General features: G+C 76.0%; 46 protein-coding genes (2 of these 46 cut by a window edge). 20 read left to right on the top strand and 26 right to left on the bottom strand.

Features of this window, described 5'->3' with window-relative positions:
- On the bottom strand, nucleotides 1-297 hold the beginning of the coding sequence (locus tag ACWDD9_RS12950) for a beta-propeller fold lactonase family protein (RefSeq protein WP_449811616.1). The gene continues 1314 nt to the left of window position 1, outside the view; only the first 297 of its 1611 coding nucleotides appear in the window; the start codon lies at nucleotides 295-297; its stop codon lies beyond the left edge, outside the window.
- Nucleotides 298-603: 306 nt separating this feature from the next.
- On the opposite strand from ACWDD9_RS12950, the gene ACWDD9_RS12955 reads away from it, so the two are divergent.
- The 5 genes from ACWDD9_RS12955 (at nucleotide 604) to ACWDD9_RS12975 (ending at nucleotide 5491) form a co-directional block, all read left to right on the top strand.
- Nucleotides 604-1053, top strand: coding sequence for an RrF2 family transcriptional regulator (locus ACWDD9_RS12955; protein WP_049652449.1), 450 nt, complete (start codon nucleotides 604-606; stop codon nucleotides 1051-1053).
- A gap of 149 nt (nucleotides 1054-1202) precedes the next feature.
- Complete coding sequence (locus ACWDD9_RS12960) at nucleotides 1203-2384, top strand: globin domain-containing protein (RefSeq protein ID WP_380744629.1); 1182 nt, start codon at nucleotides 1203-1205, stop codon at nucleotides 2382-2384.
- Between the two features lie 190 nt (nucleotides 2385-2574).
- Nucleotides 2575-3336, top strand: a complete 762-nt coding sequence (locus ACWDD9_RS12965) for a (Fe-S)-binding protein (RefSeq protein ID WP_449811617.1) — start codon at nucleotides 2575-2577, stop codon at nucleotides 3334-3336.
- Complete coding sequence (locus tag ACWDD9_RS12970; RefSeq protein WP_387967926.1) at nucleotides 3333-4748, top strand: lactate utilization protein B; 1416 nt, start codon at nucleotides 3333-3335, stop codon at nucleotides 4746-4748. The genes ACWDD9_RS12965 and ACWDD9_RS12970 overlap by 4 nt, the downstream gene beginning before the upstream one ends.
- Nucleotides 4745-5491, top strand: a complete 747-nt coding sequence (locus ACWDD9_RS12975) for a LutC/YkgG family protein (RefSeq protein ID WP_449811618.1) — start codon at nucleotides 4745-4747, stop codon at nucleotides 5489-5491. Before ACWDD9_RS12970 ends, ACWDD9_RS12975 begins: the two co-directional genes overlap by 4 nt.
- On the opposite strand, the gene ddaH is transcribed toward ACWDD9_RS12975, so the two are convergent.
- Nucleotides 5478-6305, bottom strand: coding sequence for a dimethylargininase (gene ddaH / locus ACWDD9_RS12980; RefSeq protein WP_416873781.1), 828 nt, complete (start codon nucleotides 6303-6305; stop codon nucleotides 5478-5480). The two genes, ACWDD9_RS12975 and ddaH, sit on opposite strands and share 14 nt — an antisense overlap.
- A gap of 249 nt (nucleotides 6306-6554) precedes the next feature.
- Complete coding sequence (locus tag ACWDD9_RS12985; protein ID WP_449811619.1) at nucleotides 6555-7448, bottom strand: 4Fe-4S domain-containing protein; 894 nt, start codon at nucleotides 7446-7448, stop codon at nucleotides 6555-6557.
- A gap of 216 nt (nucleotides 7449-7664) precedes the next feature.
- Between ACWDD9_RS12985 and ACWDD9_RS12990 the strand changes: the two genes are divergently transcribed.
- Entirely contained in the window at nucleotides 7665-8447 is a 783-nt protein-coding gene (locus tag ACWDD9_RS12990) for an SGNH/GDSL hydrolase family protein (RefSeq protein ID WP_449811620.1), read from the top strand.
- 39 nt (nucleotides 8448-8486) lie between these two features.
- Here ACWDD9_RS12990 and ACWDD9_RS12995 read toward each other — a convergent pair whose 3' ends face one another.
- Nucleotides 8487-8915, bottom strand: coding sequence for a ribosomal maturation YjgA family protein (locus ACWDD9_RS12995; RefSeq protein ID WP_449811621.1), 429 nt, complete (start codon nucleotides 8913-8915; stop codon nucleotides 8487-8489).
- 218 nt (nucleotides 8916-9133) lie between these two features.
- On the opposite strand from ACWDD9_RS12995, the gene ACWDD9_RS13000 reads away from it, so the two are divergent.
- Nucleotides 9134-10567 (top strand): DUF2252 domain-containing protein, encoded by a 1434-nt coding sequence (locus ACWDD9_RS13000; protein ID WP_198959471.1) that lies wholly within the window; start codon nucleotides 9134-9136, stop codon nucleotides 10565-10567.
- A 59-nt stretch (nucleotides 10568-10626) separates the two neighbouring features.
- Here the strand turns inward: ACWDD9_RS13000 and ACWDD9_RS13005 are convergent, their stop codons facing one another.
- Genes ACWDD9_RS13005 through ACWDD9_RS13015 form a run of 3 tightly spaced genes read right to left on the bottom strand, consistent with a single transcriptional unit; the run spans nucleotide 10627 to nucleotide 13446 of the window.
- Nucleotides 10627-11319, bottom strand: a complete 693-nt coding sequence (locus ACWDD9_RS13005; protein WP_387826273.1) for an alpha/beta fold hydrolase — start codon at nucleotides 11317-11319, stop codon at nucleotides 10627-10629.
- Between the two features lie 28 nt (nucleotides 11320-11347).
- On the bottom strand, nucleotides 11348-12886 hold the full coding sequence (locus ACWDD9_RS13010) for an MFS transporter (RefSeq protein ID WP_380775823.1): 1539 nt from the start codon (nucleotides 12884-12886) through the stop codon (nucleotides 11348-11350).
- The gene (locus ACWDD9_RS13015) at nucleotides 12883-13446 is read right to left on the bottom strand and encodes a helix-turn-helix domain-containing protein (RefSeq protein ID WP_049659259.1); all 564 of its coding nucleotides are present in this window, start codon (nucleotides 13444-13446) and stop codon (nucleotides 12883-12885) included. Before ACWDD9_RS13015 ends, ACWDD9_RS13010 begins: the two co-directional genes overlap by 4 nt.
- A 294-nt stretch (nucleotides 13447-13740) precedes the next feature.
- On the opposite strand from ACWDD9_RS13015, the gene ACWDD9_RS13020 reads away from it, so the two are divergent.
- Nucleotides 13741-15012 (top strand): DUF5685 family protein, encoded by a 1272-nt coding sequence (locus ACWDD9_RS13020; protein ID WP_449811622.1) that lies wholly within the window; start codon nucleotides 13741-13743, stop codon nucleotides 15010-15012.
- Between the two features lie 236 nt (nucleotides 15013-15248).
- Here ACWDD9_RS13020 and ACWDD9_RS13025 read toward each other — a convergent pair whose 3' ends face one another.
- Nucleotides 15249-15392: a hypothetical protein gene (locus tag ACWDD9_RS13025; protein ID WP_158077759.1), complete on the bottom strand. Its 144-nt coding sequence runs from the start codon at nucleotides 15390-15392 to the stop codon at nucleotides 15249-15251.
- Between the two features lie 209 nt (nucleotides 15393-15601).
- Entirely contained in the window at nucleotides 15602-16165 is a 564-nt protein-coding gene (locus ACWDD9_RS13030; RefSeq protein WP_375873717.1) for a TetR/AcrR family transcriptional regulator, read from the bottom strand.
- A 100-nt stretch (nucleotides 16166-16265) separates the two neighbouring features.
- On the opposite strand from ACWDD9_RS13030, the gene ACWDD9_RS13035 reads away from it, so the two are divergent.
- Both ACWDD9_RS13035 and ACWDD9_RS13040 read left to right on the top strand, forming a co-directional pair.
- Entirely contained in the window at nucleotides 16266-16748 is a 483-nt protein-coding gene (locus ACWDD9_RS13035) for a nuclear transport factor 2 family protein (protein ID WP_449811623.1), read from the top strand.
- Between the two features lie 397 nt (nucleotides 16749-17145).
- A complete protein-coding gene (locus tag ACWDD9_RS13040; protein ID WP_449811624.1) occupies nucleotides 17146-18213 on the top strand; it encodes a trypsin-like serine peptidase in 1068 nt (355 codons plus the stop codon).
- A gap of 107 nt (nucleotides 18214-18320) precedes the next feature.
- Here ACWDD9_RS13040 and ACWDD9_RS13045 read toward each other — a convergent pair whose 3' ends face one another.
- Nucleotides 18321-18905, bottom strand: a complete 585-nt coding sequence (locus ACWDD9_RS13045) for a hypothetical protein (RefSeq protein ID WP_449811625.1) — start codon at nucleotides 18903-18905, stop codon at nucleotides 18321-18323.
- A 64-nt stretch (nucleotides 18906-18969) separates the two neighbouring features.
- Nucleotides 18970-19533 carry a MarR family winged helix-turn-helix transcriptional regulator gene (locus tag ACWDD9_RS13050; protein WP_079272614.1) on the bottom strand — a complete coding sequence of 188 codons (564 nt, stop codon included), beginning with the start codon at nucleotides 19531-19533 and terminating at the stop codon, nucleotides 18970-18972.
- A gap of 85 nt (nucleotides 19534-19618) precedes the next feature.
- On the opposite strand from ACWDD9_RS13050, the gene ACWDD9_RS13055 reads away from it, so the two are divergent.
- Nucleotides 19619-20938 carry an MFS transporter gene (locus ACWDD9_RS13055; protein ID WP_449811626.1) on the top strand — a complete coding sequence of 440 codons (1320 nt, stop codon included), beginning with the start codon at nucleotides 19619-19621 and terminating at the stop codon, nucleotides 20936-20938.
- Nucleotides 20939-20948: 10 nt separating this feature from the next.
- On the opposite strand, the gene ACWDD9_RS13060 is transcribed toward ACWDD9_RS13055, so the two are convergent.
- A complete protein-coding gene (locus tag ACWDD9_RS13060; protein WP_449811627.1) occupies nucleotides 20949-21845 on the bottom strand; it encodes an alkaline phosphatase family protein in 897 nt (298 codons plus the stop codon).
- A 370-nt stretch (nucleotides 21846-22215) separates the two neighbouring features.
- On the opposite strand from ACWDD9_RS13060, the gene ACWDD9_RS13065 reads away from it, so the two are divergent.
- Nucleotides 22216-23493, top strand: a complete 1278-nt coding sequence (locus ACWDD9_RS13065) for a serine hydrolase domain-containing protein (RefSeq protein WP_449811628.1) — start codon at nucleotides 22216-22218, stop codon at nucleotides 23491-23493.
- Nucleotides 23494-23634: 141 nt separating this feature from the next.
- Here the strand turns inward: ACWDD9_RS13065 and ACWDD9_RS13070 are convergent, their stop codons facing one another.
- Both ACWDD9_RS13070 and ACWDD9_RS13075 read right to left on the bottom strand, forming a co-directional pair.
- Entirely contained in the window at nucleotides 23635-26016 is a 2382-nt protein-coding gene (locus ACWDD9_RS13070) for an ATP-binding protein (protein ID WP_449811629.1), read from the bottom strand.
- Between the two features lie 328 nt (nucleotides 26017-26344).
- On the bottom strand, nucleotides 26345-29023 hold the full coding sequence (locus ACWDD9_RS13075; RefSeq protein WP_449811630.1) for a BTAD domain-containing putative transcriptional regulator: 2679 nt from the start codon (nucleotides 29021-29023) through the stop codon (nucleotides 26345-26347).
- Nucleotides 29024-29451: 428 nt separating this feature from the next.
- On the opposite strand from ACWDD9_RS13075, the gene ACWDD9_RS13080 reads away from it, so the two are divergent.
- Complete coding sequence (locus tag ACWDD9_RS13080) at nucleotides 29452-32280, top strand: BTAD domain-containing putative transcriptional regulator (protein WP_449811631.1); 2829 nt, start codon at nucleotides 29452-29454, stop codon at nucleotides 32278-32280.
- Nucleotides 32281-32352: 72 nt separating this feature from the next.
- Here the strand turns inward: ACWDD9_RS13080 and ACWDD9_RS13085 are convergent, their stop codons facing one another.
- Both ACWDD9_RS13085 and ACWDD9_RS13090 read right to left on the bottom strand, forming a co-directional pair.
- The gene (locus tag ACWDD9_RS13085) at nucleotides 32353-32991 is read right to left on the bottom strand and encodes a sigma-70 family RNA polymerase sigma factor (protein ID WP_074004942.1); all 639 of its coding nucleotides are present in this window, start codon (nucleotides 32989-32991) and stop codon (nucleotides 32353-32355) included.
- A gap of 304 nt (nucleotides 32992-33295) precedes the next feature.
- A complete protein-coding gene (locus ACWDD9_RS13090) occupies nucleotides 33296-33667 on the bottom strand; it encodes a hypothetical protein (protein ID WP_074004943.1) in 372 nt (123 codons plus the stop codon).
- A gap of 287 nt (nucleotides 33668-33954) precedes the next feature.
- On the opposite strand from ACWDD9_RS13090, the gene ACWDD9_RS13095 reads away from it, so the two are divergent.
- On the top strand, nucleotides 33955-34905 hold the full coding sequence (locus tag ACWDD9_RS13095; protein WP_449811632.1) for a hypothetical protein: 951 nt from the start codon (nucleotides 33955-33957) through the stop codon (nucleotides 34903-34905).
- Nucleotides 34906-35069: 164 nt separating this feature from the next.
- On the opposite strand, the gene ACWDD9_RS13100 is transcribed toward ACWDD9_RS13095, so the two are convergent.
- The 6 genes from ACWDD9_RS13100 to ACWDD9_RS13125 all read right to left on the bottom strand — a co-directional run bounded on the left by ACWDD9_RS13100 (nucleotide 35070) and on the right by ACWDD9_RS13125 (nucleotide 44840).
- Nucleotides 35070-35357, bottom strand: a complete 288-nt coding sequence (locus ACWDD9_RS13100) for a DUF6896 domain-containing protein (RefSeq protein WP_449811633.1) — start codon at nucleotides 35355-35357, stop codon at nucleotides 35070-35072.
- A gap of 489 nt (nucleotides 35358-35846) precedes the next feature.
- Nucleotides 35847-39179, bottom strand: coding sequence for a right-handed parallel beta-helix repeat-containing protein (locus ACWDD9_RS13105; RefSeq protein WP_449811634.1), 3333 nt, complete (start codon nucleotides 39177-39179; stop codon nucleotides 35847-35849).
- 106 nt (nucleotides 39180-39285) lie between these two features.
- Nucleotides 39286-40341, bottom strand: a complete 1056-nt coding sequence (locus ACWDD9_RS13110) for a hypothetical protein (RefSeq protein WP_449811635.1) — start codon at nucleotides 40339-40341, stop codon at nucleotides 39286-39288.
- 1111 nt (nucleotides 40342-41452) lie between these two features.
- A complete protein-coding gene (locus ACWDD9_RS13115) occupies nucleotides 41453-42070 on the bottom strand; it encodes an SMI1/KNR4 family protein (RefSeq protein ID WP_449811636.1) in 618 nt (205 codons plus the stop codon).
- A gap of 53 nt (nucleotides 42071-42123) precedes the next feature.
- The gene (locus ACWDD9_RS13120; protein WP_449811637.1) at nucleotides 42124-44703 is read right to left on the bottom strand and encodes a hypothetical protein; all 2580 of its coding nucleotides are present in this window, start codon (nucleotides 44701-44703) and stop codon (nucleotides 42124-42126) included.
- Entirely contained in the window at nucleotides 44703-44840 is a 138-nt protein-coding gene (locus tag ACWDD9_RS13125) for a hypothetical protein (RefSeq protein WP_449811638.1), read from the bottom strand. The genes ACWDD9_RS13120 and ACWDD9_RS13125 overlap by 1 nt, the downstream gene beginning before the upstream one ends.
- Nucleotides 44841-45014: 174 nt before the next feature.
- On the opposite strand from ACWDD9_RS13125, the gene ACWDD9_RS13130 reads away from it, so the two are divergent.
- The 4 genes from ACWDD9_RS13130 to ACWDD9_RS13145 all read left to right on the top strand — a co-directional run bounded on the left by ACWDD9_RS13130 (nucleotide 45015) and on the right by ACWDD9_RS13145 (nucleotide 48390).
- Complete coding sequence (locus tag ACWDD9_RS13130; protein WP_449811639.1) at nucleotides 45015-45698, top strand: DUF6308 family protein; 684 nt, start codon at nucleotides 45015-45017, stop codon at nucleotides 45696-45698.
- A gap of 231 nt (nucleotides 45699-45929) precedes the next feature.
- Nucleotides 45930-46175, top strand: a complete 246-nt coding sequence (locus ACWDD9_RS13135) for a hypothetical protein (RefSeq protein WP_375873703.1) — start codon at nucleotides 45930-45932, stop codon at nucleotides 46173-46175.
- A 110-nt stretch (nucleotides 46176-46285) separates the two neighbouring features.
- Nucleotides 46286-47488: an MFS transporter gene (locus ACWDD9_RS13140; protein WP_074004952.1), complete on the top strand. Its 1203-nt coding sequence runs from the start codon at nucleotides 46286-46288 to the stop codon at nucleotides 47486-47488.
- A gap of 164 nt (nucleotides 47489-47652) precedes the next feature.
- A complete protein-coding gene (locus ACWDD9_RS13145; protein WP_449811640.1) occupies nucleotides 47653-48390 on the top strand; it encodes a class I SAM-dependent methyltransferase in 738 nt (245 codons plus the stop codon).
- A 26-nt stretch (nucleotides 48391-48416) separates the two neighbouring features.
- Here ACWDD9_RS13145 and ACWDD9_RS13150 read toward each other — a convergent pair whose 3' ends face one another.
- Nucleotides 48417-48551, bottom strand: coding sequence for a hypothetical protein (locus ACWDD9_RS13150; RefSeq protein WP_375873700.1), 135 nt, complete (start codon nucleotides 48549-48551; stop codon nucleotides 48417-48419).
- Here ACWDD9_RS13150 and ACWDD9_RS13155 point away from each other — a divergent pair.
- A complete protein-coding gene (locus ACWDD9_RS13155; RefSeq protein WP_449811641.1) occupies nucleotides 48538-48888 on the top strand; it encodes a DUF5825 family protein in 351 nt (116 codons plus the stop codon). The two genes, ACWDD9_RS13150 and ACWDD9_RS13155, sit on opposite strands and share 14 nt — an antisense overlap.
- A 3-nt stretch (nucleotides 48889-48891) precedes the next feature.
- Nucleotides 48892-50247, top strand: coding sequence for an MFS transporter (locus tag ACWDD9_RS13160; RefSeq protein WP_449811642.1), 1356 nt, complete (start codon nucleotides 48892-48894; stop codon nucleotides 50245-50247).
- 55 nt (nucleotides 50248-50302) lie between these two features.
- On the opposite strand, the gene gndA is transcribed toward ACWDD9_RS13160, so the two are convergent.
- From gndA to ACWDD9_RS13175, 3 genes are all read right to left on the bottom strand, one after another.
- Nucleotides 50303-51757 carry an NADP-dependent phosphogluconate dehydrogenase gene (gene gndA, locus ACWDD9_RS13165; RefSeq protein WP_449811643.1) on the bottom strand — a complete coding sequence of 485 codons (1455 nt, stop codon included), beginning with the start codon at nucleotides 51755-51757 and terminating at the stop codon, nucleotides 50303-50305.
- 219 nt (nucleotides 51758-51976) lie between these two features.
- Nucleotides 51977-53278: an MFS transporter gene (locus ACWDD9_RS13170; protein WP_449811644.1), complete on the bottom strand. Its 1302-nt coding sequence runs from the start codon at nucleotides 53276-53278 to the stop codon at nucleotides 51977-51979.
- Nucleotides 53279-53434: 156 nt separating this feature from the next.
- The coding region annotated (locus ACWDD9_RS13175) for an amino acid adenylation domain-containing protein (protein WP_449811645.1) crosses the window boundary (this coding region is incomplete at its 5' end): on the bottom strand, nucleotides 53435-56929 show 3495 of its 9999 nt. The annotated region continues 6504 nt past the right edge of the window.

The raw sequence follows: 56929 nt of genomic DNA on the forward strand, positions 1-56929 counted from the left end.
GTTGTCCAGGTGGTGGGTCAGGTAGACCCGGTGCCCGTCGGGCGACACGGCCACGGCGTACGAGCCGGACCCGGCGGTGAAGCCGCCGGACACGGTGTTGCTCGCGGTGTCGAGCACGCTGACGGCGCCGCTGCTCTGGCTGGTCACATAGGCGTGGCCGCCGTCCGGCGTCAGCGCGACGCCCGCCGGGTACGGCGCCACCGCCAGGTGCGCGGCGACGGCCGGCGGCGGTGTGACGGCCTCGGCGGTCGCGGGCAGCGACAGCAGTGCGGCCGTGGTCGCGGATATCGCGGCCACGGCCGTCCGGGTACGACGGGGCGTGCGGGGTGTTCTCACGGGTCTCTCCAGCTGCTCGGCACGGACGAACGTGTGGTGGTGCTGTGGTGGGTTCGGAGCCGGGGGAAGCGTAGAAGCCGCCCTGACTTTCCGTCAGGGAGTGACTACTAATGTCGCCAAATGTTCAGATCCGATCGCCGCGCGAGGGTGCACGAACCCGCCACGGCCCCGACCGGGCCGAGGGCTCCGGATCGACGTGACCGGGGTCTCGATCGACGTCGTGCAGAAAATTGGAGTTGCGGAGTCGTATTCGATAGCGTTCCGAACGTGAGGCTGACCAAGAGCACCGACATCGCCCTGCGGATCGCCATGCGACTGGCCGTCCTGGGCGAGGGCGACAACCCGACCACCCGCGAGGTGGCCGCGTCGGTCGGCGTGCCGTACACCCACGCGGCGAAGGTGGTCAGCCGGCTGCAGCACCTGGGGGTGGTGGAGGCTCGGCGCGGTCGCGGCGGCGGGCTGATGCTCACCTTCGCCGGGCGGACCGGTTCGCTCGGACTGCTGCTGCGGGAGCTGGAGGGGGTCGGCGACGTGGTCGGCTGCGAGGACGACCCGCCCTGCCCGCTGCGGGCCGCGTGCCGGCTGCGCGGAGCACTGCGGGGCGCCCAGGAGGCGTTCTTCGCCGCGCTCGACCACCTCTCCATCGACGACCTGGTGGCCTCCCCCACCGGGCCGGTCCTGCTCAGCCTCACCGCGAGACCCGCCGACACCGCCTGACCCACCGGCGTCACCGGCACCGCCGGATCCACCGAGACTGCCGGACCCACCGGGACCGCCGGACCCACCGGCCGATCGGCCCACCGGGGCCACGCGCCTCTTTCACAGCCTTTAATGCGAATCTCAGATACCAGTTAGGAGCCCGACTGATGCTGTCCGCGAAGTCCACCGAGGTCATCGAGGCCACCCTGCCCGTCGTGGGCGCCGCCATCGGCGACATCACCCCGCGCTTCTACGACCGGCTGTTCGCCGCGCACCCGGAGCTGCTGCGCGACCTCTTCAACCGGGGCAACCAGGCCAACGGCACCCAGCGCGAGGCGCTGGCCGGCTCGATAGCCGCCTTCGCCACCGCCCTGATCGCCGACCCGGACCAGCGGCCGGACGCGATGCTCGCCCGCATCGCCCACAAGCACGTCTCCGTCGGCATCGACAGCAGCCAGTACAAGATCGTCCACGAGCACCTGTTCGCCGCCATCGTGGAGGTGCTCGGCGAGGCCGTCACCCCCGAGGTCGCCGCCGCCTGGGACGAGGTCTACTGGCTGATGGCCAACGCGCTGATCGCCGTCGAGGACCGGCTGCGCGCCGAGGCCGCCGCCGGCGGCGACCCGGCCGACCTGTGGCGCCCCTACACCGTGATCGCCCGCCACCAGGAGACCGAGGCCGTCACCAGCTACCTGGTCCGCCCCGCCGACGGCCGCCCCGTCCCGGCCTTCCGCCCCGGCCAGTACGTCTCGGTGCGCACCGAACTGGCCGACGGCGCCCGGCAGATCCGCCAGTACAGCCTCTCCGGCGGCGCCGACGGCGCCCTGCGCTTCAGCGTCAAGCGCGAGGACGGCGGCGAGGTCTCCGGCCACCTGCACGACCACCTGAAGGCCGGCGACCCCGTCGAACTGGCGCCCCCGCTGGGCGACATCGCCCTGGCCGACGGCGACGGCCCGGTGCTGCTCGCCTCCGCCGGCATCGGCAACACCCCGATGACCGCCATGCTCGACCACCTCGCCGCCACCGGCTCCACCCGGCGGATCGTCTCCGTCCACGGCGACCGCGACCAGCTGAGCCACGCCTTCCGGGCCGAACTGGCACGGCTCACCGCCGACCTGCCGAACGCGGACTCGCACGTCTTCTACGAGCGGCCGCTCGGCGAGTGGCCGGCCGAGCGCACCGGCCTGGTGGACCTCTCCACCGTCGAGGTCCCGGCCGGCACCACCGCCTACCTCTGCGGGCCGCTCCCCTTCCTGCGCGCCGTCCGCGAGCAGCTGCTGACCGCGGGCGTCCCGGCGGCGGACATCCACTACGAGGTGTTCGGGCCGGACCTCTGGCTCGGCGCCTGAGGCCGTGAGGCCGTGAGGCCGTGAGGCCCGGGGGCTGACGTCCCCGGCCGAGGTCGCACGGCCGAAGTCCCACCGCGGCACCGGTCCGCTCGGTACGATCACGAGCGGTCCGGTGCCGATCGGCGTCCGGCAGTTCGGCGTCCGGCGGTTCGGGCGTCCGGGGGGTCCGGTTCGGCAGAAGGGAGCCCGGATGCGGGTCGCGCTGTTCGCCACCTGCGTCAACGACGCGCTGTTCCCCGCCACGGCGGTGGCCACCGTCCGGCTGCTGGAACGGCTCGGCGTGACGGTGGACTTCCCCGCCGGGCAGACCTGCTGCGGGCAGCCGCAGTACAACACCGGCTACCGCAGGGGCTGCGAGCCGCTGGTCCGACGGACCGCGAAGGCCTTCGCCGGGTACGACCACGTGGTGACGCCCTCGGGCTCCTGCGTGGCGATGGTCCGGGACAACTACCCCCGGATCGGCGCCAGGGCCGCCGCCGAGGGCCGGGGTACCGAACTCGCCGACCTGGCCACCGACCTGGTGCCCCGGGTGGTCGAGCTGACCGAGTTCCTGACCGATGTGCTCGGCGTCGAGGACGTCGGCGCGTACTTCCCGCACACCGTCACCTACCACCCCTCCTGCCACGGCCTGCGCCTGCTCGGCCTCGGCGGGCGCCCGCGCCGGCTGCTGGACGCCGTCGAGGGCCTGGAGCTGGTCGAGCTGCCCGGGGCCGAGGAGTGCTGCGGCTTCGGCGGCACCTTCGCGGTCAAGAACGCGGCGGTCTCGGCGGCCATGGCCGAGGACAAGATCGCCAACGCGCTCGGCACCGGCGCCAGCGTACTGTGCGGCGCCGACAACTCCTGCCTACTGCACCTCGGCGGCACCCTGCGCCGCCGGGGCGCGCCGCTGCGGCCGCTGCACCTGGCGGAGATCCTGGCCAGCACCGAGGAGCACCCCTGGAGGCCCGTGTGAGCGGTACGTTCCTCGGCATGCCCGCCTTCCCGCAGGCCGCCGCCAAGGCCGTACGGGACGAGCGGCTGCGCGCCAACCTGCGGCACGCCACCCACACCATCCGCGACAAGCGGGCCCGGGCGGTCGCCGAACTCGCCGACTGGGACCGGCTGCGCGCCGCCGGGAAGGCGATCAAGGACCACACGCTGCGCCACCTCGACCGCTACCTGGTGCAGTTGGAGGAGTCCGTCACGGCGGCCGGCGGCACCGTGCACTGGGCCGCCGACGCCGAGGAGGCCAATCGGATCGTCGCCGGACTGGTAAAGGCCACCGGACGGACCGAGGTCGTCAAGGTCAAGTCGATGGCCACCCAGGAGATCGAGCTCAACGAGGCGCTGGCGGCCGAGGGGATCACCGCCTACGAGACCGATCTCGCCGAGCTGATCGTGCAGTTGGGCGACGACCGGCCCTCGCACATCCTGGTGCCGGCGATCCACCGCAACCGGGCGGAGATCCGGCAGGTCTTCGCCGACCGAATGGCCTCCTGGGGCCGCCCGGCGCCCAGGGGCCTCACCGACTCGCCCGCCGAACTCGCCGAGGCCGCCCGGCTGCACCTGCGGGAGAAGTTCCTGCGCGCCGAAGTCGCCGTCTCCGGCGCCAACTTCATGGTCGCCGAGACCGGCACCCTGGTGGTGGTCGAGTCCGAGGGCAACGGCCGGATGTGCCTCACCCTGCCGCGCACGCTGATCTCGGTGGTCGGGATCGAGAAGGTCGTGCCGACCTGGCGGGACCTGGAGGTCTTCCTCCAGCTGCTCCCCCGCTCCTCCACCGCCGAGCGGATGAACCCGTACACCTCGCTCTGGACCGGGACGACGGAGGGCGACGGCCCGTCCGAGTTCCACCTGGTGCTGCTGGACAACGGCCGCACCGCCGCGCTGGCCGACCAGGTCGGCCGCCAGGCGCTGCGCTGCATCCGCTGCTCGGCCTGCCTCAACGTCTGCCCGGTGTACGAGCGGGCCGGCGGGCACGCCTACGGCTCGGTCTACCCGGGGCCGATCGGCGCCATCCTGACGCCCCAACTGCGCGGCACCGCGAGCCCGGTGGACGCCTCGCTGCCGTACGCCTCCTCGCTCTGCGGGGCCTGCTACGAGGTCTGCCCGGTCGCGATCGACATCCCCGAGGTGCTGGTGCACCTGCGCGAGCGGGTCGCCGAGCAGGGCGGGCACCCGCTGGAGCGGGCCGCGATGGCCGCCGCCGGGTTCGTGCTGGACCACCCGGCGGCGCTCGCCGCCGCCGAGCGGCTGGCCGGGCGCACCCGGTCGCTGCACCCGCGCCGGCTGCCCGGGCCCGGGCGGGCCTGGACCGACACCCGGGACCTGCCGGAGGTGCCGGCCGAACCGTTCCGCGACTGGTGGCGGAGGAACCGCACATGACCGCATCCGACCGGCCCGAACGGACCTCGAACTCACGCGAGTTGGTGCTCGGCCGGATCCGGGCCGCCCTCGGCGACGCCGCCGGCGTGGCCGAACAGCCGCTGCCCCGCGACTACCTGACGGCGCACGTGCCGACGGACGACCCGGCGGCGGTGCTCGACCTGCTGCACCGCAACCTGGCCGACTACCGGGCCCTGGTGCACCGCTGCCACGAGGACGAACTGCCGCGCCGGATCGCCGGGTTGCTGGCGGAGCGGGGCAGCCGGACGGTCGTGGTGCCGGCCGGGCTGCCGGCCGACTGGCTCACCGCGGCCGAGGCCGAGGGGGTCGAACTCCTCCCGGACGACGGGACGCTGACCGCCGCCCGACTGGACGCCGTGGACAGCGTGGTGACCGGCTGCGCGCTGGCCGTCGCCGAGACCGGGACGATCGTGCTGGACGCCGGACCGGGCCAGGGGCGACGGCTGCTCTCGCTCGTCCCCGACCACCACGTCTGCGTGGTGCGGGCCCCGGAGCAGGTCGTCGCCTCGGTGCCGCTCGCGCTGCCCCGGCTCGATCCGGTACGGCCGCAGACCTGGATCTCGGGGCCGTCCGCCACCAGCGACATCGAGCTGGACCGGGTGGAGGGGGTGCACGGGCCGCGCACCCTGGAGGTGCTGCTGGTCACCGCGGCGCCGGAGCCGGACGACGCCCGGCACGGCATCCGGGGCGGCACCGGGGGCGGCACCGTCACTCCGGCCTGAGCTCCAGGGTGCAGCACTTCGCCCCGCCGCCGCCCTTCAGCAGCTCCGAGACGTCCACCGGGACGGGCTGGTAGCCGTGCTCGGTCAGCCGGCCGGCCAGGTTCTTGGCGGCCTCCGGCAGCAGCACCCGGAGGCCGTCCGAGACCGCGTTGAGCCCGAACACCTCGGCGTCGGCCCGGTCGGCGAGGATCGCGTCCGGGTAGAGCGCGCGCAGCACCGAACGGCTGTCGGCGTCGAAGGCCTCCGGGTAGTACATGACGTGGTCGTCGGCGAGCACCGCCAGCGCGGTGTCCAGGTGGTAGAAGCGCGGGTCGACCAGGGTCAGGCTGACCACCGGGACGCCGAACAGCTCCCCGGCCTCGGCGTGCGCGGCGCGCGAGGTGCGGAAGCCCGTCCCGGCGAGCACCCGGCGGCCCACCACCAGGTGGTCGCCCTCGCCCTCGTTGACGTGCCCGGCCCGGCGCACCTCGCGGTAGCCGCGCTCCCGGAACCAGGCCAGGTAGGCCTCCGACTCGGCGGCCCGCTCCGGGTAGCGGAAGGTGGCGACCAGGGCACGGCCGTCCAGGACGGTGGCGCCGTTGGCGGCGTACACCATGTCGGGCAGGCCGGGCACCGGGTCGATCAGCTCGACGGTGTGGCCGAGCCGGCGGTACGTCCAGTAGAGCCGCTCCCACTGGCGCAGGGCGAGCGCGGTGTCGGTGGGCTGGGCGGGGTCCATCCACGGGTTGATCGCGTAGTCCACGGTGAAGTGCGTCGGCCGGCACATCAGGTAGCGCCGAGGCCGGGCGTGGCGCTCCGGGGTCTGCGTGAGCATGGCTCAACCATCCTTGGATCGCGGGGAGTTCGTCGCACGGAGTTCGGGGTTCACGGGGCCGAACACCTTCGTTCCCAAGGCGGCTGCCCCGACGGAACCGTTCGCACACCCGAGTGGGCGCTCCCAGCGGTCGCACGCCCCCGCGCACCCGGCGCAGGCACCGGCGCACCGACCCTCCGGCGTCGGCCGGCGGACCGCGCCACCGGCTACCGGCCACCGGCAGGCCGTCCCGTACCGGCGGGCCGCCGGCTACCAGCGGACCGCGCCGAAGTCCACGGGCCTCGGTCGCAGCTCCCGGCACCGCTCGGCCAGCGACCGCAGCCGGCGGTCCGCCTCCCCGGCGGGCATCCGGCGCCGGTCGCCGTGGCCGGGCAGCAGCCACTCGAAGCGCAGCACGCCGAGGCCGCGCCGCAGCGAGGCGGCGAGCTCCTCGATCGAGTACCAGGTGACCGACTCCGCCACCTCGATGTCCCCGGTGGTGCGGGACCAGTACAGGCTGTCCCCGCTGAAGCAGTACCGCTCGTCCGCGACGAAGAGCACGCTGCCCCGGGTGTGGCCGGGGAACGGGTGGGCGACCAGGCCGGGCGAGACCTCCGTCGGCGCGGTGCCGCGCAGCACCCGGTCGGCGTCGGGGGCGGCCGCCAGATCGCCCTCGTGGATCCAGAGCCGGGCGCCGAACCGGTCGGCGTACGCCCGTCCGTGCGCGGCGTGGTCGCGGTGCGTGAGCAGGACGTCGGTGACCGGGCCGAGCGCGGCGCACCGGGCGGCCAGGGCCTCGCTGTAGCGCGGCGTGTCGACCATCACCCAGCCGCTGGGACGGCGGCAGAGGTAGGAGTTGGCACCCGCGGTCTGCCGGGAGTTGTGGCCGAGCAGCAGCAGGTCGTCGGCGAGGGCCAGCGGGAACGGGTCCCCGGCCCGGTCCAGCGGCCCGGTGCCCGGGCGGATGGAACGGGTCGGGCAGGCGTGGGCGGCGGCGAGCAGCTGCCGGCGCTCGGCCGCGTCGCGCGGCTGGCGGACCAGCACCGAGCGGCCCGCGCGCTCGCGGACCAGGTCGGGCGCGAGCTGCCGGGCGACGTCGCAGTTGGTGCACCGGTCGTCGATGGACCAGTTCTCGGGCGGGTCGGGGCGCGGGTCGGTGGTCATGGATGCCTTCCCCCGGGAGGACGGCGGCCGGACCGGCCGCTCCCTTCGAGCATCCGCCGGGCCGGCCGGAAAGCGGAAGGGGCGCGGATCTTGTGCTTTCCGGGGGCCGGCTCTCTGCGGGCGGGAGGGGCCCACGGGGGCACGTGGTCCATCTCACGTGCCCCCGGAGTCACCTACGGTGGCGTAGGTCACTTGATTGGGTGAACTATCTCTTTCATGCCGAATCTCCAGGAGACCCTTGACCTCGATTCGTATGCCGCCATCGGCGACAGCTTCACCGAGGGTCTGAACGACCCCGGCGTCGACGGCAGGTTCGCCGGCTGGGCCGACCGCCTCGCCGGGATCCTCGCCGACGGGCGCCCGCCGGGCGCCTTCCGCTACGCCAACCTCGCGGTGCGCGGCCGGCTGCTGGACCAGATCACCGCCGAGCAGGTGCCGCAGGTCCAGCGCCTCCAGCCCGACCTGGTCACCTTCTGCGCGGGCGGCAACGACATCCTCCGACCGGGCGCCGACCCGGACGAGGTGGCCGAGCGCTTCGAGGCCGCCGTCGTCCAACTCACCGAAAGCGCCGGGAGGGTGCTGATCTGCACCGGCTTCGACACCAAGGACGTGCCGCTGCTGAAGCACCTGCGCGGCAAGATCGCCACCTACAACGGGCACATGCGCGCCGTCGCCGACCGCAACGGCTGCAAGGTGGCCGACCTGTGGTCGCTGCGCGCGGTGCAGGACCGCCGCGCGTGGAGCGAGGACCGCCTGCACCTGTCCCCCGAGGGGCACCAGCGGGTCGCCCTGCTGGCCGCCCGCTCGCTGGGCCTGCACACCGCGCAGGACCCGGAGGCCCCGTGGCCGGACGCCCAGGCGCTCACCCCCGCCGACCAGCGGCGGGAGAACATCCAGTGGGCCCGCGAGTACCTGCTGCCCTGGGTCGGCCGGCGCCTGCGCGGCGAGTCCTCGGGCGACCACGTCGAGCCCAAGCGGCCGGACCTGCTCCCGCTCTGACGGTCCGTCGGGCCGCTCGCCCGGCCCGGTCGGCCGCGTTCAGACGGCTCCGCCGGGTGCCGCGACCCGGGAGGTCCGCAGCACCCGGTGGAGCACCCCGGCGCAGCCCGCGCCGACCAGGTACCAGAGCAGGTCCGGCAGGTTGAAGGTCGAGCCCAGCACCAGCCGGGCCAGGGTGCTGTGCCGCCCCCAGGCGTCCGGCAGTCCGGTCAGCTGGAACAGCTCCACGGCCCAGCTGAGCGCGGCGGCCACGGCGGCGGCCCGGCCGGGGCGCAGCCTCGGCGCGGCCAGCACGAGCAGGGCGTACAGGAGGACGGTGTAGAGCGCGTCCCCGGCGCACTTGGCGAAGTCCCCGCCGAACACGGCCCGCACACCCAGCCCGGCCGCCACTGTCAGCACCGCCGCCGACGCGGCCGCCAGGCGCGTGCGCCGAAGCGCCCGGGAACCGCTCCCCCCAAGATCGTTCACCCGCCCCACGCTACCCCGCGCCCCACGGGCTCCGCCCCGGCCCCGCGCCCCACGCACGCCCCGCCGCCCCCGCACCACCCCCGCGACCCGCAAGCGGACCCTCCCCTCCCCTCCCGGAACCACCGCGCCACCCCGTACGTCACTCCCCCCGATGAAACGTCCGCGCAGGTCGCGGGCGGGGCGAGGACCGGAAGGGACGGGCGGGGACAGTGGCGCACGTGGGTGGGGCCGAGGCGGCCGGGTCGGGGTCGGCGGCGGGGCGGGACGAGCGGACCCGGCGCGGGTTCGCGGTGGCCGGGTTCGCCCCGGCGCAGGACGGGCGGGCGCGGGAGCGCGGCAAGGAGCTGCGGACCCGGGTGCCCCGGGAGCGGCACGCGGAGTTCGCGCCCGCACCCGACCGGCCGACGGCCGTGACCGCGCTGGAGGCCTCCAACGCCGGCCGAATAGCCCGGCTGGTGCCGATCCGGGTCGGCCGGATGGCCGCCGGCCCGTTCGCGTTCCTGCGCGGCTCGGCCGGGCTGATGGCCGCCGACCTCGCGGGCACCCCGGTGACCGGGGTGGGCGCGCAGCTCTGCGGGGACGCGCACGCCGCGAACTTCGGCCTGTACGGCGACGCGCGCGGCCAGATCGTGCTGGACATCAACGACTTCGACGAGACCGTCCCCGGCCCCTGGGAGTGGGACCTCAAGCGGCTCGCCGCCAGCCTGGTGCTGGCCGCCCGGGAGGCCGGGGCGAGCGAGACCACCGCGCGCGAGGCCGCCCAGCACGTGGCGGGCTCCTACCGCCGGACGGTGCGCACGCTCGCCAAGCTGCCCGGGCTGGACGCCTGGAACGCGATCGCGGACGAGCAGCTGGTCTCCTTCGCCGAGGCGCACGACCTCGCCGAGGTGCTGCGCAAGGTCGGCGCGAAGGCGCTCGGCAACACCAGCGCCCGATTCGCCGCCCGCAGCACCGCCCGTACCGCGGACGGCGGTTGGCGGTTCACGGCCGCTCCCCCGGTGCTCACCGAGGTGACCGACGCGACCGCCCGCGCGGTCGCGCACGCGCTCGGCCCGTACGTCGAGACGGTTCCGGCCGAGGTGCGCACCCTGCTGTCCCGCTACCGGGTGCAGGACGTGGCGTTCCGGGTGGTGGGCACCGGCAGCGTGGGCACCCGCTCGTACGTGGTGCTGCTCACCGACCACCGGGACCAGCCGCTGGTGCTGCAGGTGAAGGAGGCCCGCCCGTCCGCGCTGCTGCCGTACCTGCCGGCCGGGCCGCGGCCCGCGGCGGACGGGCACGAGGGCCGCCGGGTGGTGCTCGGCCAGAAGCACATGCAGGTGGTCAGCGACACCCTGCTGGGCTGGACCACGGTCGACGGACTCCCCTACCAGGTGCGGCAGTTCCGCAACCGCAAGGGCAGCGTCGACCCGGCGGCGCTGCTGCCGGGCCAGCTGGACGACTACGCCCGGATCACCGGCGCCCTGCTGGCCCGGGCGCACTCGCACACCGCCGACCCCGGCCTGCTGGCCGGGTACTGCGGCAAGAGCGAGGCGCTGGACGAGGCCGTCGCCGCCTTCGCGGTGGCCTACGCCGACCGCACCGAGGCCGACCACGCCGACCTGCTGACGGCGGTGCGCAACGGGCGGCTGCCCGTCGAGCACGGCGTCTGACCGATCCGCCGCCCGCCCCACCCGGTGTCCGCCTCACTCGACGGCAGCGGCCCGGCGGCTCAGCGGGCCAGGAACGGCGCCACCGCGGCGACGAACCCGGCGGGCCGGGCACCGTGCACCAGGTGCCCGGCCTCGACGGTGACCAGGCGGCAGTCCGGGATCAGCCGGGCGAGTTCGGCGATCCGCTCCTGCGGGACGTGGCTGGCCGGGCCGCCGGCGACGGCCAGGGTGCGGGCGGTGATCCCGGCCAGCCCCTCCCGCCAGGCCGGGTCGGGGTCGTCGAGCTGGGCCTTGACCGCCCGGACCGCCGCCCAGTCGAAGTGCACGTCCGGGTCCGGGTCCTCGGGCGGCGCGCTCGCCGGGCGCGGGTACAGCGCGGGGATCTCCTCCAGGACCAGCCGGTCGATCCGCTCCGGCGCGGCCTGGGCGAGCAGGTAGGCGACGGCGCCGCCCATCGAGTGGCCGACCAGGTCGACGCGGGCGAGTCCGAGGGCGTCGAGGAAGGCCAGCACGTCGTCCCGCATCGCCTCCAGCGCGTAGGCGGCGGTACGGGCGCTGTCGCCGTGGCCGCGCAGGTCGAGCGCGTACACGTGGTGGCCGGGGGCGAGCTCCGGCAGGACGGTGTCCCAGTCGGCGGCCCGCTCGCCGAGGGCGTGCAGCAGCACCAGCGGCGGGCCGCCGGGCCGTCCGCTCTCGCGGTAGGCGAGCCTCACCTCGGGCAGGTCCACGGTCCGGGTCCGTACGTCGGTCATGCCCGCCACGGTACGCGCCGACCACCGCCTAACGGACCGGTGTTCGCCCTCGGCTCATCGCGACCGGTCCGCCGTCGCGCTGCTCGCGGGCCGTGGCACGGCCGGCGAACACCGAGGCCAGGACGGCGAGTCCGGCCACCGCGGCGCACACCACGCTCGCCGTCAGGTAGGCGGAGCGGTGCCCGCCGCCGCCGACGGTCTCCCGCAGGTAGACCCCGGACAGGGCCGAGACCGCGACGGCCGCCGCGATCCGCTGGGCCATCTGCAGGATCGCCCCGCTCACCCCGGCCGCCTCGGCGGGCGCGTGGCGCAGCACGTAGGCCTGGTTGGTGGAGCCCATCAGGCCGACCGAGGCGCCGCCGAGCAGTTGCAGCAGGGCCAGCAGCCAGGGCAGCACGGCGGCGGGCGCCCAGTGCGCGAGCAGTCCGCTGAGCAGCATGGCGAGCGCGGAGCCGACCATCCCGACGGTGACGGTGCGTCGGCCGTAGCGCTGGACGACCCGCCAGGCGAGCGCGGAGGCCACGCCCATGGCCACGGCGGAGGGCAGCGCGACCAGCGCGGCGCCCATCGGGGAGAGGCCGAGGCCGTCCTGGAGGAACATGGTCAGGACCAGCGAGGCGGCGAGCGAGGATCCGAACTGGGCCATCGCGGTGGCCGTTCCGAGCGCGTACGGCGCGGAGCGGGTGAGGGCCGGGTGGATCAGCGGGTGGCCGCCGGACCGGGCGTAGCGCCGCTGCCACCAGGCGAGCGCGCCGAGCAGCAGCAGGGCGGCGGCCGCGAAGGCGAGCCAGCCGGTCCAGCCGGGCGGCCGGACGAAGGGCAGCATCAGGGCCAGGGTGAGCGCCCCGACCAGCAGCAGGCCGAGGACGTCGAGGTCGGCATTCCGGGCGCTGGGGCGGGGCTTCGGCAGGTGGCGGGCCGCCAGGGCGACGGTGGCCAGGCCGAAGGGGACGTTGAGCAGGAAGGTCAGCCGCCAGCCGTGCTCGGGGCCGGCCAGGGCCAGCACCGCGCCGCCGATCGGCGGGCCGAGCGTGAAGGCGAGGCCGCCGGTGACGGCGTACATGCCGAGGGCGCGGGCCCGCAGCTGGCCGTCGAAGACGTCCTGGAGGGTGCCGATCATCTGGGAGTTGACCAGGCCGGCGCCCACGCCCTGGAGCAGCCGGGCGGCGATCAGCACCCCGGGCTCGGTGGCGGTCGCGGAGACCAGGCTGACCAGGGTGAACAGGGCGAGGCCGGTGACGAAGAACCACTTGCGGCCCCTGACGTCGCCCAGCCGCCCGCCGGGGATCAGCGCGAGGCCGAAGGCGAGCGAGTAGCCGGCGACGATCCACTGGAGGTCGGCGGGCCCGGCGTGCAGGGTCTCGCGCAGGGCGGGGATGGAGGTGTTGAGGACGGACTGGTCGAGCAGCGTGGTGAAGCCGCCCGCGACGCAGACCAGCAGGACCCGGCGCCCGGCGGCGTCGAAGCGCTCCTTGGGTCCCCCGGGCTTCCCGGGTTCCTGGGGCGCCCCGCCGTTCCCGGGGCTCTCCTCGGGCTCCTTCGCTATCGGCCCGGTGGCGGCGCTCACGGCTCGACCACCACCAGCGCGTACCGGGCCTCGCCCGGGCCGAGGCTGCGGAAGCGGCTGGTGCTGCCGACGTAGCGCAGGCAGTCGCCGGGGCCGAGCGGCTGCGGCTCACCGTCCACGGTCAGCTCCAGGTTCCCCTCCAGCAGCCAGAGGTGGTGCTCCCGGCCGGGCGTGCAGGCGCGGTCGTAGGCGATGTCCGCGCCGGCCGGCAGCCGGCCCTCGATGATCTCCGCGCGCAGCGAGCCGTGCGGCGGCGAGACCGACCGGCGGACGAACCCGGTCGTCCCGTCCCGCCACACCTGCTGCTCCCCGGCCCGCACCAGCCGGGCCGGACCGGACTCCACCTCGGCGAGCAGCCGGGACATGGTCCGCCCGTACACGGCGCAGAGCCGCCCGAGCAGCGCGGCCGTCGGACTGACCTCCGCCCGCTCCACCCGGGACAGCGTCGACCGGCTGACGTCCGCCAGCCGTGCCAACTCCTCCAAGGTCCACCCGCGTTCCAGCCTCAGCTCGGCGAGTCGTTGTGCCAGCCGCTCGTCGGCGGCCGCGTCGATTCCCATATTCGCGATGCTATCCCGGATATGAGATCCACTCACCGGGGTCGGCCCCGAGGCCCGGGTCGTCGGAAGCCTTCGGGCGGCAGCCCCGCCCCGGCGCACGCGGCGCCCCGAGCCGGGGCGAGGTGCGCGCGGACGCCGGGGCGGGGCGTGGCGTGCACGCGGACGCCGGGCGGGGTGCCCGCCCGGCTGACGGGCGGCGGCTTGACGGGACCTCGGCTGCCAGGAGGGGCGCTGATCATATGATGTGCGGCGAATCGTGGCCGGTCGGCGGCCCGTGAGGCGAGGGGGACCAGCGTGTTCGGCATCATCAGACCGTGTAGGCATCGATTGTCCGAGCGCCTGCAGACCTCCTGGATGGCCCACCTGTGCGGGCTCTGCCTCGCGCTGCGGGACGACCACGGACAGCTCGCCCGGACGGCGACCAACTACGACGGTCTGATCATCTCCGTCCTGGTCGAGGCCCAGGCCGCCAGGGAGGACTCCTCCTGGCGCCGCACCGCCGGACCGTGCCCGCTGCGCGGCATGCGCACCGCCTCCGTCGCCAAGGGCGAGGGCGCCCGGCTCGCCGCCGCCGTCTCGCTGGCGCTCGCCTCGGTCAAGATCCGCGACCACGTCGAGGACCGCGACGGCGTCTTCGCCCGCCGCCCGGTCGCCGCCGGAGCCCGTGCCGTCACCCGGCGCTGGGACCGGCAGAGCGCGGGCAGCGCCTCGGCCGTCGGCTTCGACACCGCCGTACTGCTCGACGCCGCCTCCCGGCAGGGCGAGTTGGAGCGCTCGCTGCGCCCCGGCGGCTCCGTCCTGCTGGTCACCGAGCCCACCGAGACCGCCACCTCGGCCGCCTTCGCGCACACCGCCGTGATCGCCGGGCGCCCCGGCAACGCCGCCCCGCTCGCCGAGGCCGGGCGGCTGTTCGGCCGGCTCGCCCACCTCCTCGACGCCGCCGAGGACCAGGCCGCCGACGCGGCCTCGGGCGCCTGGAACCCGCTGACCGCCACCGGCACCGACCGCGCCGAGGCCGAACGGCTCTGCCGCGACGCCGTCCACGGCATCCGGCTCGCGCTGCGCGAGGTCGACCTGACCGACCGCACCCTCGTGCACGTCCTGCTCGGACACGAGACCGACCGCGCGGTGGAGCGGGTCTTCGGGCGCGCCCGGCACACGGCGAGCTGCCGCCGCCCGGACACCGCGGGCGCCACCGCGGGCACCACCACGGGCGAGCACCCGCACCAGGCGCCGCCGCAGCAGACACCGCCGGGCCAGGCGCCGATCCCGCCGTGGGTGCCGCAGGGCCCGGGTTTCACCCCGCCCGGCCAGAAGCCGCCGAACCCCCGCAACCTGCTCGCCGGGTGCGCGATGTGGGCCCTGATGGCCTGCACCTGCCAGCTGCTCTGCTGCGACCACGAGGACCCGTTCAGCCGCGAGCGCCGCGAGGGCTTCTGCCAGCGCCACGACTGCTGCGACTGCGGCGACCCCGGCTGCGGCGACTGCTGCAACTGCTGTGACGGGGACTGCTGCGACGGGTGCGACTGCTGCGACGGCTGCTGCTGCGACTGCGGCTGCAGCTGACCGGTCAGCCCGCCGGCTCCGCGCCGGCCCTACCGTCCTGACCGGACCGGCCGGCCTGACCGTCCTGAGCGGACCGACCGGACCGACCGGCCGCCACCGGCCCGGGGTGCCCCCGCAGCACCCCGGGCCGGTCCGCGTTCCGGTCCTGCCCGGCCTCGCCCCGCCGCCAGAGCGGCAGGACCTCGACCGGCGGGACCGCCACCGGCAGCACCGCCACCGGGCCCGGCTCGGCGCACTCAGGCATCGCGCCGCGCCGTCTTCCGGTCCACCGCCAGCGAGTCCTCCAGCCGCGCCAGCAGCTGCCGGAACCGCTCGGTGTCCTGCTCCGTCATCCGCCCCTCGGGCAACGCCCCCGGCCGCTCGGCCGTTCTCTCGTCCATGCACCCGAGGCTAGGCGGTGTCGATCAATGGGCGATAAACGCGCGTTCGAGCGAAAAGCACTCGCCCGGTGCGGTTCGGCCCGGAACGCTCGCATCCGACGACGCCCCACCAGCACCACCCGGTACCACCGGGTACCGCAACTCACCTGTTCCACAGCCCCGGTGACGGCCGCGGGCCGGACGGTCGGCGTCCGCGCCGGGGCCGCCGGCTATCGGGCCGGCGCCGCGTCCAGCAGCAGCCGGGCGGCCTCCCTGGCGTCGGCGGCGGCCGTCGGATCCCCGTGGACGGCCGCGCTGGTGATCGCCCCCTCGGCCAGCAGGGCCAGGTGGACGGCGGTGGCGGGCGGGGCTCCGGCGGCCTCGACCAGGCCCGCGAGGTAGCCGCCGAACTCCTCCTTGTGGTGCCGGGCGGCGGCCACCACCGCGGGGCTGACGGCACCGAGTTCGCCGAGCGAGTTGACGAAGGCGCAGCCCCGGAAGCCGGGTTCGGCGAACCACCGGCCGAGCCAGTCGAAGACCGCGAGCAGCTGCTCCCTCGGGGAGCCTCCGGTGCGTGAGACGTACACGGCGAGGTTCGCCCGCCAGCGGCCGTCGCGGCGCAGCAGGTAGGCCTCGACGAGCTCGCCCTTGGACGGGAAGTGCTGGTACAGGCGGCGCATGGTCACGCCGGAGGCGGCCCGGACGGCGTCCATGCCGACCGACTGGACGCCCTGCCCGTAGAACAGCTCCTCGGCCGCGTCGAGGATCCGGGTCCGTGGGTCTTCCTGCTCCATCTGCCGTGCCCTTTGCGTGAGAACGATGGTTCTCCTACTGTAGCCACAACAGCGAGAACGATCGTTCTCACCGACGGAACGCCCATTCCGAGGAGCACCCATGCCCGAGACCGGCACCGAGCAGCGCCCGCCCCTGCCCCCGTTCACCGAGGAGGCCGCCCACCGGAAGGTCCGGGCCGCCGAGGACGCCTGGAACACCCGCGACCCCCGACGGGTCGCCCTCGCCTACACACCGGACAGCCGCTGGCGCAACCGCTCCGAGTTCCTCACCGGCCGCGACCGGATCGCCGACTTCCTCACCCGCAAGTGGCAGCGCGAGCTGGACTACCGCCTGATCAAGGAGCTCTGGGCGTACGGCGGGGACCGCATCGCGGTCCGCTTCGCCTACGAATGGCACGACGGCGACGGCCACTGGTACCGCTCCTACGGCAACGAGAACTGGGAGTTCGACCGGAACGGCCTGATGGCCGAGCGGCACGCCTCGATCAACGACCTGCCGATCACCGCCGCGGAGCGGCTGTTCCACTGGCCGCTCGGCCGCCGCCCCGACGACCACCCGGGCCTCACCGACCTCGGCCTCTGAACCGGCACCCCGCGCGGGCCACGGCGCGCGCCCGGCCTGTTCCACGGCTGTGACACGGCCCGCATCCGCCGCTGACCCCGCCCTGCGAAGCTCCTCGTCGAGGTCGACGTCGACTTCGGCACCGTCGTCCGCGACCTGGCCCGGTCCCCCGACGGCAGGACCATTGCGGTCCGCACCCCGGACGGCATCAGCGCCCTGCCCGCCGACGGCTCGGCCGCGCCGACCCAGGTGTCCACCGTCAAGGGCCTGCCCTCCTACCGGCCCTGATGCTGGCTCAGGCCGAGCGGCGGCCACCGGTACAGGACCGGGACGCCGTTACCGGAACCTGATCGTTTCGACGGCCGGCCGAGACCCGATCCACACGGGAGCCTGACATCCCGTGCCTACGGTGCCGTGCATGCCGAAGACACCCGGAACACCGACCACCGACCGCGCCATGCCCCGCAGGCTCGCCGCCGTGGGTGCCCTCCTGCTGAGTGCGACCACGGCGGCGGTGCTGCTGCCGAACACGGCCCTCGCCGCGGAGCGGGAGACCGTCACGACGCACGCCGGCGCCACGACCGCGCAGGAGCGCGGCCGGATCGACGCCTACTGGACGCCCGACCGGATGAAGCTGGCGGGCGCCCTGGTCCCCGAGATCACGCCCCTGCCCGAGGACGACAACACGCCGGACGACCCGCGGCCGCTGCCCGCGGACACCCCGGACCCCGGGGCCGTGTGGACCCACGGCGGAGCGGTGAACCGGAGCGTCGGCCGGCTCTTCTTCACCTTCTCCGATGGCTACGACGGCAGTTGCACCGCGACCGTCGTCAACAGCGCCAACCGCAGCACACTGCTCACGGCGGCGCACTGCCTGCGGGGCGTCGGGGCCCCCGCGACCGCCGACACCTGGAACCACAACCTCTACTTCGTGCCCGGCTACCGCAACGGGACCAAGCCGCTCGGCGGCTTCAGCATCAGGACCATGGCCACCTCCTCCCGCTGGGACGCCGATCGTGGCGGGACGACCTCGAACGACGTCGCCGTGGCCGGCTACGACACCGGGGTCCTGGTGGCGAACCCCTCGACCGGGGGGCGGCGGATCGCCGACGTCACCGGTGCCCAGCGGATCGCCTTCACCCCGCCCGCCGAGGGCGAGTTCGTCGACACCTTCGGCTATCCCAAGGACCGGCTGAACAACCCCGCCGCCACGTACTCCGGCTCGCGCATGATCCACTGCGCCGGACCGGCCCGCCCCGGCCCCCAGGCCCCGGTCCTGTGGGGCGAGTCCTGCGACATGTCCCACGGGGCCAGCGGCGGCCCCCACTTCGCCCGGTTCGACCCGGCCACCGGGACCGGCACCCTCGTCGGCGTCACCACCACCTCCGAGGAGCTCGCGGGCGGCCCGGTCAACACGCTGTACGCCACCCGCCTCGGGGACAGCGCCCACCGGCTCTACGACTGGGCGCAGACCCGGGCGCTCTGACCCTCCGGCCCACGCCCCGGCCCGGCCGGCACCTCCCGCCGACCGGGCCACCGGGCCACCGGGCCACCGGGCCGCGAAGGCCACGAAAGCAGGGAGGGCCACCAGCGCTACGAGGGCTTCGCCAACTCGGCGCGCAGCTCGGCCAGGTGCTCGTCCGCCGACTCGTGCGGCAGGAACTCGACCACGTCGAGGAAGCGGAACAGCACCTGAGCCCCGGTGACGGCGTACTCGTAGTCGCCGAACCCGACCACCGCGCCCGCGCCGCCGCGCACCGCACCCCGGACGGCGGCCGGATCCCCCGAACCCGCCGTGCCCGTCGCGCCCGCCCGCCGCCGGGCGTTGGGGCGGGCCGGGTACGGGCAGACCATGGCGGCGTACAGCATGCAGGCCCGGTGGCCGGGGCCCTCCATGGTGGGCGCGAGGTTGCGGTACGGCTGCCCGGCCGCGAGCGCCCCGGCGATCGCCGCGCTCTCGGCGGCGCCGACCACCCGCCACACCGGTCCGCGCTCCATGAACCGCCCGCACACCGAGCACGTGCGCTCCAGCGCGCACGCGGCGCTGCGCCCGTAGTCGGTCAGCGCGAACTGCGGCAGGCCGTCCTGCCAGGGCGTGATCGCCGGTACGGGGTAGCCCCGCCCGTCCCGGGGCCGCGCCCCCACACCGTCCGGCACCGGCACTCGTTCGAATCGCACGCCCCCATCGATACCAGGGGCGGGCGCCACGGGTCGACCCCGGTACGGGAGCGGTGGCGGACGTCTAGCCTTCCGGCGTCGTCTCCTGAGCGAGCATCACCTTCCGCAGCAGGTCCGCCAGTGTGCGCCGCTCCTCCTCGGACAGCACCCCCAGCAGCCGCTGCTCCTCCCGGCCCACCACGTCCAGGGCCTTGCGCCAGGCGGCGCGCCCGGCCTCGGTCAGGACGATGTCGACCTTCCGGCGGTCCTCCGTGGACGGCGTGCGCAGGACGAAGCCGCGCCGCTCCAGGGTCTCCAGCCGGCCGGTGACCGAGGCCGGGGCGAGGTTGAGGTCGGCCCGCAGGTCGGAGGGGGCGGCGTGGCCGCCGCGGCCGGCGAGCACGTGCAGGGTGTCGAACTCGTGCTTGTGCAGGCCGTAGTCGGCGACGCCCTGTTCGCGGACCCGGCCGAGGTGGCGGGTGAGCCGCCACATCCGGGTGACGGAGGCCTCGATGACCGGGTCGAGGTCGGGCAGCACCGGTTGCCAGCGGTCGACGTGACCGTCCGTCCAGTCGCGGGGCTCCGTCCGGTCGTGGGGCCCCGTCCGGCCGCGGGGCGGAGTGTGCTGTTCGGAAGGGTGCTCGGCCATGGGAAGGAGTCTACAAACCGCCACAGAAACGACGGCGTCAAAATATTCGTTGCCGAAATTTCGGTGCCGAAATACAGTGCGGCGCGTGACAGCACACCCCTTGAGCCTGAGCGGCTTCCGCCTGCTCTTCATCGGCCGGACGGTCTCCACGCTCGGCGACGCCGTCGTCCCGGCCGCGCTCGCCATCGCCATCACCCGCGCCACCGGCTCGGCCGCCGCACTCGCCCTGGTCCTGGGCTGCGCGATGGTGCCGAAGCTGCTCCTCCTGCCGGTCGGCGGAGTGGTCGGGGACCGCTTCGATCCCCGCCTGGTCGCCCTCGGCACCGACCTCGTCCGGGCCCTCGCCCAGCTGCTCGTCGGCCTGGAACTGCTCGACGGACACCCCCGCCTGTCGCACGTCGCGGCCGCCTCGGCCGTCGGCGGCATCGCCTCCGCCTTCGCCATGCCCACCGCCTCGCCGCTGGTCGCGGCCACCGTCCGGGGCGAGCTGCGGCTGCGGGCCAACGCCCTGCTCGGCACCGCGACCGGCGCCGCCCGGCTCGGCGGCCCGGCGCTCGCCGGACTGCTGGTGTACACCGCCGGACCCGGCTGGGCGTTCGTCCTGGACGGCGCCTCATTCGTCCTGAGCGCCGCCCTGCTCGCCCGGCTCCGCGTCGACCGCGCGACCGACGACACCGCACCCGACGCCACCGTGCCCGACGCCCCGCGCTCGCTGCGCCGGGACCTCGCCGAGGGCTGGAGCGAGGTGCGCTCCCGGGACTGGTACTGGACCAGCCTGATCGCCCACGGGGTGTGGAACGGCGCGAGCGCCGTGCTGCTCACCCTCGGCCCGCTGATCGCCGCCACCCGGCTCGGCGGGGACGGCGCCTGGGTGGCGCTGACCCAGGCGGGCGCCGTGGGCCTGCTGGTCGGCTCGCTGGCCGCCGCCCGGCTGCGGCCCCGCCGCCCGGTGCTGGCCGGCAACCTCGCCCTCGCGCTGTACGGGCTGCCGTTGCTCGCGCTCGCCCTCCCCGCCCCGGCGCCGGTCGCGGTGGCCGCGCAGGCGGTGGCGATGGCCGGGCTGGGCTTCCTCAACCCGCTCTGGGAGACGGTGGTCCAGCAGGACTTCCCGCCGGGGACGCTGGCCCGGGTCACCTCGTACGACTGGCTGCTCTCGCTGGCCGCCGCCCCGCTCGGCTACGTCCTGGCCCCGCTGGCCGCCGGGGCCTGGGGCGACCGGGTGCCGCTGCTGGCGGCGGCGGGGCTGGTGACGGCGGTCTGCGCGGGCACGGCGGCGGTGCCCGGCGTCCGGCGGTACGGCGCCCGGCGGACGGCCGCGTCCGAGCCCGGGCCGCCGACCGAACGGCCACCGGCCCGGGCTCGGGATCAGGCGCGGGCGCGAACCCGAACCGGGGTCAAGGGCTGATCGCCGCCGGTCAGTTCCAGATGCCGGTGATGTCGGCGGCGGAGGCCGCGTTGCCCGCGTGGCCGGTGGCGCCGGCCAGGTCCTCCAGGGTGCGCAGCACGTTGTAGTGGTTGTAGGTGGTGGCGCTGCTGCTGCCGGGCGTCACGTGGGCGCCGTAGACCAGGGTCGGGATGCGGTTGCCGGACAGCTTGTTGTCCTCGTCGAAAGTGACGACCAGCAGGCTGTTGTGGGTCTGCGCCCAGGTGGCGTAGGCACCCAGGTTGTTCTTGATCCAGGTGTCGCCGGTGCCGACCGAGCAGTCGTGCATGTCGCTGCAGAGGTTCGGCACCACGAAGGAGAGGTTCGGCAGGGTGCTGTAGTCGGTCGGGAACTGGGCGAAGGTCTTCGCCGAGCTGACCGGGACGTTGCCGAAGCCGAACCACGGGTTGTGCTTCTGGGCGTAGCTGCCGCTGCTGCAGACGGTGCTGCCCTGGCTCGGCAGGGACTCGTTGTAGCTGCCCCAGGTCTTGCCGGCGGCGATGACCTCGGAGGCCAGGTTGGCCGCCTGGAAGCCGCCGACCGTCACACAGCTGTCGTCGACGGTGCCCTGGGTGGAGCCGGAGAACAGCGCGTAGTAGTTCGGCTCGCTCGGGTGGGTGATGCCGAAGGACTGGGTGAGGTTGGCGCCGCCCGCCTTCAGGGTGTTGTTGAGGTACGGGGCGCTGCTGCTGCCGATGACCTGGGTGTAGGCGTGGTTCTCCATCACCACGACGACGATGTGGTCGGGCGTGGGCAGCGCGGCCGCCTGGGCGGTGGGGGCGGTGGCCGCCCAGAGGCCGGCGGAGGCGGCGAGCAGGGCGACGGCGGAGCCGATCGCGGTCGCGGTGCGGCGGGAGCGGGGGTTCAGGGGCTTTGTGGACGAAGTCATGACAATTCCTCGGCTAGGAGACGGCCCGGCGGGCAGCAGGACGCCGCCCCGGCCCCGCCGGCCCGGCCGGGGCGTGGGGAAGCTCCGTGGTCGGTGAGGGGAAGGCCGGCGCGGCGGGCGCACCGGAGTGCACGGAAGCGCCCGAACAGCATGGGGCCCCCGGGGTGACGCGGGCAGACGACGGCAGGTGAAACCTTGGCCCCGGAGCGGGAAACGAACGGTGCCACCGCCCCGACGCGCCGAAACCGCCACTGACAACGCGAAATGCGGGCGAACCGGTTCACATTGCCAGCAACCGCCCCGTCCGGTGATAGTGATCTTCGAACGGCGCGGTCCGACGCCGCGTCAGCTCACGAGAGAACCGAGGAACATGGCGAAGACCAGCCTTCTGCGTCCGCTCGCGGTGGCCGCCGCCGGCGCCGTCCTGGTGGCGACCGGTGCCCTGCCCGCCGCGGCAGCCGGCCAGGACACCACCGACCCGACCGCCCCCGACCTCGCCGGTGTGCGCACCGCCCTCCAGGCCACCACCGCGGCCGGCGCCCCGGGCGCCTTCGCGGTGATCAGCGACCACGGCGCCGTCGACCGGACCCGCTCGGTGAACGTCGGCCTGGCCGACCTGGACGGGACCCCGATGAACTCCTCGTGGAGGTTCCGGGTCGGCAGCAACAGCAAGATGTTCGCCGCCGTTCTCGTGATGCAGCTGGCGCAGGAGGGCCGGATCGACCTCGACCGGCCGCTGCGCGAGTACCTGCCCGCGGACACCCTGCCGGAGAGCTGGACCATGACGGGCCGCCAGGTGATGGAGCACCGGGCCGGCGTCTACGACCACACCAACGACCTGCTGGAGCAGGCCGGCGAGGAGACCACCAGCGCGTTCGAGGCGCGCATCCGCAGCACCGTGTACGACCCGCGCGCGCTGGTCGCGATGTCGGTCAGGCACGGCCTGCAGTCGACCCCCGGCAGCCGCTACTCCTACTCCAACACCGACTACGTGCTGATGGGCCTGGCCGTCGAGCACCTCACCGGCCAGACCTTCCCGGAGGTGCTGAACGAGCGGATCATCCAGCCGCTCGGCCTGCACAAGACCTCCTTCGTGGTGCCCGACCAGAGCATCACCGGCACCCACGTCACCGGCTACCTCACCAACGACGACCGCACCAAGCCGCTGCTGGACTCCACCGCGCAGACCGGCTCCTGGGTGTGGGCCGCCGGGGCCGTCATCTCCGACGCCGGGGACCTCGACCGCTTCCTCACCGCGCTGATGGCCGGCGGCAAGGGCGGGCTCGTCTCGGACGCCTCGCTCCAGCAGATGACCGCCGCCCTGCCCACGCCCACCGCGAAGATCGCCTACGGTCTGGGCCTGCGCCGCATCTCGCTCTCCTGCGGGGACGTGTACGGCCACGGCGGCATCGTGCAGGGGTTCAACACCCAGTCCTTCACGACCCCGGACGGGCGGCGCAGCGTGGTGGTCTTCGCCAACGCCTCCAACAACGGCGCGGTGACGCAGGGCCTGATGAACACCCTGGAGCCGGCCTTCTGCGGCAAGCAGCCCACCGTCGCCCCGCGGACGGCCTTCGCGCCGGCCTCGGCCCCGGTCGGCTCGGCCCCGGTCGACACGCTGCCGGTGGTGGAGGACACCCGGATCTGACACCGGCCGTACGGCCCGCGCCCGCGCCCGCTCCCGCCTCCGGCCCGCTCCGGTCCGGCCGGGGGCGGGCGCTCGGCGTGACGGGACGCGGCCTCCGGAGGGCACCCGGTCAGTGCCGGACACGGCCCCGGAGGAAACCGGTCAGTGCCGGGCGCCCGCCGCCCGGGGGCCCTCCGCGCTCAGGTCGGTGAGCGCCTCGGTGAGCAGCTCGCGGGCCTCCTCGGCGCGGCCCTGCTCGATCAGCGCGGTGCCCAGCTCGGTCAGCGTCTTGGTCATGCTGTCCGGGCGGCCCACCGCCTCGAAGTGCACCAGGGCCTGCCGGTAGGCCTTCTCGGCGGCCGGCCAGCGCTTCAGCGCCGCGCGGTCCAGGCCCAGTTCGTGCGCGGTCATGGCCGCCAGCAGGTGGATCAGCGGCGAGGACCAGCGCTCCACCAGCTCCAGCGCCCCGGCCAGGGCCCGCCGGCGCGACTCCACCGCCTCCTCCGCCCGGCCGGACTCCCGCAGGCAGTTGGCGGCGCCCCGCAGGGTGACCAGCCGGCCGATCATCGCGGAGCGGTTGGCCACCTCGGCGAAGGCGTCCGCCGCCCGGTGGAAGGCGTCGGTCGCCTCGCGGTGCCGCTGGAGGTAGCGCAGGCCCGAGGCGAGGTAGGTCAGCGCCCAGCCCTGCTGCTCCCGGTCGCCCACCGCGCGGGCCAGCTCCAGCCCCTCGGTGGCCAGTTCGATGCCGCGCTGGTAGCGGTGCAGGCAGGTGACGTACGTCCAGGCCAGGTAGTTGACGTGCACCGCCTCGACCCGCTCGTCCCCGATCGCGCGGGCGGCGTCCGCCGAGAGCTGGAACACCTCGGCCCAGATGCCCCAGCTCAGCAGCCGGTCGGAGAACCAGTGCATCGCCTCGGCGGTGTCCACCACCTCCCGGTGGCGGCCGGCCCGCTGCGCCTGCTGCAGGGCGGCCAGCCACTCCGGGTGCTCGTACTCCAGCCAGGCGGCCGCCTCGGTGAGGTGCGCGGGGGCGGTGCCGCCGGTGCCGGTCGCGTCCGTGGCGTGGTCGGGGTCGAACCGCAGGCCGTACTCGGCCGCCCGGCCGAGGATCCAGCGGCCGGCCCGGGTGCGGGCCTCGGCCAGCTCCTGGCCCGTCTCGTCGGCGGCCAGCCGCTCGCCGGCGTAGAGCCGCACCAGGTCGTGCAGGCGGTAGCGGTCCGGGGTGGCCGCCTGCATCAGTCCGGCGTCGACGAGCTGTTCCAGCACCAGTTCGGTGCGGGCCGCCGTCCGGCCCGCGTAGGCCGCGGCGATCTCCGCGGTGAAGTCCTGGCCGGCGGTCAACGCGCAGCGGCGGAGGACGAGTTGGGACTCGGCAGGCAGCCGCCGGTAGGACAGCTCGAAGGCCGGGCGGACGGCCAGGTCGCCGGTCTCCAGCAGGTCCAGCCGGTTCTCCTCGGCGGCGAGCTGGCGCACCAGGTGGGCGACCGGCTGCTGCGGGCGGGCGACCAGGCGCTGCCCGGCGATCCGCAGCGCGAGCGGCAGGTAGCCGCAGAGCCTGGCCAGCTCGGCGGTGGCGTCGGGGGCGGCCTCGATCCGCTCGCGGCCGGCGATCCGGGCCAGCAGCCCGGCCGCCTCGGCCGGGGCCAGCACGTCCAGGCTCAGCCGGTGCACCGACTCCAGTCCGGGCAGCACGTTGCGGCTGGTCACGATGGTCACGGCTGGGCCGGAGCCGGGCAGCAGCGGGCGCACCTGGCTCTCGTCGGCGGCGTTGTCCAGCACCAGCACGAGCCGCCGCTCGCGGACCAGCGCCCGGTAGAGGCCGGCCCGCTCCTCCGTCCCGGCGGGCACCGCGGCGTCGGCGACGCCCAGGGCGCGCAGCACCTGGCCGAGCGCGTCCCGGGCGGGCAGCGGCTGCGGGGACATGCCGCCGAGGTCGAGGGAGAGCTGGCCGTCCGGGAAGCGCCCGGCCAGGGCGTGGGCGGCGTGCAGCGCGAAGGAGGTCTTGCCGAGGCCGGGCTGACCGCTGACCAGCACCACGCGCGGGTGGGCCGGGCGCTCGTCCTCGGCCAGGCGGGCGAGCAGGGCGAGGGCGTCCTCGCGGGCGGTGAAGTCGGCGATGTCGCGGGGCAGCGCGAGGGCGCTCTGGCCGAGCTCGGCGGGGATCGCGGGCGGGGCGTCGTCGCGGGCGCCGGCTGCGCGGGCGGTGGAGTCGGCGGAGGCTTCGCGCGGGGCGGGCCGGCCGGGCCGGGCCCGGCCTCCGGCGGGCGTCGGGGCCGGCCGCGCCCCGCGCGGGCGTCCGGACTGCGCGGCCCGGTCCAGCAGGTCCGCCTGCGCACCGTCCAGCCCGAGCGCCTCGGCCAGGGCCCGTACGGTGCGCCGCTGCGGTCCGCGGGTGCGGCCGCGTTCCATGTCCCCGAGGGCGCGCAGGCTGACCCCGGCCGCCGCGGCGAGCTCCTCCTGGGTCAGGCCCGCCGCCACCCGGTGCCCGGCCAGCAGGCGGCTGAACTCGTTCGCGTCCGTGTCCGTGCCGCCCCCGGCCGCCATGCCCCGCCCCCGCTCGCTCGGTCCTGCGCAGTTCCGCACTTCTGCCTGGAGTCGCCTCCGGCGGTTCGCTGCGGTGCGCTCCAGGCAGAAGTATGCCCCGGCGGACAGGTTCCACCTATTCCGCCCTCTCCCGGGGCATCCGCCCAGGTCAGGAGGGACGGGTACGGGCGGGGCGGCGGGGCGGGGGCGGTTCCGCGAGGGGCGGGACGCCGGTAGTTCCGCCTGTGGTTCCGCTGGTCGAACAGCGGATTCCCGCCACCGGCGGCCGGCCCCGGTCCATGCCGGCCCCCTGCGCCGGCCCTCCGCCCCGGCCTCCTGTGCCATGCCGCTACGCCGGCCGCCTCGCCTCCGCGCCCTCGACCGTGCGCCCGAGGGCGTCCAGCAGGTCGGCGAGCAGGTTGTGGGAGCGGGCTTCGAGGGCCGGGTCGCCGACGGTGCGGCCGAGGGCGACGGCGAGCCGGGCCGAGGAGAGCGCGGCGTCCCGGCGGCCGAGCGCGTGCAGGGCGCGGGCCCGGCTGTGGGTGGCGAGGACGGCCTCGGCGCCGCCGGAGCGGGCGGTGGCGGCGCGCACCGCCTCGTCGGCGTGGCGCAGGGCGGGCCCGGGGTCGTCGGCCAGGACCAGCGCGTCGGCGAGGTCGGTGAGCGCGCGGACCAGCAGGTGGTCGGTGGCGGGGGTGCGGGCGGCGGCGACCAGGTCGCCGAGCATGGGCACCGCCCGCTCGTACCGTCCGGCCCGCAGCAGGGCGGCGGCCACCCGGCTGCGGCAGTGGTGGCGCAGCGCCGCGTCGCCGGACCGGTCGGCGGCCGCGACGGCCCGCTCCAGGGTGTCGGCGGCGGTGCGGTGGGCCGCGCGGTCGACGTGCAGGACGGCGAGGTCGGTGGCGAGCCGGGCCACCGCCGCCTCGTCCCGGTCGGTGTGGGCGGCGCGCAGCCCGGCCTCGACCACGGCCCGCCAGTGCGTCCGGTCATGGCCGGTGGTCTCGTACAACCGGCAGGCCCGGTGGGCGAGTTGCCAGGCCGCGGCGGGCCGTCCCTGCTGCTCGGCGCAGACCACCACCGCGCGCAGGGCGCTCTCCTCGCGGCGGAACCAGGCCCCCGCGCCCACGGTCGCCGCGCCGCCGGCCGTCCAGCCGGCGGTGACGTCGAGGTAGTGGGCGATCAGCCGGTCGAGGGCGAGGAACCGTTCGTCGCAGGTGAGTTCGGCGGCCTGCGCGGCGGCGTGGCGGCGGACCAGCTCGCGCCGGGCGTACCGGCCGGGGCCGCTCTCCTCCAGCAGGTGGACGGCGTCCAGCCGGGTCAGCAGGGTGCGGGTGGCGGCGGGCGGGAGGTCGGCGAGGGCGGCGGCGGTGTCGGTGTCGAGCTCCGCGCCGGGGTGCAGGCCGAGCAGGGTGAACAGCCGGGCGGCGTCGGGCGCCAATGTGCGGTACGTCCGGTCCAGCGCGGCGGTGAGGCCGAGCGGGCCGCCGGCGGTGCCGGTGCCGGAGAGGGCGGCCGGACCGGTCTGCTCGTCGGCGAGTTCGGCGGCGAGGTCGGCCACGGACCAGTCGGGCCGGGCGGCCAGCCGGGCGGCGGCCAGGCGCAGCGCGAGCGGCAGGCGGTCGCAGCGCTCGGCGAGTTCCGCGACCGCCTCCGGCTCACCGGCCGTACGCTCCTCGCCGAGGACGCGGGCGAGCAGGGCGGCGGCCTCCTCGGGGCCGAGCACCCCCAGCGGCAGCGGGATGCCGCCGGTGCGGACCACCAGGTGGCGCAGCCGGCTTCGGCTGGTGACGATCGCGACCGGGGCGGGCTCGCTGTCGGTGGCCGGTGGGTCGGGCAGCAGCGGGGCGAGCTGCTCGTAGGAGGCGGCGTCGTCCAGCACGACCAGCATCCGCCGGCCGCCGACCAGTTCGCGGTAGCGGCGGGCGCGGTCCTCGGGGTCGCGGGGCAGGGCGTCCGGGGCCGTACCGAGCGCGGTGAGGAACTCGCCGAGCACCTCGGCGGGTTCGCGCGGCCCGTCCGGGTCGAAGCCGCGCAGCTCGGCGTGGAGGACGCCGTCCGGGAAGTAGGCGTCGCCGCGCCGGGCCGTCCACTGCCGGACCAGGCTGGTCTTGCCGACCCCGGCGGGGCCGGTGACCAGGATCGGGCGGCCGTCCCGGGCGGCGGGCACCACCTGGTCCAGCCGGGCGAGTTCGTCCGTCCGGCCGACGAACCGGCGGTCGGCGGCGGTCCGGGCGCCGGACTGCTCGCCGGCCAGGCGCAGCTCCGGGCCGGGCGGCCGGGAGAGCCGGGCCACCGCGCGCTCGTAGCGCTCCCGCGCCTCGGCGCTCCGCCCGTCCTGCTCCAGGCAGCGCACCAGCCGGGCGGCCAGCGTCTGCCGGGCGGGGTGGCCGTCGGCGGCCTCGGCGAGTTCGGCGGCCAGTTCGCCGCCCCGGCCGTCCCGGAGCAGGCCGTCGGCCAGCCGTTCCAGGGCGCGCAGCCGCAGGTCGGTCAGGTACGGGAGGGTCCGCTCGCGCAGCAGGGCGGAGCCGCAGTCGGCGAGCGCCGGGCCGCGCCACAGGTCCAGCGCGGCGCGCAGCAGGGGCGGGGCGCCGTCCGCCGGCGCGGCCTCCACCGGCGTGGCCTCCATCGGGGCGGGCTCCGGCGGGGCGGTCCCCGGAGGGGCACCGTCCAGCGGGGCGGCGGGCTCGGGGAGCAGCACACCGGCCTGTTCGCAGAGCCGGCCGAAGCGCAGCACGTCGACCCGGTCGGGCTCACCGGCCAGCAGGTAGCCGGCCCCCCGGGTGCCCAGCTCCAGCCCGGAGCCGTCCAGCAGTTGGCGCACCGCGGCGACGTGGCCCTGCAGGGCGGCCCGCGCGGTGGGCGGCGCGCAGCCCTCCCAGACCAGCTCGATCAGCTCCTCGGTGGCCACCGTCCGGTTCAGCCGTACGGCGAGCGCGCTCAGCAGCGCCCGGCGCTTGGGGGCCGAGGGCGTCACCGCCGTCCCGTCCTCCCGCCGCACCACCACCGGCCCGAGCAGATCGATGTGCACGCGCCCGTTCCCCTCCCCCACCATCCGTCGACTCCCCGGCTGGTTCGAGGATAGGGCCGACCGGGCCCTTGACGTCGGCCGTACGGTACCGGGCCGCTACGACACCGGCGTCGCGTCCGCGGCTCCCGGCCGGGCGGCCACCGCCGCACGGCCCCGCGCCCGCCGCTCCGGACGGGCCGGGCACGGCGGCACGGCCCCGCGTCCGCCGTCCGGTGCAACCGTCACCGGCCCCATCGGCATCCCTCTCAGGGGTGCCCCGTGGAGCCCGGTCGGACCGGGGGTGGGCGCCCCGCGCGGGCGGGCGTCCGAGGGCGGGAGCAGCCGTCCGGCGTGGACCGGACAGGTTCTCGCACTACACTGCTCCACCCCGAGGGCCGATGGCCGCTTCGGGTGTGATGTGCGGTTTTGGGGCGAGGTGGGGGGTACCGGTGCGGATTCGGCTGCTCGGGCCGGTGGAGCTGCGGGTCGGGGCGGACGGCTTCGCGAGCGTGGCGGGTGCCCAGCGGCGGGCCGTCCTGGCGATGCTGGCGCTGCGGTTGGGGCTCGTGGTCACCATGGACCAGCTGTGCGAGCTGCTCTGGGACGAGCAGCCGCCGCCCACCGCCCGGGCGGCCGTGCAGGGGCACGTCGCCGCGCTGCGGAAGGTGCTCGCCGACACCCCGTTCGAGCTGCACACCCGGGACTCCGGCTACCTGCTGACCGGGCCGGCCGACGCCGTGGACGCGCTGCGCTTCGAGGAGCTCGCCGGCGAGGCCGAGGGGCAGGCCGGGCTCGGCGACTGCGCCGCAGCGGTCGCGCTGCTGGAGGAGGCGCTGCGGCTGTGGCGCGGCGAGGCGCTGGCCGACCTGCCCGAAACCCCCCTGCGGGACGCCGCGGTGGACCGGCTGAGGCAGTCCCGCACCGCCGCCCTGCTCTGCTGGGCTGGGCTGCGGCTGGGCCAGGGCGCCGGGGCCTCGGCCGTGCCGCTGCTGAAGCACGGGGTGCGGCTGGACGGGCTGCGCGAGGAGCTGGTGGCCATGCTGATGCGCTGCCTGCACCAGGCGGGCCGGTCCGCGGAGGCGCTGACCGCCTACCACCAGGCCCGGGTCCGGCTGGACGACGAACTGGGCATCAACCCCGGCCCGGCGCTGCGCGCGGCGCTCGCCGAGGTGCTGGCCGACGACCGTACGGCGGAGCCGCCGCCCGCCGCTGAGCCGGCCCCCGGAGCGGCCCCGCAGCCCGCGCCGGTGCCGCGCCGACTCCCCCGCCGCCACCCGGACTTCGTCGGCCGCACCACCGACCTGGCCCGCCTCGACCTGGCCTGCGGGACCGGCCGCGCCGGGGACGGCCCGGTGCTGGTGGTCGGCCCGGCCGGGGTCGGCAAGAGCGCGCTGGTCACCGCCTGGGCGCACCGGGTCGCCGACCGCTTCCCGGACGGACTGCTCCACGCCGAACTGCACGGCCTCGCCCCGGACGGCCCCGCCCGGCCCGAGGCCGTCCTGGCCGGCTTCCTGCGCGCGCTCGGCGTACCGGAGGACGGCGTCCCCGAGGGGCGCGCCGCCCGGGCCGCGCTCTACCGCGAGCGCACCAGGGGCCGGCGGCTGCTGGTGCTGCTGGACGACGCCGCCGACGCCGACCAGGTCGCCGACCTGCTGCCCGCCGGCCCGGCCGGCACCGCCGTGGTCACCGGCCGGGGCTCGCTGGAGAGCCTGGTCGCCGTCGAGGGGGCCACCCTGCTGCGCCTGGCCGCACTGCCCGAGGACGACGCCCTGCACCTGCTGGAGCGCGCCCTGACGCCCGAGCGGCTGCGCGCCGAGCCGGAGGCCGCCGCCCGCCTCGCCGGGCTCTGCGACCACCTGCCGCTCGCCCTGCGGATCGCCGCCGCCCGCCTGGCCGACCGGCCGGACCGGACGATCGCCGGGCTGGTCGCCGAACTCGCCGACGAACGGACCAGGCTGGCCGTCCTGGACGCCGACGGCACGCTCTCCGTCGCGGGCCGGCTCGGGCTGACCCACCGCCGGCTCTCCGAACCCGCGGCCGAACTGCTCACCGCCCTGGCCGCCCACCCCGGCCGCGAGGTGGACACCCCGGCGGGCGCCGCCCTGCTCGGCAGCGACACCGCGACCGCCCACCGGGTGCTCGGCGAGCTGGCCTCCCACCACCTGCTCACCGGCACCGCCCCCGGCCGCCACGCCCGGACCGACCTGGTCCGGCTGTACGGCGCCGGGCTGCTCGCCGAACGGCCCGAACAGCACCGGCGGCTGCTGCGCGACCGCCTGGCCGACCACTACCTCACGGCCCTCGGGCACTGCGGGTCCTTCCTCGACCCCGGCCAGGAGGACACCGCCCCGCCCGCCGGTCCGGCGCAGGCCCTCCCGGCCGTCGGCGACATCCGCACCGCGCTCGACTGGTTCGACGCCGAGGAGCCGGCGGTCTCCGCGCTGGTCGCGTCCCCCGACACCGACCCGGCCCGGGCCTGGCGGCTCGCGCTGACCTGCGGCTCGCTCTACTACGGCGCCAGCCGCTTCACCGACTGGCTCGCCAGCGCCCGGCTGGGGCAGGCCGCGGCCGAACGCTGCGGCGACCCGGTCGCGGTCGCGCTGCTGCTCAACTGCCGGGCGCAGGCCCTGGTCGCGCTGGAACGCCGGCAGGAGTCCGCGGAGGCGGCCCGGAAGGCGGTCGCCGCGGCCGAGTCCGCCACCGGGCCCGCCGCCGCGTCCGCGCACGTCCGAGCGCTCGCCACGCTGGCGCTGGTCACCGCGATGCTCGGCCACGCCGCCGAGGCCGAGCGGCTGGCCGCCGCCGCCACGGCGCTCGCGCTGGAGTCCGGCGACCGCCGCCGGCTGGTCGACGCCAAGGTGCACCAGGGCTGGGTGAGCCTGGCCGCCGGGGACCGGGAGGGCGCCCAGCGCCGGTCCCGGGAGGCCCGCGAGCTGCTGCCGGCCACGCCCGTCACCCAGGTCCACCTCTGGTCGCTGCTGACCGAGGCGCAGGCCCTCGCGCCGACCGTCCGCGACGACGCCGCCGACCTCGCCTGGCACCGGCTGCTCGCCGCCTGCGAGGAGGCCGGCCTGCTGTACCTGCACGCGGTGGCCGAACAGTCCTACGCCGCCTACCTGTTGGCCCGGGGACGGGAACCGGAGGTGCGCGGCCGGCTGCGCACGGCGCTGGACCGCTTCCGCTCGCACGACCGGCAGGCGGGCCACTGCAGCGAGTTCACCACCAGCCTGGAGGAGTCGCTCAACCTCCGCACCGGCCGGCGGGCGACGGACGACTGAACCGGACGGTCGGCGCGAGGGGCCGCGCCCCGGTCAGCCTTCGTCCCGGTCAGCCTGAGCCGGACGGCCCCGTCAGCCGGCCGCCGAGGCCGCCCCGCGCACCGTCGGGGCGTACCCGTGCTCCGTCGCCAGCACCGGGCGCAGCGCCCGGATCGCGTAGAAGTTGCGGGACTTGACCGTCCCCGGCGGCACCCCCAGCCGGGCCGAGGCCTCCAGCACCGAGCGGTCCTTGAGGTGGAGTTCGACCAGCACCTCGCGGTGGTGCTTCTGCACCCGGCGCAGCGCCAGCGCGAGGTCCCGGGCCACCACCACCTGCTCGTACGGGTCGTCGGCGACCGGCCGGTCCTCGACCGTCTCGCCGATCACCTCCTTGGCGCGGGCGGCGGCCATCCGGTAGTGGTCGATCGCGATCCGCCGGGCGACCGTGAACAGCCAGGGCCGGGCCGCCTCCGCGCCGGCGGCCAGCGCCTCCGGGTGCTGCCAGGCGCGCAGCAGGGTCTCCTGGAGGATGTCCTCGGCCTTGCCGCGGTCCCCGCCGGTGGCCCGCAGCAGCGCGCGCAGCAGGTAGCCGCCGTGCAGCCGGTGGATCTCGGCGAGCACGTCGGGGTCGAGGGTCGGGCGGGCCGGGGCGGTGGCGCCCTCCGGCGCGGCGGCCGGACCCTCGGACGGCGGGGTGACGGACGTGGGCTGGGCGACGGACGGCTTCGACACGCGCTACCTCTCAGGTCGGGCAGGGGGCGCAGCACGGGCAGGGGACGCAGCACGGGCAGGGCGTGCTGGGCACCGCCGGAGATCCCCGGCGGTGGCTGCACCAGCACACTGCCGGAGCCCGCCAAGTCCGCACCAAGGATCCGCCAACGCCCCCGCCCGGGGCACTCGGGCCACCCCCGAGTGCCACCATTGGCGGGCGCCGACGACTGTTGGCCGGTCGTTAGCGGCCGTGAGCTGCGGCTTCTTCCGCCACCGCCCGGTTCGGCGCCCGGCCCCCCGCCGAGCGCCGCACCGGGCCGCGGTGTCAGCCCTCGGCGAGCGCCCCGAGCAGCTCCCGCACCCCGTCCTCGCCCCGGTGCTCGATCAGCACCGCGACCCAGCCCGCCAACAGCTGCCGCTCCGCCGCCGACCACACCGGTGCCGACGGGTGCTCGTCCACCACCAGCGCCGTCGCCACGCCCAGCAGCCCCGACTCCGGCCGCGGCCGCTCCTCCGGCGCCGCACGCAGCGCCAGCCGCCGGGCGACCGCGATCACCCGCTCCGCCGCCGCCTCGGGCACCGCCAGCCCGGCCGGCCCGGCCGCGCTCGGCGCCCCGGCCCGCACCAGGGCCGCGACGAACTCCCGCGCCTCCGGCCCGTCCGCGGCCATGCCGCGGCCCTCCCCCGTCCCGTTCACGGGACTCACGCTCCTTCCGACTCGGTGACACTCGGCGGACGCCGGGTGCCACCCGATGACGGTACCGATCGGTAGCCGGTCGGGCGGAGGGTTTTCTCGTTACGGGCCTCCCGAAGCGACAGGGGGCGCGCCGTGCGCCCTGTTCCGCTCAACGGGCCCTCCACCACCAGCGGTTCAGCTGAACCGGAGGGTAGCCTTCAGCCGTACTCCCGGCTGTACGGGTAGACCGTACGGTCGGCCGGACCGGACGCACCCGTCCGGCGCACCAGGGACCGGGAGGTCGTCCGATGGCTTACTCCGACGGCACCGCGGGCGCGGGCGGCACCGCCCAGGCCGCACCCGACTACTCGCCGGCCGTCTGGCCCGAGCCCGTCGCCCTGCTGCCCCGGCTGCCCCCGCGCCCGCTGGACCCGCTCGGCACCGTGCTCATCCCGCCCGCCGAACGGCGGCCGTCCACCCGGGAGCCGGCCGTCGGACCGTCCTCGGCGGCGCCGCTCCCGTTCCTGCCGCCGAGCCCGCCTACCCCCGCACCGCTGCCCGCACCGCCCGTACCGCACCCCGACTCCGACCGCCCGCGCACCCTGCGGCTCGCCCTCCCCGGCGGCGGGGAGGCACGGCGGCGGCGCCTGCTCGACCGCGTCCGGGCGCCGCTGCGGACCCGCCACCGGATCGTCGTCCTGGGCGGCCCCGCCGAGGGGGCCGCCGCCCTCCTCGGCGCCCTGCTCGCGGAACACCGGGCCCACCCGGTGCTCGTCCTCACCACCGCCGGGCCCGCCGGGAGCGAATGCCGCACGGGCGGCCGGGTGCTGCGGTCCGTGCGGCCGGACCCGGCCGCCCTGCGGGAGGCCCTCGGCGAGGCCGACGGCCACTACCCGGTGATCCTCGCGGACACCACCGGCGCCCCGGCCGAGGTCCGGCTCGCCGCCGTCGAACACGCCGACCGGCTGCTGCTCTGCGCCCCGGCCTCCGCCACCGGAGCCCGCACCGCCGACGCCCTCCTCGACCACCTCGCCGCCCTCGGCCACCACGGCCTGGCCCGCGGGGCGGTCGCCGCCTTCACCCCCGCCCCGCCCACCGACCGCCCGGTCGCCGACCGCGACCTCCTCCCCCACTTCCGCACCCGCTGCCGCGCCGCCCTCACCCTCCCGGCCGCCCCCGCCGCCCTCCGCGCCCGGGCCCGCCTCGACTACCTGGAACTCGCCGCCCTCATCGGCGACGGCATGGCCGAGCACCGCTGAGCCGACCGGGCGGCCACCGGTCAACCCGACGCGAGGGCGTCCGCACGGGATCCGGCCGGGGCGAACCAGCCCGGCCGCAGCTCGACGAGCAGGTCGTCGAGCCCCCGGACCGCCGGACCGGGCTCCTCCGACGGCCACTCGACGGGCGTCGCCAGGCTCCGCCCTTAGCAGCGCAGCCGCCAGAGGTCGAACGCCGCCGTGCCGTCGATGAAGTCCACGTCGATCTGGACTCCGGCCGGGTCGGTCATCCGGCATCCCGCCCCGTGCACCAGGTACGCGTAGCCGCCGGCCTCACCACTCCGGCTGATCCGCCCCGAGCGTGCCGCCGCCAGGATGTCCGCCAAGCGCTCCAGCGGCGGCACCGCCTCGCACAACGCCGCCTCCGCCCGGTCGAGCGCGGCGACGAAGCCGAGCACCAGCTCTCTCGCCGTCGGCGACTGCCGCTCCGTCATCAGGGCCCTCCGTTCCCGTGCCGTGCCGCCCCTCACCCGCCGGGCGCATCCGGTCCCTGAGGGGCCCTGATGGTCCCACGGCGCCGATCACCACGACGAGCGGATTCCTCCCGTCAGGCCCTCGGCCCCGGCCAGACGACCGGCTCGCCTCCGCACAGCTCGGGCGCCGGCCCCGGGCGCGCGGGGCCAAGGCGGCGGCCACCGCCGCCAGGGCGACGGCCGCGAGGACGGTGAGGGCGAGGAGGCCCGCCTCGATGCCGGCGCCGCTCTCGGGTGGAGCGGGGCGCGTGGTGAGGACGACCGCCGGGGTGACAGCGGCGACGGGGCCGACGGTGCCGTGGCCGTACTGATGGCCAGGGCCGCGGGAGGCGGCGGCTTCCCGGTCTTCGGCCGGCTGGTCGACGGTCAGGTCCGGGCGGTAGCCGAGGACGAGGACGGCGGCGGCCGAGCCCGGGTCGGCCGCCGCCCGGGGGCGGGGCGGCGGCGTGGTCACGCGAGAGTGCCGAACCGTTCGGCCGGGATGTCCTGCGGCAGCAGCAGGCTGAGTTCGTCCAGGTCCACCACGTCGACCCGGGACAGCCGGCCCGCCTGCCGGGTGACCATCGCTTCGAGCACCTGCCGGGCGAACCGGCCGTTGCCGAAGGAGCGGTCGCGCGGGACGGCGCCGAACAGGGTGCCGAGTGCGGCCAGGGTCTCCGGGGTGCAGGTGTAGCCGGCGGTCTCGGCCCGCGCCCGGACGATGGCGACGAGTTCCTCGTCCGCGTAGTGCTCGAAGGTGATCTCCCGGGAGAACCGGGAGGCCAGGCCGGGGTTGGAGGCGAGGAAGCCGCGCATCTCCTCCCGGTAGCCGGCCACGATCACCACGACCTCGTCGCGGTGGTCCTCCATCAGCTTCACCAGGGTGTCCACCGCCTCCTGCCCGAAGTCCCCGCCGCTGCCGTCGCGGGGCGTCAAGGTGTACGCCTCGTCGATGAACAGCACGCCGCCCCGGGCGCGTTCGAAGGCGTCCCGGGTGAGGTGGGCGGTGTGGCCGAGGTAGCGGCCGACCAGGTCGGCGCGGGCGGTCTCGACCAGCCGACCGGAGGGCAGCACGCCGAGTTCGGCGAGGAGTTCGCCGTACAGCCGGGCGACGGTGGTCTTGCCGGTGCCGGGCGGGCCCGAGAACACCAGGTGGTGGCCGAGGGGGGCGGCGGGCAGCCCGGCCTCGACCCGGCGCCGGGACTGGCGGGTCAGGTTGACCAGGTCCTCGACCTGCTCCTTGACGGCGGCGAGGCCGACCATGGCGCGCAGCCGGTCGAGCAGGCCGGGCTCCCCGGCCCGCCCCTCGCTGGCGGCGGCCGGGGCGAACTCCTCGCCGACGTCGGCGGGCAGCAGCCGGGTGAGCGCCGCGTTGTCGAACTGCTCCAGTTCGGCGAGCCGGGAGGCCTGCCGGTCGACCATCTCCTCGAACACCTTGCGGGCGGCCCGGCCGTTGCCGAACTCCGCGCCCTTGGGCATCCGGTCGAAGTGCGCGGCGAGCGCCTCCCGGGTGCCCTCGGCGAGCTCGTAGCCGTGTCCGCCGGCGGCCTGCTCGACGATCGTGGCGAGCTCGTCGGCGCGGTAGTTCCGGAACTCGACGGTGCGGCTGAACCGGGAGGCCAGGCCGGGGTTGGAGGCCAGGAACCCGCGGATCCCGGCCTCGTACCCGGCGACGATCACCACCAGGTCGTCGCGGTGGTCCTCCATCAGCTTCACCAGGGTGTCGACGGCCTCCCGGCCGAAGTCCGGGCCGGCCGCGCCGGAGCCCGCCGACAGGGTGTAGGCCTCGTCGACGAACAGCACCCCGCCGAGGGCCTCCCTGACCACCTCGGTGGTCTTCAGGGCCGTCCCGCCGACGACCGGGGCGACCAGGTCGGCCCGGGCGACCTCGACCAGGTGACCGCTGCGCAGCACGCCGAGTTCAGCGAGGATCGCCCCGTAGAGCCGGGCGACGGTGGTCTTGCCGGTGCCGGGCGGACCGGCGAAGACGAGGTGCCGGCTCATCGGCAGGGCGGGCAGCCCGGCCTGCTCGCGGCGGCGGGTCAGCTTGCCGAGGTTGACCAGGGTGGCGACCTGCTCCTTGACGCCCTCCAGCCCGACCAGGGCCCGGAGGACGGCCTGCGGGCCGACGGCCTCCTCCGCGGGGGCTTCCGTACCGTCGCCGGCGGCGTCCGCAGCGACGGCGGCGGTGGCGGCCGCCGTGCCGTGGGCGTCCGGCGAGCGGTTGTCCCGGCTGTCGAGGTTCTCCACCACGAGGCGGTCGGTCGGCGCGGTCTGCCACAGCCCGGCGCCCTGGTTCCCGGCGGCCGTGCAGTCGGTGAGCCGGACGGGCTCCGCGGACTCGGAGCGCAGCCCGTCCACGGTGTTGTCGCCGAGCCGACAGGAGGTCAGGGTGGCCCGGGCGCCGGGCAGCAGGTGCAGCCCGTGCCGCCGGTTGCTCCCCAACCGGGCGCGGGTGGCGGCCAGTTCGCCGCCGCGTTCGACGCTGGCGCCGTCGAGGGCGTTGCCGGTGCACTCGACGTCGCGCAGGATGGCGACGCCCCCGGCGCCGACCGAGATCCCGCAGGACCCGCTGCCGCGCACCAGGCCGCCGCCGAGGTGGGTGTGGGCTCCGTCGGCGATCCGCACCCCGTGCCGTCCGGCGTCGACGACGGTGACGTCCTCCAGTCGGCCGCGCCCGTCGCCCAGCACCTCGATCCCGTGGCGGCCGGCGGCGGTGACGGTGCCGCGGCACAGCAGCGGGTCGGCGCCGTCGCGCACCACGATGCCGGCACCGGCCGCGCGGCGGACCTCCAGGCGGTCGAACTCGGCGGCGCTCCCGCCGGTGAGTTCGACACCGTCGGTCCCGGCGTCGCGCACCACCGTCCGCAGCAGGCTGGGCCCGGCCGACCCTCCGACGTGAATGCCGACCCCGGCAGGGGCGGTGACCTCGCAGTCCTCCAGGGTGCCCCGGGCCCGGCCCGCGATGTGCAGACCGTACCCCTGGGGGCGGACGGCGCGGCAGCGGCGCAGCAGCGGGTCGGTGCCGTCGGTGAGGACGTAGCCGTGGCCGCGCACGGCGGTGACGGTGCAGTCCTCCAGCACGACCCGGGCGGCGGAGCCGACGAAGACGCCGAGCGCGCTGTCCCGGATCGCGGTGCGCAGCAGGCGCGTGCTGCTCCGCTCCTCCAGGGCGACGGCGGGCTTGTCGGTGCCGGAGATCTCGCAGTCCTCGACGACGCCGCGCGCCTCGCCGTTGGCGCACAGGCCGTTGCCGCGCGCGTCGCGCAGCACGCAGCGCCGGACGGTCGGGTCGGCCCGCTCGCCGATGACCACGGCCGAGGTGCCCAGGTGCTCGACGACGCTGTCCTCGATCACGCTGGAGCCGGTGGAGGTCTCCACCAGCCCGGCGCCGGCCGGGTTGGTGACCCGGCTGCCGCACATGGCGAGTTCGCCCGGCCCGCGGGTGAGCACGGCGGTCCAGGCGTTGCCGATCACCTCGCAGTCCCGCACGGTGAGGCGGCCGCGCGGGACGTCGACGGCGGGCAGTTCGTCGTCCTGCCCCTGGAGCACCAGACCGGTCAACCGGACGGCCTCGGTGAGCACCTGGACCACCGAACCGCGCCGGGGGCTGATCCGCACACTGCCCCGGACGTCGGCGGCGGTGATGCTCACGGCCTTGGTGAGCACCAGGTTCTCGTCGTACCGGCCGGGCCGGACCGAGATCACCGCGCCGCCGCCGGCCGCCCGGAGGGCCTCGCCGATCGTCCGGTAGGAGCCGGGTTCCCGCTGCCCCGCGCAGACCGTCAGCACCGGGCGCGACATGCCTGGGGTTCCCTTCGTCGTGGGGCGTTGTGGTTCGGTCGCTCGGTGGTTCGGTGACTCAGCGGCTCGGTGGCTCGGCGGGTCCGGGCCCCGGTGCGCGCCGGGGTCAGGCCGTGCAGGTGGCGCGGACGGCGCTGGCGGCGTGGTGGGCGCCGGTGGAGCCGCCCCAGTCCACACCGCGGCTGTGCAGCGTGACGGAGATCGGGCCGCGGTAGGCGAACGGCCCGTTGTTCACCCAACTGCCCCGGCTCGCCGTCTGGTTGATGGTGAACGAGCCCACCTGGCCGCCGCCGCTCTGCACCGTGTAGGTGCTCGGGTTGCCGCCGACCTGCTTCACGTCGCCGCTGGCCGGGATGTAGACCGACAGGGTGCAGCTGGTGACCTTGTCCACGGTGAAGGTCCAGACGACCGAGTTGCCGTTGTCGTCCTTGTTGGCGTTGCCGGACATCGGCATCGAGGCGTAGGTGCCGTTGCAGCCGTCGCCGCTGTAGCCACCGGAGTTGTTGCGCCAACCGCTGCTGCCCTGGTCGAACCAGCCGTTGGTCTTGTACTGGCCGCCGCCCGAGCAGTACGGGCCGGCGATCACGGTGACCGGTGCGGGCGGCTTGGCGGCCGGGGGCACGGGCTGCTGGGGCGGCGACGGGTTCGGAGCCGGCTTGTTCGGAGCCGGCTGGTTGGGGGCCGGCTGGTTCGGCGCCGGGTTGGCCGCACCGCCGCCGCCCGTGCCACCGGCGGCCGGGCCACCGCCGCCCGAACCACCCGAGGCGGCGGCCGCACCGCCCTGCGCGCGATCGCCCCCACCGCCCGAACCCGCGCCGCCCCCAGCGAGGTTGGCCCCGACGCCGGGAGGAGCGGCCGCACCGGCACCGCCCCCGCCACCGCCGGCCCCGCCACCAGCGCCGCCGCCGGTGCCGTTCGGGGCCGAGGCCGCCTGGTCGCCCGACGCCGGTGCGGCCGAACCGTCCGGCTGCGGTGCCGCCGAGCCCGACTGCCCGTCGGGCGCGACGCCGCCGGCGGTGCCACCGTGCTCGTCGAAGCCGGGGACGTTGGCGGGCGGGGCGTCGGCCTGGGCCGGTCCGTGCGGGTCGCTGCCGCTGCGCTGGGTCACCATCACGGAGGTGCCGACCAGCACCAGGCCGACGGCGACGGCCGCGGCGATCATCGGACGGGAGACCCGGCCGGTGCGCGGCCCAGGGTCCCCCGGACCCACGGGCCCCGCGGGGGTCGCCGGGCCGACGGGTGCCGTCGGGCCCTTGGCGGGGGACGGCAGGGGCGCCGGCCCGATACCGGTCCCGGCCGGGGGCCTGGCTCCAACCGTGGACTTGGGCCCGGACGCGGGCTTCGGTCCGGTTCGCGCCCCGTTCGTCGCGGCGCCCGTGGCCCTGGAACTGACACCGACTCCGGCGCCGACACCGGCGCCCGGCTGCACGGGCAGCACCGCCGTCTCGGCGCTCGCGGACCTGGGCCCGGCCTCGGACTTCGCCCCGGGCCGTGCCCCGTTCGTCGCAGCGCCCGTGACCCCGGCACTGACACCGGTACTGGCACCGCCATTGGCACCGGCGCCCGGCTGCGCGGGCCGCACCGTCGGCGCGGGGCTCGCGGGCTTGGACCCGGCACCGGCACCCGACGTCGCGGGCGGCACCACCGGCACGGAACTCGCGGGCTTGGACCCGGCGCTGACACCGGCCTCGGCGCCCGACCCCGCGGGCGGCACCGGCGCCGCGGGGCTCGCGGGCTTCGACCCGGCGCCGGCCTCGGGACCGGCACCCAGCCGCGCGGGCGGGACCGTCGGCGCGGGGCTCGCGGGGTTGGACCCGGCCTCGGACTTCGGCCCGGGCCGCGCCCCGCTCGTCGCAGCGCCGGTGACCCCGGCACTGACACCGGTACCGGCACCGCCACCGCCATCGGCGCCCGGCTGCGCGGGCGGCGCCGCCGTCTCCGCGCTCACGGGCGCCTCCGGCGGCTTCCCCTGGTCCGCCTCGGCCGCCAACGCCCAGTTCACCGCCGGGAGCCGGAAGCCGCCCGGCCTCCGCTCCGGCCCGCCGCGCTGCTCCTCGCCCACCATGCATCCCCTGTGCTCGATGACACTCCTGTGGGGAGCTACGGCCCGCACGGCCGAACCGGTTCAGCCGAAATCGGCGCGCCTCGGACCCGACCGTCCGGACCGGCTCCGCGCCCGCCACCGGCCGGGTCCCACCCCGCGCCCCTCCCACCGACCACGTCCCTGTGTTCCGTCCGACGGCCGGCCGCCCGTGCGGGGTTCACCGGGTGGTTCAGAAGGACCAGGAGAGCGGCTCTCCGGTGTACGGGTCCAACCGCTCCTCGATGCGGCGCCGCTCCTCACGCCAGTGGACGAAGTGCGGGGACGGATCGCCCCAGAGGGAGGCGTCGCTGAGCGGACAGCGGTCGAAGCCCTCGGTGAACAGGCGGCGCAGGAACTCCGCCATCCCGCAGTCGTAGAGCTGCCAGTTCGGCGACCCGTGACGCTCCCACACCAGGACCGGCCACCTGTCGGGGTCGTCGTCGACCGTGAGCCAGCCGAGGACGTCCGCCCCGCAGCTCACCCCCCACGCGATCACCGAGTCCGGCCCGGCCTCGACGCCGGCCGGCCCGCCCTCGGTCGACCAGAGGCTCCGCAGGATGGCGGTCTCCCCGGCCGCGCTGCCGAAGCCCGGGCCCTCGGGCGGTGCCGTGCTCGCCTCGGGGGCCAGGACGCCGAACGCCTCGTCGATTCCACCGGCCCCGTACGTGGCCATGAACGCCACGTAGTCGGCGGGGAACCGGACGCCCCAGGCCTGGCCCACCGCGGCCCAGTCCACCTGCTCGTCGGCGCCGTCGTGCGGCGACATGACGGCTTTCAGCGCGGCGACGGATGCTTCCCCTGCTTCCATGACCCCTCCTGTGGTCCGGCTCCGGGACGCACCGTATCCGGCCCCACCGACAGTCAGTCGGCGGGGCCGGAGCCGACGCCCAGGTCGAGGGCGTAGCGGGAGGGGTCGGCGGGGCGGACCCGGTCGGCGGGGGCGACGGCGTCGCGGCGGGCGAGCCAGGTGCGCAGCCGCTCGGGGCTCGGGCGGACGCCGCCGATCTCGTGGAGCAGGACCCGGGCCGGACGGCCCTCCTCCGGGTCCGCCGGCTGGACCTCGACCACCTCGAACTCCGCGCCCGGGACGAAGACCACCATGGGCGGGTCGCCCGGCTCGCCGAAGGCCGAGCTGCGGCGGCCGCCGACGGACCAGATGGCGAACTCGATCCCGACGTCCTCCCCCAGGTCCGCCTCGGGCACCGCCAGGGCGGTCACCGGGGCCCGCTCGGTCAGCACCGTGCCCGGGGCGTACGCGGCGAGGTCGCAGGCCCGCGCCGGACCGGCGACCAGCACACCGCCGTAGTACCCGGGCAGCCGCCGCAGGCCGGCGGCCAGGCAGCGCAGGTACGGGCCGTAGCGGCCGGGCTCGCCGGAGCGGGCCGCCGCGAGGAGTTCGGCGCGCGGGGCCAGGGGGCCGGAGTCCCCGGCGTGCAGCAGGAGGGCGACCAGCTCGGGCCCCTGGTCGCCCTCCTCCGCCTGCGCGCGCAGGGCGGGCAGCCGGGTGGCGACGTCCTCGGCCCGCCGAGCCAAGGGCTCGTAGGCGGAGCCGAGTTGGGCGACCAGGGCCTCGCCGTCCCCGGCGGGGGTGGCGGGCTCCGACGGCTCCGGCTCCAGCTCTGGGGACGGTTCCGGGGCCGGGGGCGTCGCAGCGGGCAGCACTGGTTCGGGCTCGGGATCGACTTCCGGGGCCTCGGCGACCGGCTCCTCCACCTCAGGCCCAGCGAGCAACTCGGGCTCTGCTACCAGGACTTCGGCAACCGACTCCTCCTCATCGGGCTCCTCCGCGACCACCTCAGGGGCCAATATTGTTCCCTCATGGGCCTCCCCTGGAGCCTCCGCCGCCAACGCCCCTACCGAAGTCGGCACCGGCTCCGAACCGAGCACGGCCACCCGCACCTCCGCGGCCTCGACCACCTCCTCGCCGACCCAGTCCAGCCCGTACTGCCGCGCGCAGAACCGCCCCACCGCGGCCGACTCCACGTCCAACACCCCCGCCACCACGAGCGCGAGGCGTACCGGCCCGGCCGGGAGCGAGCCCAGCACCGTACCGAGGTGGTCCCAGACCGCGTCCGGAACCGGGCGGCCCGGCGTGCCCACGACCAGCACGGGCTGTACCGGGTCCGGCCGACGCAGCCGGGGGCCCCGCTCCGGGGTCGCGGCCGGGCGCAACCACACTCCGGCCGCCACCGCCTCCACCTCCCAGCCGGGAAAGGCCGGGTAGCGCGCCGCCCCGAGCACCGAAGGCGGCGCGGGGAGAGCCGGAAAACGGCCCGCCCCAGGGACCGCGGGCGGGCCGGGGAGAGCGGGAAGCCGCCCCACTCCGGGCCCCGCGGGCGGGCCGGGGAGAGCCGGGAAACGCCCCGCCCCAGGCCCCACAGCCGGGCCCGGGAAGACCGGGTAGCGCCCCGCGCCGGGCACCGGAGGCGGGCCGGGAAAGGCCGGGAAGCGACCTGGACCGGGCCCCGCACCCGGACCGGGGAGAGCCGGAAAGCGCTCCGCCCCAGACCCCACACCCGGGCCGGGCCCGACGCGCCAGCCGACGGCGGTGACGGTGCGTTCGCGCGGGCGGGCGGACAACTCGATGAGGTACGGTTCCCAGCCCTCGCCCCCGTCCGGCGCCACGTGGACGTGCCGCACGCCGCACCCGGGCGCCCCCGGCACGCCCGACCTGGCCACCGGCACGCCGATCGCCGCCCGCACCTCCTGCCCGAGCGAGGCGGCCAGCACGGCGGCCGTCTCGATGAGTTCGAGCGGCGCGGCCCACGGCGCGCTCAGCGCGAGGTACTCCCGATGGGGCGCCTGCTCCTTCAACAGGGTCGCCGCACTGGCCAGTTGGGCACCGCTGGGCAGTGACCGGGCGGGCGCGCCGATGATCATCAGCAGCCGGTCGCGCGGTGCGAAGGCCCGGTCCAGCACGGCGGGGCGGACCGGTCCCACCGCCGCGTCGGTGATCCAGTACGCCCCGCCGGCCAGCGGGGTGATGGTCGCGTCGGCGGGCCAGCGGCCGCCGAGCGGCTCCGCTCCCCCGCCGGGCCGGCAGCGCCACCACGTCCCGTCCACGGCCGGCAGGGTGCCGTCCGGCTCGACGCTGACCACCGTGTCCGGTGCGACGACGGTCAACCCGCTGCGCCGGGCGAGCAGTTCGGCGGGCCGCCGGCCGTCGGGGCCGACCGCGGCCAGTCCGGAGGCGGCCAGCACCAGCACGTCGGCGTCGCGCCCGCGCGCGGCCCGGGCGAGTTCGTCCAGCGAGGCGAGCAGGACGGGCGCCGCGTCCTCGGCGGCGGCGAGCAGCAGCAGCGCGCCCGGCTGGGCGCGTACGGGCGCCAGCGCCTCGGCCAGTCCGTCGGCCTCCGCGCCAGGCGGTGCGATCACGTAGTGCGCGCCGAGCGCCCGCAGCGTCGAGGCGCCGACCGCCTCCGGGGCCTCCACAGCGCCCATCACTCCTCCTCCGCCGGGCCCGTCGTGGCGCCCCGGGTGGGGGTGTCCGGTACGTCGGGCTCCACCCGCAACGCATCCGGGACCGGCCTCTTCAGCACGACCGGGTGCGCCCGCACCTGGTCGCGTCGGGACTGCATCCACTTCCTCCCGGGTTCCTCGCGGACGCGCCCGCCGCTTCGCGGACGCACCGCTGCGCGCCCACTACGGTCCTACGGCCCCCGGCACCGGCCCGGTTCACCAGCCCCCGGACCGGATTGTCGGACCCCTCTGCCACACTGCCCCCGGACGCACGGATTCGAAGGGGGTCCCTCATGACGGCGCTGTGGATTCCCCCGGTGTACGGGGACACCGGGGCCTCCGTCCGGCTGCTGCGTGACTACTTCACCCGGCGGCGGGCGAAGGGCGACCACTACTACACGGGCGCCCACTTCGAGCGGCTCGCCGACGGCGGTGACCGCCCGGAGACGGCGGACGCCTTCACCGCCGACGACCTGCTCGCGATCACCATGCTGAGCGTCTCGGTCGAGCCCCACGGAGCCGTCGAACTGCTCACCGACCCCGACGGGCACTGGGGCCGGCTGCTGTCCGCGATCCCCCGCGACGCCCGACTGGAGGACCCGGCCAGTGCCCCGCTGATCGCCCCCGGCGGACCGGCCGCCGAACTGTGGGACCGACTGGCGAACCCCCGCGCCGCCTACCCGGGCAAGCCGGACGGCGTCGGCCCCGTCGTCGCGGGCAAGCTGCTGGCCCGCAAGCGGCCGCACCTGATACCCGTCTACGACATCCGGGTGAAGGCGCTCTTCCGGCGGCCGAAGGTCGACACCACCTTCTGGTCCGCGCTGGCCGACGCCCTGCGCGCGGACGGCGGGGCGTTCCGCGCCCGGTTGGCGGAGCTCCGCACGGAGGCCGGGATCGGCGAGGACATCGGCGTGCTGCGGGTGCTGGACGTCATCGCCTGGATGCACCAGGGCGAGGCCGGGCAGGCGACGGGCTGACCCCGCGTCCCGCCACCGGGCGGACCTCCGCCGAGCGGGTCCGGGACCGACGGCGGCGGGCGCGGGGACCAACGGCGGCGGGCACAGAGACCGCCTCCGCGTCAGCAGTTCGTCAGCGGAGTGTCGGCAGCCGTCAATAGCCCGTCAATCCGGAGCCCGGTGCCCCCGGACGGCCCGAAGCTGGACGGACCACGCCTGCACGACCCGCAGGTCGCTCCGGAGGTGAGCCGCATGTCCGTCCTCGCTGCCTTCCATTCCGACGTCCCCGACGCGCGCCGCCACGGCCACGGCCTGCGCGGCGCCTGCGCGCGGGTGCTGGACCGGCTGGCCGCCAGCCCGCTCGACAGCACCGTGCTCGGTGCCCTGGGCGCGCCCCGGCCGGCCGCCCGTCCGGCCGGTCTGCGCGCCCGCTGGCACCCCGTGCCCCGGCCGGACGGCACCACCGCCCTCGAATCCACCTGGCACCCGGACCGCTGACCCCGCCCTCCCGCGCCCGGTAGCCGCCGGGCACGGCCGGACGGCCATTCGGCGCAGCGCTCCCCCGCACGGCACGGCCCCCCTCCCGGGTGCGCGCCTATCGTGGGCGAATGACCGATCGTCGGACCGCCGGGCCTGGTACGGCCCGGGTGGGCCACCTCGTCGCCGCCGCCGCGTTCGCCGTCTGCATGGCGGGCACCACGCTGCCCACCCCGCTCTACGGCCTGTACCAGGAGAAGCTCGGCTTCTCCGAACTGACGGTGACGGTCGTGTTCGCGGTGTACGCCTTCGGTGTCATCGGCGTCCTGCTGCTGATCGGCAACGTCTCGGACTCCGTCGGGCGCCGGCCCGTGCTGCTCTGCGGGCTGGTCTGCTCGGCCGCCAGCGCCGTGGTCTTCCTGACCGCGGACAGCGTCGCCCTGCTCTGCCTGGGCCGACTGCTGTCCGGGTTCTCGGCGGGCCTGTTCACCGGCACCGGGACGGCGTACGTGCTGGAGCTCGCCCCGCCCGGGCACCAGGCCCGCGCGGGCTTCGTCGCGACCGCCGCCAACATGGGCGGGCTCGGCTGCGGTCCGCTGCTGTCGGGCCTGCTCTCGCAGTACGCCCCGTACCCGCTGGTACTGCCGTTCGTCGTGCACCTGGGGCTGCTCGCGGTCTCCTTCGCCCTCACCTGGATGCTCCCGGAGACGGTCGCGGGGGCCCGTCCGCTGCGCACGGCCCGGCCCGACCGGCCGGCGCTGCCACCGGAGGTCCGCCGGGTGTTCGTCCCGGCCGGGATCGCCGCGTTCGCTGGCTTCTCCCTGCTGGGCCTGTTCACCTCGGTCAGTCCCGCTTTCCTCGCCACCGGTCTGGGCGTCCACAACCGCGCGGTGGTCGGCCTGGTCGTCTTCACGGCCTTCTTCGCCTCCACCCTCGGCCAGCTCCTGGTGCCCCGGCTGGGCACCGCCCGGGCGGTGCCGCTGGGCTGCCTGGTGCTGATCGCCGGGATGGCCCTGCTGGCCGCCTCGCTCGCCTGGGAGAGCCTGCCGCCGCTGGTGCTCAGCGCCCTGGCGGGCGGCGCCGGGCAGGGCATGGGCCTGCGCGGGGCGGTGGGCGAGGTGGCCGCGGCCGCTCCCCCCGAGCACCGCGGCGGCGCCCTCTCGGCGCTGTTCGTGGTCGCCTACTTCGGCATCTCGATCCCGGTCATCGGGGTGGGCCTGCTGACCGGGCCGCTCGGCCTGACGCACGCGGGCCTGGTCTTCGCCGCCTGCATGGCGGTGCTCGCCGCCGCCTCCGGCCTCTACCTGCTGCGCCAGGCGCGCGCCGCGGGCTGACCCTGCGGGCCGACCTCGCGAGCCGATCCCGCGCGCCGTCGTACGCGCCCCCCGCACGCCGTCCGCGCGCGCCCGCCGCCGCCCGCCGGTACCCGCTTGCCGCCCCGGCCGGGTACCGATAGACACGAGCCAGACACCCCGCGCACCACCCGGAGGCCTCCGCCATGAGCGTGACGAGTCGGTACCTGGACGCCTGGGAGGGCTTCTGGCGCGACGCGCCCGAGGAACCGGGCGGGGTGATCTGGGACGCGGAGCCGGCCCGCAGCGCCGAACGCCACCTCACGCTGCTCCGCCCGCACCTGGCGGACCCCGCGCTGCCCATCGTCGACCTGGGCTGCGGCAACGGCACCCAGACCCGCTTCCTCGCGGAGCGCTTCCCGCTCGCCCTCGGGGTCGACCTGTCCGCCGCCGCGCTGGACCTCGCCCGGCGCTGCGACCCGGCCGGGCGGGCCGAGTTCACCCGGTTGGACGCCACCGACCCCGAGGCCGTCCGGGCGCTCCACCAGCGCCTCGGCGACGCCAACGTGTACGTGCGCGGGGTGATCCACCAGAGCGAGCCGGCGGACCGCCCACGGGTGGTCGAGGCCATTCACATCCTGCTCGGGGACCGCGGCCGGGCCTTCGTGTTCGAGCTCGCCGAGGCGGCCAAGGGCGTGCTGGGCGAGCTCGTCCACGCCCCGGACGGTCCGCCGCCGAAGCTGCGCCCGGTGTTCTCGCACGGGCTCGCCCCCGCCGAGGTCGCCGACGCGGTCTTCCCGGAGCTGTTCCGCACGGCCGGCCTCGACGTCCTCGCCACCGGCGAACTGCCGCTGGCCACCACGGAGTCCGCCGCCGACGGCTCCCGGATCGAGCTGCCCGCGCACTGGCTGGTCGCCGGGCCGGGCGGTTCCGCGCCGGACTAGGCCCGGACCACCGACGCCGCCTGCCCCTACTCGTCCTCGGGTCGGATGTTCAGGTTGCCGCGCAGGACGTCGGCCGGGTCGTACGCCTTCTCCACGGCCGCGAGCCGGGCGTAGTCCGAGACCGAACGGCTCGTCCACCAGCACAAGTTGCTCGACGTCATCGCGGTCGACAACATCATCGGCATGGACTACTTCCGTGACTCCCCGCCACGGGCCGCCGAGAGCACGTGGGGCCTGCGCATCCGGGGACCGGACGTCCTCCAGGTCCGCGACCGCCGCGCCCCGGACCCCTCGGCCCGCCTCGCCCTGGACCACCCCGACCTGGTGGCCACCTTCCAGGCCTGCCTGACCCCCACCGCCCTGGACGACCTCGGCAGTACGGGCCGTGAGGCGGTGTCCGTGCCGGCGTCCGAGGGCCTCGTACTCGTCACCCGGGGCTGGGCGGTGACGCTCCCGCCCCGTATCCGCCACTGGACCGTGCCCGACACAGGAGTTTGATACATGGGATCCTCCACGGCCGAGGAGTCGTCCATACCCCCGAAGTCCGGCCCGGCCACGACCCCGGCCGCCACCCCGGCCCCGGCCAAGGCCCCGGAATCCGTACCGCTGCGCCGGCACCGGCCGCTGCTGCTGCTGGTCACGGAGCAGATGACCAGCTCGGTGGGGCGTCAGGTCACCGCGCTGGCGCTGCCGCTGCTGGCCATCGCCCACCTGCACGCCGGCCCGCTGGGCGCCTCGGCGCTGATGGCGATGACCTACCTGCCCGGCGTCCTGCTCAGCCCGCTGATCGGCGTGGCCGTCGACCGGGCCCGGCTGCGGCGGATGCTGGTAGCGGTGTCCTGGCTGCAGGTCCCCGCCATCGGCAGCGTGCCGCTCGCCGCCGCGCTGGACGGCCTGACCTGGCCGCACCTGTTCGCCGCGGCCGCCGCCTCCGGGGCGCTGAACTCCGCGCAGGGCGTCGCGCTGCAGTCCTGTCTGCCCCGCGTGGTGCCCCCGGACCGCCTGCTGCCGGCCAACTCCTCGCTCACCGGGGCCCGGACCATCGGCCTGATCGGCGGGCCGGCGCTCGGCGGCATCCTGATCGGCCTGATCGACCCGGCCCCGGCGCTGCTGGTCGAGTGCGCCGCCTACCTCGTCGGCGGGGCCCTGTTCCTCGCGCTGCCGGCCGCGCTGAACCGGTCCGCGCAGGAGGCGGGCAGCGGCGCGCGCTCCCGCCTCGACGCCCTGCGGGAGGGCCTCGCGGTCATCCGGCGCGAGACCCTGCTGCGCCGCCAGGCGCTGGCCGCGGCCGGGCTCAACCTCGGCGGCGGGGCCGGCGGCGGCCTGTTCGTCCTGTACGCCGACCGGGAACTGCAGCTGTCCCCGTGGCAGCTCGGCACGGTCTACGCCGCGTACGCCGTCGGCATGGGCACCGGCGTGCTGGTCGCGACCTCCGTGACCCGGGCGCTGGGCATGGCCCGGGCCATCCGGCTGTGCGCCGTGGGCGCGGGCGCCGCCCTCTTCCTCATCCCGGCGGCCTCCCTGGGGCTGTCCTTCGCCGTGCTGGTCCTGTACCAGCTGCTGTTCGGACTGATGGCCACCATCTGGTCGATCGCCATGACCACCGGGCGCCAACTCGTCACCCCCGCCCACCTGCTGGGCCGCGTCAACGCCTTCCTCCAGGCCGTGCTGACCGCCACCCTGCCCGTCGGCGCCTTCCTCGGCGGGTGGCTCGCCTCCCGGGTCGGCATCGTGCCGGTGCTGGTCGGCTCGGCGGCCGTCGCCCTCGCGGGCGCGAGCAGCCTCTGGTTCCCACGCGACATGCTCGCGGAGATCGAGCGGGCGGCGGAGCGGAAGACCGTCCCGGAGACGCCCTGAGGCCCGCCCCGGAGAAGCCCTGACGCCCGCCCCCCGGGGCGCCGGGGCCGTCCGGCTACGCCGTCCCGCCGTCCGTCCGCACCTCGGGGCGGCCGGGCTCGGCCCAGAGGGTGTGGAAGCTGCCCGGGCGGTCGGTGCGGCGGTAGGTGTGGGCGCCGAAGAAGTCGCGCTGCCCCTGGATCAGCGCGGCGGGCAGGTGCGGGCTGCGCAGGGTGTCGTAGGAGGCGAGCGCGGCGGAGAAGGCCGGCACCGGGATGCCGTGCTGGGCCGCGCCGGCCACCACCGTGCGCCAGGCCGCCTGGGCGTCGGAGACCTCGGCCGCGAACTCCTCCTCGGCGAGCAGGCTGACCAGGTCGGGGTTGGCCGCGTGGGCGGCGCGGATCCGGTCGAGGAACGCGGCGCGGATGATGCAGCCGCCGCGCCAGATCCTCGCCACCGCCCCCAGGTCGATGTCCCAGCCGTACTCGGCCGCGGCGTCGCGGATCATCGTCCAGCCCTGGTCGTAGGCGATGACCTTGGACGCGTAGAGGGCCTGCTCGACGTCCCGGGTGAAGCGCTCGGCCTCGTGCGGGCGCAACTCCTGCCGGCCGCCCCCGGGCAGCGGCCGGTAGGCCGCCCGCAGCTCGGCCCGGGCGGAGGCGACCCGGGCGAAGGTGGCCTGGGCGATGGCGGTGACCGGGGAGCCGAGGTCGAGAGCGGTCTGGACGGTCCAGCGCCCGGTGCCCTTCTGCTCCGCGGCATCCTGGACGACGTCGACGAAGGGCTCGCCGGTGGCGGCGTCGGTGTGGGCGAGCACCTCGGCGGTGATCTCGATCAGGTAGGAGTCGAGCCGCCCCTCGTTCCAGCGCCGGAAGGTCTCGGCGATCTCGGCGGGGGCGTACCCGCCGACCTCCCGCAGCAGGTGGTAGGCCTCGGCGATGAGCTGCATGTCGGCGTACTCGATGCCGTTGTGCACCATCTTCACGAAGTGCCCGGCCCCGTCGGTGCCGATGTGGGTGCAGCACGGGTCGCCGTCCACGTGGGCGCTGATCCGCTCCAGCATCGGGCCGAGGACGGCGTAGGACTCGGCGGAGCCGCCGGGCATCACCGAGGGGCCGTGCAGCGCGCCCTCCTCCCCGCCGGAGACGCCGGTCCCGACGAAGTGGATGCCGCGCTCGCGCAGCGCCCGCTCCCGGCGGCGGGTGTCGGCGAAGTGGGCGTTGCCACCGTCGATGAGCATGTCGCCCGCCTCCAGCAGCGGGGCGAACTCCTCGATGACCTCGTCGGCGGCCCGGCCGGCCTTCACCATGATCAGCAGCCGGCGGGGGCGCTCCAGTGCGGCCACCAGCTCCTGCGGCGACCACGCCGGGACGAACGCGCCCTCGTGGCCGAACTCCTCGACCAGGGACTTGGTCCGGCCCTCGCTCCGGTTGTGCACCGCGACCGTGTAGCCGTTGCGGGCGAAGTTCCGCGCCAGGTTGCGGCCCATCACCGCGAGCCCCGTCACGCCGATCTGTGCCGATGCCTCCATGGCGGGTGCTTCCTTCCTCGGGGAGTCCCCCGGCGGGGCTCGCGGGCCTGCGCCGCGGGTTCCCGGGGCGGCCGTGCCCGCCCGCCGACGCGCGCCGCGGACCCGGCCCGGCGCCACGGGCGGTCGGACTACATGCTCACCGGCCGCACCCGCCCGCCGCGCGGGGGACTCCCCCGTTCAGGTGCCCCGCCCCGGCGCCCGAACCTTCCGCGACAAGCTCTACCGCACCGCCTCGACCGCTTCCGGCTCGGCCTGCGGCCGGTGCCCGGGCAGCTGCCCGGTCGGCAGGTCCCGGTGGCGGCGGATCGGGGAGCAGTAGAGGAAGAGGGCCGCCGCCGGTACGCCCGCGGTCAGGATCCACAGGGCCGGGCGCAGGCCGAGCCAGGTGCCGAGCGCGCCCCCGAGCAGGGCGCCCAGCGGCATCGTGCCGTAGTTGAGGAACGCGGAGCTCGCCACGAGCCGGCCGAGCACGGCGCTCGGGACATAGCTCTGGACGAACCCGGACTTGATGACGTTGCCCGCCACGATGCCGATCGCCACCCCGCTGTAGGCGAGGACGATCATCAGCAGGCCCCACCCGGGGCCGGCCAGCGGGATGAGCAGGGCCAGCGCCGGCAGCACCAGCTCGAACACCAGCAGGGCGCGTCCGCTGCCCAGCCTGGCGCTGACCCGGCGCACGACGAACGCCCCCAGCACACCGCCGATTCCGCTGACCATCGCGAGGCTGCCGATCTCGCCGGAGGACAGGCCGACCTCACGGACCAGGAAGACGACCATGAGCGACTGGTACCCGGTCAGGGCGAGGTTGGACGCCGCTCCGAAGAGCGCCAGGCTCCGCAGGAAGGGGTCGCCGAAGAGCAGTCCCAGCCCCTCCCTGATCTCCTTAGCCATGGCGCCGCGCGGCCGTTGGACCCGCTCGGGCGCGGACTCCCGGTGCCGGATGGCGACCAGGCAGAGGGTCGCCAGCAGGAAGGTCGTCGTGTTGACCAGCATCCCGTTGGCGGCGCCCGCGAGTTGGATGAGCAGGCCGCCGCAGCCGAGCCCGGCGATCTGCGCCGCGGAGGCGCTGCCCTGGAGCTTGGCGTTGCCCTCGGCCTGGTCCTCCGGTTTCACCAGGTCCGGCAGGTAGGCGGTGTACGCGGTCTGGAAGAACACCGTGGCGGCGCCCGCGAGCAGGGCCACGAGCAGCAGTTGGGTCACCCCCAGCACTCCGGCCCACGCCGCGACCGGAACGCTGGCGAAGAGCGCGAAGCAGACGACGTTGGCCCAGAACATCACCTGCCTGCGCCGCAGCCGGTCCACCCAGACGCCCACCGGAAGGCCGATGACCAGCCACGGCACCCAGGGCGCCGCGCTCAGCAGGCTGACCTCGAAGGTGTCGGCGTGCAGGGTCGACACGGCGATCAGCGGAACGGCGAGGACCGTGACCGACTGGCCGAAGCGCCCCGCCGTCTCGCCTAACCAGAGGAGCCGGAAGTCCCGGTGGCGGCGGAGCAAGCCGCCACGTGTGCCGTTGCCCATTGAACGCTCCGATCTGTCGCGGTAGGAAATCCGAACTGCCCGGAGCCGCCCACTGGTTGCGTCCCCTCCGGCACCCCGCGGCCGACGCCGGCGCGGGGAGCAGGACCGCCGCGCGGCCCGTACGCCGGTCGGCGCACGGGCCGCCGGCCCCGCCGGCTAGGACCGGTCGCGCCCGCCGGCCAGCCAGGCGGCGAGAACGGGGCCGATCTGGGCGAGCTGATCGGGCCTCGTCATTTCACCATGCCGCCCGGTCACCCGGTGCACCTCGATCCGACCGGTGACGTGGGCCCGCCAGTCCTCCGGCCGCACCGGGGGGCGCGGCTCCTCCCGGGTCGCCTCGAAGAACAGCACATCGCCCCTGAACGTACGGGACTTGAAGGAGTCCAGCACCGCGATGTTCGCGAGGAAGACCCTGGCCATCGCCTCCAGCGCGGCGTCGCCGAGCAGGGCGAACGGACCGTCCGCGGCCCGCGCGGACTCCGGGTCGTGGCCGAGCGACTCCAGGAGCGCCCGGACGGCCTCCGCACCGGTCAACTCCCGGGCCGGTTCGGTCGATCCGCCGCCACCCTCGCTCGGGAAGCTGTCCATCAGGGTGAGCGCCTCGACCTCCTCACCCTCCTCCTGGAGCCGGACAGCGAGTTCGTGCGCCACGACCCCGCCGAACGACCACCCCAGCAGCGCGTACGGGCCCTGCGGCTGGACGGAGCGGATCAGCGCCAGGTAGTCGTCGACCATGGCGTCGAGGCCGGCCGGAACGGCCTCGGGGGCCAGCAGGCCGCGGGCCTGGAGACCGTACAGGGCACGGCCGCCGTCGAGGTGGCGGAGCAGGCCCGAGTAGACCCAGCTGACGCCGGCCGCGGGGTGTACGCAGAACAGCGGCCGGGCCGCCGGGCCGCTGCTCCTGCGCAACGGCAGCAGGGTGGCGAGCGCGCCGTCCCCGTCCCCCGCGTCGTCCAAGCGGCCGGCGAGCGCGGCGACGGTGGGGGCGTCGAAGACGTCCCGGATGCCGATCTCGGCGCCGAGGGCGGTGCGGATCCGGCCGATCAGCCGGGCCGCGAGCAGCGAGTGCCCGCCCAGGAGGAAGAAATCGTCGTCGATGCCCACCGACGGCACCCCGAGGACCTCGGCGAAGACCGCGCACAGGATCTCCTCCTGTGCCGAGCGCGCGGCCCGTCCGCCGCCTCCCGCACCGGCGACCGGCGCCGGCAGCGCCCGCTGGTCCAGCTTGCCGTGCGAGGTCATCGGCAGGTCCGCCAGCACCACGACCGCCGACGGCAGCATGTGCCGCGGCAGACGGCCCGCGGCGAAGCGCTGCAGCTCCTCCGGGTCGGCCGCCCGGTCGGCGACCGGCACCACGTAGCCCACCAGGCGCTTCTCCCCCGGCTGCTCCTCGCGCACCACCACGGCGGCCTGCGCCACCGCCTCGTGCGCCATCAGCACCGCGGCGACCTCGCCCGGCTCGATCCGGAAGCCCCGGATCTTCACCTGGTCGTCCGCGCGGCCCACGTACTCCAGGGCACCGTCGGCGCGCCACCGCACGAGGTCGCCGGTGCGGTACATCCGCTCGCCCGCCGCACCGAACGGATCCGCCACGAAGCGCTCGGCCGTCAGGCCCGGCTGGCCCAGGTAGCCGCGGGCGAGGCTCTCCCCGGCGATGTACAGCTCGCCGGGAACGCCCGGCGGGACCACCCGCAGTCGGTCGTCCAGGACGTAGAGCCGGGTGTTGCGGATCGGCCGGCCGATGACCGGCCGCTCGTACTCGCCGATCACGGCGTTCGTGCTGTACACGGTGCACTCGGTGGGACCGTACTGGTTGTTGGCGGTGACCCCGGCCCGCCGCAGAACATCCCAGAGCGCCTCGTCGACGGCCTCACCGCCGACGTCCACGATCCGGGGGCGGGAGGCGCGCTGCTCGGAGAGCATCCCCAGCTCGACCAGCTGCCGGCAGTACGTCGGGGTCGTCTCCAGGTAGTCGATCCGCTCGCCGTCGATGTAGTCGACCAGGAGCTCCGGCGTCCGGCGCGTCTCGTCGTCCACCAGGTGCAGCTCGTGGCCGTCCAGCAGCCAGAAGAGCAGCAGCCAGCTGGCGTCGAAGGTCGTCGCCCCGATCATGGCGGCCCGCAGGGGGCGGCCGGCCGAGGCGATGTCGGCCCGGTAGACGTCCTCCCGGTGGCTGTGGACGAGGTTGGCGAGGGAGCGGTGCTCGACGAGCACGCCCTTCGGCGTCCCCGTCGACCCGGAGGTGAAGATGGCGTACGCGGCGTGCTCGGGACGCAGGGGCGCGAGCCGGTCGGCGTCCGACACGTCGGCGTCGGACCGGTGGGCCAGCTCGGCGCCCAGCGACGGCTCCGCCAGGTCCAGCAGGTGCGGCACCCGCCCGGCCAGACCGGCGAACCGCTCGGCGGTGTCCCCGCCGGTGATCACCAGGCCGGGCCGGCAGTTGTCGAGCATGTACCCGACCCGCTCGACCGGGTACTCCGGGTCGACCGGGACGTAGCAGGCCCCGGCCTTCAGGATCGCCAGCAGCGAGACGACCAGGTCCGTGCCCCGCGGGAGCAGGACGGCCACGGACTGCTCCGGCCCCACCCCGCGGTCGATCAGCAGCCGCGCCAGGCGGTTCGCCCGAGCGTTGAGCTGATGGAACGTCAGAATATCGCCCTGGAAGACGAGCGCGGTCACGTCCGGCGTCCGCCGGACGTGCCCCTCGAAGACCTCCGGGACCAGCCCGGTGTCCGCCGGGACGCGCGTGGTGTCGTTCCACTCGACGAGGATCTGCCGGCGCTCGGCCGGGCTCAGGATGTCGACCGCCTCGATCGACTGGTCCGGGTCCGCGACCAGGGCGGTCAGCAGCCGGAGCAGGCGGTCCGCCAGCAGGGCCATGGTGTCGCGGTCGAAGAGCTCGGTGGCGTAGTGGAGAACGGCGAGGATGCCGGAGGGGGCGCCAGCGGCGTCGCGGCTCTCGACGCAGGTGAGGTTGAGGTCGAACTTGACGGGCGGCATCCCGAAGGACTCGGGCTGGGCGGTGAGGCCTGGGAGTCGGAGAGTGCCCTCGTCGTTGTTCTGCAGGACCAGCATCACCTGGAACAGCGGATGCACGGAGCTGGAGCGAACGGGGTTCAGCTCCTCGACCAGCCGCTCGAACGGCAGGTCCTGGTGGGTGAACGCCGCCAGGTCGGTGTCCCGGACCCGACCCAGCAGGTCGCCGAAGCTGGGGGCGTCCGAGAGGTCCGTCCGCAGGACCAGGGTGTTCACGAAGAACCCGACCAGGTCGTCCAGCGCCTGGTCCGAACGTCCGGCGACGACGGTGCCGATGGGGATGTCCGTGCCGGCTCCGAGGCGGGACAGCAGGGCCGCCAGGGCCGCATGCAGGACCATGAAGAGCGTCACGCCGTGCCGACGCGCCACCGCGTCCAGTTCGGCGTGCAGCTCGGGGCCGACGTGGAACTGCAGCAGGTCGCCCTCGTGCGAGGCGGTGGCGGGGCGGGGCCGGTCGAAGGGCAGAGCGACCTCCTGCGGCACATCCCTCAACGCCTCGGACCAGTAGGCGAGTTGCTGGTCCATGGTCGCGCCGAGCTGGTTGTGCTGCCAGAGGGTGTAGTCCGCGTACTGGACGGCCAGCGGCTCCCAGTCGGGGACGAGGCCGGCCAGGCG

It is taken from the genome of Kitasatospora sp. NPDC001119 (assembly GCF_053598475.1).

Coding starts and splice junctions, on each gene's coding strand:
- ACWDD9_RS12960 (WP_380744629.1), top strand. CDS start 1,203: ATGCTGTCCGCGAAGTCCACCGAGGTCATCGAGGCCACCCTGCCCGTC.
- ACWDD9_RS12965 (WP_449811617.1), top strand. CDS start 2,575: ATGCGGGTCGCGCTGTTCGCCACCTGCGTCAACGACGCGCTGTTCCCC.
- ACWDD9_RS12975 (WP_449811618.1), top strand. CDS start 4,745: ATGACCGCATCCGACCGGCCCGAACGGACCTCGAACTCACGCGAGTTG.
- ddaH (WP_416873781.1), bottom strand. CDS start 6,305: ATGCTCACGCAGACCCCGGAGCGCCACGCCCGGCCTCGGCGCTACCTG.
- ACWDD9_RS12985 (WP_449811619.1), bottom strand. CDS start 7,448: ATGACCACCGACCCGCGCCCCGACCCGCCCGAGAACTGGTCCATCGAC.
- ACWDD9_RS12990 (WP_449811620.1), top strand. CDS start 7,665: ATGCCGAATCTCCAGGAGACCCTTGACCTCGATTCGTATGCCGCCATC.
- ACWDD9_RS13005 (WP_387826273.1), bottom strand. CDS start 11,319: ATGACCGACGTACGGACCCGGACCGTGGACCTGCCCGAGGTGAGGCTC.
- ACWDD9_RS13015 (WP_049659259.1), bottom strand. CDS start 13,446: ATGGGAATCGACGCGGCCGCCGACGAGCGGCTGGCACAACGACTCGCC.
- ACWDD9_RS13025 (WP_158077759.1), bottom strand. CDS start 15,392: ATGGACGAGAGAACGGCCGAGCGGCCGGGGGCGTTGCCCGAGGGGCGG.
- ACWDD9_RS13030 (WP_375873717.1), bottom strand. CDS start 16,165: ATGGAGCAGGAAGACCCACGGACCCGGATCCTCGACGCGGCCGAGGAG.
- ACWDD9_RS13035 (WP_449811623.1), top strand. CDS start 16,266: ATGCCCGAGACCGGCACCGAGCAGCGCCCGCCCCTGCCCCCGTTCACC.
- ACWDD9_RS13040 (WP_449811624.1), top strand. CDS start 17,146: ATGCCGAAGACACCCGGAACACCGACCACCGACCGCGCCATGCCCCGC.
- ACWDD9_RS13050 (WP_079272614.1), bottom strand. CDS start 19,533: ATGGCCGAGCACCCTTCCGAACAGCACACTCCGCCCCGCGGCCGGACG.
- ACWDD9_RS13060 (WP_449811627.1), bottom strand. CDS start 21,845: ATGACTTCGTCCACAAAGCCCCTGAACCCCCGCTCCCGCCGCACCGCG.
- ACWDD9_RS13065 (WP_449811628.1), top strand. CDS start 22,216: ATGGCGAAGACCAGCCTTCTGCGTCCGCTCGCGGTGGCCGCCGCCGGC.
- ACWDD9_RS13070 (WP_449811629.1), bottom strand. CDS start 26,016: ATGGCGGCCGGGGGCGGCACGGACACGGACGCGAACGAGTTCAGCCGC.
- ACWDD9_RS13095 (WP_449811632.1), top strand. CDS start 33,955: ATGGCTTACTCCGACGGCACCGCGGGCGCGGGCGGCACCGCCCAGGCC.
- ACWDD9_RS13100 (WP_449811633.1), bottom strand. CDS start 35,357: ATGACGGAGCGGCAGTCGCCGACGGCGAGAGAGCTGGTGCTCGGCTTC.
- ACWDD9_RS13105 (WP_449811634.1), bottom strand. CDS start 39,179: ATGTCGCGCCCGGTGCTGACGGTCTGCGCGGGGCAGCGGGAACCCGGC.
- ACWDD9_RS13110 (WP_449811635.1), bottom strand. CDS start 40,341: ATGATCGCCGCGGCCGTCGCCGTCGGCCTGGTGCTGGTCGGCACCTCC.
- ACWDD9_RS13115 (WP_449811636.1), bottom strand. CDS start 42,070: ATGGAAGCAGGGGAAGCATCCGTCGCCGCGCTGAAAGCCGTCATGTCG.
- ACWDD9_RS13120 (WP_449811637.1), bottom strand. CDS start 44,703: ATGGGCGCTGTGGAGGCCCCGGAGGCGGTCGGCGCCTCGACGCTGCGG.
- ACWDD9_RS13125 (WP_449811638.1), bottom strand. CDS start 44,840: ATGCAGTCCCGACGCGACCAGGTGCGGGCGCACCCGGTCGTGCTGAAG.
- ACWDD9_RS13130 (WP_449811639.1), top strand. CDS start 45,015: ATGACGGCGCTGTGGATTCCCCCGGTGTACGGGGACACCGGGGCCTCC.
- ACWDD9_RS13135 (WP_375873703.1), top strand. CDS start 45,930: ATGTCCGTCCTCGCTGCCTTCCATTCCGACGTCCCCGACGCGCGCCGC.
- ACWDD9_RS13140 (WP_074004952.1), top strand. CDS start 46,286: ATGACCGATCGTCGGACCGCCGGGCCTGGTACGGCCCGGGTGGGCCAC.
- ACWDD9_RS13145 (WP_449811640.1), top strand. CDS start 47,653: ATGAGCGTGACGAGTCGGTACCTGGACGCCTGGGAGGGCTTCTGGCGC.
- ACWDD9_RS13150 (WP_375873700.1), bottom strand. CDS start 48,551: ATGACGTCGAGCAACTTGTGCTGGTGGACGAGCCGTTCGGTCTCGGAC.
- ACWDD9_RS13160 (WP_449811642.1), top strand. CDS start 48,892: ATGGGATCCTCCACGGCCGAGGAGTCGTCCATACCCCCGAAGTCCGGC.
- gndA (WP_449811643.1), bottom strand. CDS start 51,757: ATGGAGGCATCGGCACAGATCGGCGTGACGGGGCTCGCGGTGATGGGC.
- ACWDD9_RS13170 (WP_449811644.1), bottom strand. CDS start 53,278: ATGGGCAACGGCACACGTGGCGGCTTGCTCCGCCGCCACCGGGACTTC.